A 54,263-nucleotide genomic window follows, 5' to 3' on the forward strand; every position below is an offset into this window, starting at 1 on the left:
CAGATGTCGGCGGGGCGGCCTTCGCCCGCGGCCTCGAAGGACAGGGTGAAGACCGCCCCTTCGTCCGAATTCGCCGCCGCCACCGTCCCGCCGAAGGACCGCATCGCGGCATGGACCGCGGGCAGGCCGAGCCCGGTGCCCTGCCCCGGCGGCTTGGTGGTGAAGAAGGGCTCGAACAGGCGGTCCATCGCCGTCTCCGGGATGCCGCCGCCATTGTCGGCGACCGTCAGCAGCACCCGCCCGCCCTGCCGCCGCGCGGCGATCCGCACCTGCCCCGGAGGCGTCCCCTCGCCCCGGCGCTGCTCGATCGCGTCGCGGGCGTTCAGCAGCAGGTTGACCAGCGCCTGTTCCAGCGCCGTCAGCCGGGCCATCACGCGCGGCAGGTCGTGCGGCAGGTCGACCGTCACCGCGATGCCGGCGGCCCGCAGCGCGGCGTTGGTCAGCAGGACCGCGCCTTCCACCGCGGAGCCGGGCGGCACGGGCTCCAGCGCGCCCTCGGCCGGATGGCCGAAGGCGCGCAGGTGCTCCACGATGTCGCGCGCGCGGCGGGCCTGCTGGCTGATGCGGCCGAGCCGTTCCTGCACGTCGGGCAGCGCCGCCGGGCCGCGCCGCTGCAGCGCGCGCATGGCGTTCTCGGCGGCCAGCGACATCACCGCCAGCGGCTGGTTCAGCTCATGCGCGAGGCCCGTCGCCATCTCGCCGAGCGCGGCGAGGCGGGCATTCTCCTGCGCCCCGGCCTGGACCGTCCTCTCCTCCGAGAGGTCGGCGACGCAGCCCACCATCTCGGCCGAGCCGTCGGCGCGGGGCTCCAGCACGCGCAGGCTGTCGCGCACCCAGATCCAGCCCCCTTCCGGCCGCCGCAGCCGGAACTCCCGCCGCCCCCCGCCGGCTGCCAGCGCCTCCTCCAGGAAGGTCGCCTGGCGCGCGGCGTCCGGCGCGGCCATCAGCGGCCGCCAGTCGCCGCCCCGCAGCAGCGCCTCCGCGTCCCAGCCCAGGATCGCGGGCGCGTTGTCGCCGACATGAGCGAAGGCGAAGGTGCCGTCGCGCCGCGCCACGCCGCCATAGACCACGAAGGGCAGGGCGGCGACGCGGCGCTGCGCATCCGCCTCGGCGGCCTGCGCCAGGCGGGCCCCGGCCTCGGCGCGGTCCAGCGCGCCGCGCGCGGCGCGCAGCTCCGCCCGCGCGGACAGCAGGGCGGCCAGCAGACCGCCCGCGAGGACGGCGGCGGCGGCGGCGCCGCCGCGCAGCGCCACCGCCCCGTCCGGGCCGACCCGCGCGACCAGCGCCTCGCCCGCGGCGACCATGACGGCGGCAAGGCCGAGCGCGGCCAGCCAGCCCGGCGCGCGCGGGTGCTCACCCCCGGTCTGCATCGCCCCCGTCCGGCACCGCCGCGTCGCCCCTCACCCCATCGCCATCCCGCCGCCGATCCGCGCCGCGGCCCGGCGCGGCTGATGGCATGGAACCGGGCGGCTTGCAGTGCCCCGTGGGGGGTGGCCGGGACACGCTGTCGCGCGGCGCGTCAAGTCCTCGGGAAGCCGGTGAAGGCGTAGCCCTGGCTGCGCACCGCCGCGATCATCCGCTCGCCGCCCTCCCCCACCTTGCGACGCAGCTGCATCACCAGGTTGTCGAGCGCCCGGTCATCCGGCCGCCAGCCGCGGCGGAGCACGCGCTGGCTCAGCGTGTCGCGGTCCACCGGGCGGCCCGGCAGTTCCGCCAACAGGGCGAGCAGGTCGAACTCGGCCGCCGTCAGCGGCACCGGGGACCCGTCGGGGCGGCGCAGTTCCCGGCCGGAGCGGGAGAGGTGCCAGCCCTGGTCGGCGGAGGCGGCGGGCGGCGCCGGCAGGGGCGGCGGCACGGCGGGACGGGACAGCGCGGTGGCGCGGCGCAGATGCGCGCGGATGCGGGCCACCAGCTCCCGCCCGGAGATCGGCTTCAGCACGAAGTCGTCGGCGCCGATCTCGAGCGCGACGATGCGGTCCGTCTCCACCCGGTTGCCGGTGAGCACCACGATGGGAACCCCGGTCAGGCCCCGCAGCTCCGAGATGCGCGGCAGCGTGTCCACGCGGCCCAGCCGCTGGTCGAGCACGATGAGGTCCGGCTCCGCCGTCGCCACGGCGGACAGCGCGGCGTCCCAGCTATGCGCCTGGCGGGCGAGCAGTCCATAATCCGTCAGGGTGATCGCCATCTCCTCGGCGAGGGACTCGTCATCCTCGACGATCAGCACCTGACGCTCCGGCCCCTCGATCTCGGCCTGCCTGTGGTCAAGTGCGCTGAGCGACATCGGTGCACCCTCCTCTCGAGTGCGGCGTCATTCACGTTTCCGTGTGGTTGTAGACTTTCGTCGGTTTTCCATCCAGCGCAATCTACGCGGGTGGCATTCGGACATTTCCCGACAAAACCGGGGCGCGAGAGGGTGGCGCGGACCGCTCGCGGGGGTTGCGTCGCGCTGTGCGACCCCCTTGCCGGGCGGTGGCCCCGCAACTTCCGCAATTCCGTCGCCGCGGACGGGGCGCTAACTTGCGCGTCAGACTTCCGGGCCACCTTCCCGCCGCGCAGGGCCGCCGGTCGTGGCCGCGCCGCGTGGACAAGGACGACATGATGCCGGACGCCGGGCCGAGCCCCGCCATCGCCGACCTGCCCGCCGTGCTGGTGGTGGACGACGAACTGTGCATCGCCGAGGAGCTGGCCTTCGGGCTGGAGGAGGCGGGGATGCGGGTGACGATGGCGAGTTCCGCCGTCTCGGCCGAGGCCGCGCTGGCCGATGGCGACGGCATCGGCGTGGTCGTCACCGACATCCGCATGCCGGGCGAGGACGGCCTGTCCCTGGTGCGGCGCCTGGTGATGAACCGCCCGCCCGTCCAGGCGGTCGAGACGGTGGTGATGACCGGCCACGCCACCATCGAGGACGCGGTCGCGGCCGTCCGGGCGGGGGCCTTCGACTTCGTCCGAAAGCCCTTCGCGCTGGAGGAGATGACGGCGGTGGTCCAGCGGGCGCTGGCGCGCGCGATGGCCCGCCGGCGGGAAGCGCGGGAGGCGATCCGCATCGCCGCCGCCCGCGCCTGCCAGGATGCCGGGATGACGGTGGACCCCGTCACCGGCCTGCCCGACCGCGCCGCCTTCCTCGGCCACCTCGCCGCCGCGGGCGCCGGGCCGGACGGCCTGGCGCGGGCCGGGGTGATCGCCTTCGACATCGACCATTTCGGCGCGCTGAACGAGGCCTCCGGCAGCCATGTGGGCGATGCGGTGCTGGCGGAGGTCGGCCGGCGCCTGCGCGATGCGGCCGGCGCGGGCTGGCTGGTCGCCCGCACCGGCAGCGACGAATTCGCCGCCATCGCGGTCGAGGGCGGCGGCGCCGCGGCGCTGCTCGCCAAGGCCGAGGCGATGCGCGCCCTGCTGGAACGGCCGATCAACCTCGGCGGGGACGGCTTCCGGTTGACCGCCAGCGTCGGCGTGGCGCATGCCGCGGGGGTCGGGCGCACCGCGCTGGACGACGCCGCGGCGCTGGCGGCGAGCGCGGCGCGGCGGCAGGGCGGGGCGCGCTGCGTGATGTTCGCGCCCGCGCTCCAGGAAGCGGCGGAACGCCGGCTGGTGCTCCAGCGCGAATTGCAGCACGCGATCGAGCGGAACCAGGTGGAGCTGCACTTCCAGCCGCTGTTCCGCATCGCCGACCGGTCCCTGCTCGGCTTCGAGGCCCTGCTGCGCTGGCGCCACCCCGTGCTCGGCCCGGTGTCGCCGGGGGAATTCATCCCGATCGCCGAGGACGGGCCCGCCATCCTGGATCTCGGCGCCTGGGCGCTGGAGGGCGCGGCGCGGCAGGTGGCCGCCTGGCGCGCCGCGACCACGCGGCCGCTGCAGGTGAGCGTCAACATCTCCGGCCGGCAGATCGCCGATGCGGACGTGCCCGGCATGTTCGCCGCCGCGCTCGCCGCCCACCGCCTGCCGCACGGCGCGCTGGTCGCGGAGGTGACAGAGAGCGTCGCGCTCGGGCCCAAGGCGCCGGCCGCGGTGGCGGCGCTGCAGGCCATGGGCGTGCAGGTCGCGCTCGACGATTTCGGGGCGGGCCATTCCTCGCTCGGCGTGCTCGGCAGCCTGCGGGTGGACACCGTGAAGCTCGACCGCTCGCTCGTCGCCGGCATCGGCACCGCCCCGCGGGAGAGGCGGCTGTTCACCGGGCTGGCCGCCACCATCCACGCCCTCGGCCTGAAGGTGGTGGTGGAGGGGATCGAGGCCGAGAGCCAGCTTCGCATCGCGCGAGAGGCTGGCTGCGCGGCCGCGCAGGGCTACCTGCTGGGCCGCCCGCTGACGGCCGCGGCGGCAGGCATGCTGGTGGTCAGGCACGGCTGACCCCGCCCGCGGGGCCGGACCCCGCCCCACCGACAAAAGCTGAATAAGGCCGACAGGCCCCGCGCCGCGCGGCGGGGTAGAGCTTGCCGCAAGGGCGGAGCCGATGACCGGCATCCCCGCACCGAGCCACCGGAGGCAAGATGCATCTCCTCGTCGTGTCCGACGTCGCCGCCGCCGCCCGCGAGCTCGAAACGGGTCTCGCGCCCGCCGGCATCCAGGCCCGCTTCGTCCCCCTTGCGACCGCCGCGGAGGCGCTGCCGCCGCTGGCGGAGGCCGACCCCGACGCCGCCATCGCCATCGACTGCGCCGACCTGCGCGACGCGCTGCCGCTGCTGCGGGCGCTGCGCCGGGCCGACATGGTGCTGCCGATCGTGGTGCTGGCGCGCGGCGCCACCGCCGAGATCGAGCGGGACGTGTTCAACCTGGGCGCCGATGCGCTGGTGGCGCGCGCGAGCGCCTGCGTGACGCTGCCCGCCCGGCTGGCGGCCATCCGCCGCCGTATCCTGCGCCGCAAGGCGCCGGTGCTGCGCTGCGGCAACGTGGCGCTCGACCGTTCGGCCGGCACGCTCAGCGTGGACGGCACGGCGGTGGAGGTGACGCCCTGCGAGCTGAACGTGCTGGAGGCGCTGATGTCCGCGCAGGGCGTGACTCTCGGCAAGGACGTGCTCGGCAAGCACCTGCAGCACGACGACCCCGAACAGGGCGGCGCCATCCTGCGCGTCTTCGTCTGCCGCGTCCGCCGCAAGCTTGCGGCCCGCGGCGCGGACGACATCATCCAGACCGTCTGGGGCGTCGGCTACCGCGTGGAGCCGCCGGCCCGCCGCCCGGCCGCCGCGGCCCGCCCCGCCACGGCCGGGACCCTCCTCGCGGCCTGACCCGCGCGCCATGCGGGACGACGACGACGACGCGGAGCGCCCGGGACGCCGGAGCAACGACGTGGATTTCCGGCTCGGCGCGCGGCTGCGGCAGCTGCGCCGCCTGCGGCGGCTGTCGCAGACCGAGCTCGGCGAGCGGATCGGCGTGACCTACCAGCAGGTGCAGAAATACGAGCGCGGCCAGAACCGGCTGCCGGCGCGGCTGCTGCCGCGCCTGGTGCGCGTGCTCGGCGTCCACAGCGACCTGCTGCTGGCCGGCCTGCCCGACGGCGAGGCGGGGGAAGGCGCGGAGCCGCCGCTCCTCGACGAGGCGGAGATGGCGCAGCTGCTGTCGGCCTTCTCCACCATGCGCGGGGCGGACTCGCGGCGCCGCCTGCTGGCCATCGTGCGCGCCTTCGCCGAGGAGGCGGAGCGCACCGCGCATCCCGATCGGGCGGCGTGCGGCGTCCCTCATGCCGCTGAGCGTGGCTGGTGATCCGATGGCGGTCGGCGTTCTTCACGCCGGCCGAGCGGCCGAATGGCCGCCGCGCCAGGTGGCGCGCAGCCCAGCCGGTGGGGATGCCGGCGCCCGGCGCTTGGGGGCGCGAAAAGGCTCGACGGCGTCAGCCGTCGAGCTTCAGCACCTCCCCCGCGAGGTAGAGGCTGCCGCAGATCAGCACGCGGGCGGGCGGGCCATCCTTCGGGATCGCGGCCAGTGCGTCGCGCACCGTCCCGCCCGCGCGGGCGGCGCCGCCGCTGGCCGCGACGATCGCCTCCACCGGCATGGCGAGGTGCTGGCCCGGCTCCTGCACCGCCCACATGGTGGCGGCGTGGGGCGCGAGGGCGCCGAGGAATTCCGGCGCCTGCTTGCCGCCCTTCATGCCGACCAGCAGATGCGCCGGGCGGTCCGCGAAGGCGGTGGCCAGGTGCTCGGCCAGCACGAGGCCGGCGGGGGCGTTGTGCCCGCCATCGAGCCATAGCTCCCACCCCGGCGGCAGCATCGCCGCCAGCGCGCCGCGCAGCCGCTGCATCCGCGCCGGCCATTCCGCCGTGGCCAGCCCGCGGGCGATCGCCTCCGCGGTCAGCCAGGGCGGGTTCCAGCCGCGCAGCGCGGCGATGGCGATGCCGGCATTGTCGGCCTGGTGCGCGCCGGGCAGGGCGGGGGGCGGCAGGTCCAGCGCGCCGTCCGCGTCGCGCCAGGCGAGCGCGCCGCCGGCGCGGCGCGCCACGTCCCACCCCGCGCCCCGCGCCAGCAGCGGGGCGCCCCTTTCGCGCGCGACCCCGGCGATCGTCGCCAGCGCCTCGGGCGGCTGGAGGCCGGTGGCGCAGGGCACGCCGGGCTTGATGATGCCCGCCTTCTCGAAGGCGATCTTCGCCACCGTGTCGCCCAGGAACTCCATGTGGTCCATGCCGATGCCGGTGATGGCGGTGGCGGCCGGGCGGTCCACCACGTTGGTCGCGTCGAAGCGGCCGCCGAGCCCGACCTCCAGCACCAGCAGGTCGGCCGGGACGGTGGCGAACAGGTGGAAGGCGGCGGCGGTCGTCACCTCGAACACGGTGATCGGGGCGCCGGCATTCACGCGCTCCACATGCTCCAGCGCCCCGGTCAGCGCCTCCTCCTCCACCAGCCGCCCGGCCAGGCGGATGCGTTCGTGGAAGCGCACCAGGTGAGGCGAGGTGTAGACATGCACGCGCAGCCCCGCCGCTTCGCCGATGGCGCGCAGGAAGGCGCAAGTGGAGCCCTTGCCGTTGGTGCCGGCCACATGCACCACCGGCGGCAGCCGCCGTTCGGGATTGCCGAGCGCGTCGAGGCAGCGGCGCATCCGGCCGAGGCTGAGGTCGATCAGCTTCGGGTGCAGCCCGTGCAGCCGGTCGATGATCGCCTCGCTGCGCCCCGTCGCCCCCGGCCCCGCCGGCGCGATGGGGGCGGAGTGGGGGCCTGTCACCTGGGCTGCCTCATGCCGGCTTCGCGGCCTCGGCCGGCGGCGCGGCCGGTGGCGGGGGGGCCTCGGCCGGCACGCTCGGCAGCGGCATCGGCTCCCGCAGCAGGGAGATCAGCCGGGCCAGCGCGCCGCGCATGTCGTGGCGCTTCACCACCATGTCGAGGATGCCGTGCTCCAGCAAGTATTCGGCGCGCTGGAAGCCCTCAGGCAGCTTCTCGCGCACCGTCTGCTCGATGACGCGGGCGCCGGCGAAGCCGATCAGCGCGCCCGGCTCGGCGATCTGGATGTCGCCCAGCATGGCGAAGCTGGCGGTGACGCCGCCCGTGGTCGGGTCGCAGAGCACGACGATGAAGGGCAGGCCGGCTTCCTTCACCATGCGCGTCGCGATGACGGTGCGCGGCATCTGCATCAGGCTGACCGCGCCTTCCTGCATCCGCGCCCCGCCCGAGGCGGTGAAGACGACCAGCGGCGCATCCTGCAGCACGGCGAGCTTCGCGGCGGTGACCAGCGCCTCGCCCACGCCCGCGCCCATCGACCCGCCCATGAAGGCGAATTCGAAGGCGGCGACCACGGCCTTGCGGCCCTCGATGCTGCCCTGCGCCACCAGCACGGCGTCGTCCATCGCCGCCTTCTGCTGCGCTTCCTTCAGGCGTTCGGCGTAGCGGCGCTGGTCGCGGAAGCGCAGCGGGTCGGCGGGCGCCTTCGGCAGCTCGATCCGCGACCAGCCCTCGTCCAGCGTCGCCTTGATGCGCGCCTGGGCGGACAGGCGCATGTGGAAGCCGCAATGCGGGCAGACATGCAGGTTCCGCTCGAGGTCGCGGTGGAAGATCATCTGCTCGCAGGACGGGCATTTGTGCCAGAGATTGTCCGGCACCTCCCGGGTTCCCCCGAAGATGGCCTTCACCTTGGGCAGCGCCCAGTCCGAGATCCAGTTCATCTGTCTGTGCCCTCAGCCGCCGGGCGATTGGTCTGCATGGGGGCCGGCTTCGCAGGCCCGGGCGAAGGCGGCAGGGCCGGTGCGGCGCGGCACCGGGTCAAGCCGCGGCCTTGCGGGCGGCGCGCACCGCGCCAGCCAGGCCGCGCACCTGGTCGAGCACGGCATCCACCGTGCGCGGCGTCGCGCGGCCGCCTTCGTCCAGCGTCGCGGCCAGCGTGTCCACCAGCGCGGTGCCGACCACGGCGCCGTCGGCGGCGGCCGCGGCCTCGGCCGCCTGGGCGGGCTGGCGGATGCCGAAGCCGATCGCGACCGGCAGGTCGGTGTGGCGCTTCAGCCGCGCGATGGCGGGGGCGAGGGCGGCATAGTCGGCGCTGCGCGTGCCGGTGATGCCGGTGATCGCGACGTAGTAGATGAAGCCCGTCGTGGCGCCGAGAACGCGCGGCAGCCGCGCCTCGTCCGTCGTCGGCGCGATCAGCCGGATCAGGTCGAGGCCGCTGGCCCGCGCATGCGGCTCCACCTCGTCCGCCTCCTCGGGCGGCACGTCCACGATGATGAGGCCGTCCACCCCGGCATCGGCCGCATCGGCGCAGAACCTGGCGACGCCATGGGACAGGATCGGGTTGTAGTAGCCCATCAGCACCACCGGCGTGTCGCGCACGCTGCGGCGCAGGTCGCGCACCAGGTCCAGGATGCCCGGCAGGGTCGCGCCCGCCTTCAGCGCGCGCTGCCCCGCGCGCTGGATGGACGGGCCATCCGCCATCGGGTCGGTGAAGGGCACGCCGATCTCGATCACGTCGGCGCCGGCGTCCGGCAGGCCCTTGAGGATGGCGAGCGAGGTGTCCCGGTCCGGGTCGAAGCCCGACAGGAAGGTCACCAGCGCGCCGCGGCCTTCGGCCCTGAGTGCTGCGAAGCGGGTCGCGATGCGGCTCATGTCAGATGCTCTCGCCCAGGTGGCGCGCCACGGTGAAGATGTCCTTGTCGCCGCGGCCGCAGAGATTCATCAGCACGATCCGGTCCTGCGGCAGGGTCGGCGCCAGCTTCAGCACATGCGCCAGCGCATGCGCGGGCTCCAGCGCGGGGATGATGCCTTCCTGGCGGGAGCAGAGCTGGAAGGCGGCCAGCGCCTCGTCGTCCGTGGCGGCCACGTACTGCACGCGGCCGATCTCGTGCAGCCAGGAATGCTCCGGCCCGACGCCGGGATAGTCGAGCCCGGCGGAGATGGAATGCGCCTCCGTGATCTGGCCGTCACCGTCCTGCAGCAGGTAGGTGCGGTTGCCGTGCAGAACGCCCGGCCGCCCGCGCGACAGCGCCGCGGCGTGTTCGGGCGTGTCGAGGCCGCGCCCCGCCGCCTCCACCCCCACCATCGCGACGTCGGCGTCGTCGAGGAAGGGGAAGAACAGGCCCATGGCGTTGGACCCGCCGCCGACGGCGGCCACCAGCGTGTCCGGCAGGCGTCCCTCGGCTTCCAGCATCTGGGCGCGGGCCTCCTGGCCGATCACGCTCTGGAAGTCGCGCACCATGGCGGGATAGGGATGGGGGCCGGCCACGGTGCCGATGCAGTAGTAGGTGTCGTGGACATTCGCGACCCAGTCGCGCAGCCCTTCGTTCATTGCGTCCTTCAGCGTCGCGGCGCCGGAGGTCACGGGCCGCACCTCGGCGCCGAGCAGCTTCATGCGGAAGACGTTGGGCTGCTGCCGCTCCACGTCGGTGGCGCCCATGTAGACGATGCAGGGCAGGTCCATCAGCGCGCAGGCGGTCGCGGTGGCGACGCCGTGCTGGCCCGCCCCGGTCTCCGCGATGATGCGGGTCTTGCCCATCTTCTTCGCCAGCAGGATCTGGCCGAGCACCGCGTTGATCTTGTGCGCGCCGGTGTGGTTCAGCTCGTCGCGCTTGAAATAGACCTTCGCCCCCATCCCCGGCGCGGCATCCCGGCGCAGATGGTTCGTCAGCCTCTCCGCGTACCACAGCGGGCTCGGCCGGCCGACATAGTGCGTCAGCAGCCGCCGCCACTCCGCCTGGAAGGCGGCGTCGGTCCTGGACGCCTCGTAGGCGCGCTCGACCTCGAGGATCAGCGGCATCAGCGTCTCGGCCACGAAGCGGCCGCCGAACTCGCCGAAGCGGCCGCGGGCGTCGGGGCCCTGGCGGAGGGAGTTGGGGAGGGGCTTGTTCATCGGGGCCTCTTAGCGCAGCCGCGCCGGCAGGTCACGGCACCAGGAGCCGGAGATCGGGCCAGACCCAGGCGGTCTCGGACAGCGCATGCGCCCCGTGGTAGCCGACCTGCCGCGTCCGCGCGACCGCCCCGCTGGCGGCGTAGAAGGCGTTGGCGGGCGCGTTGCCGTCCAGCGCCCAGGCGCCCGCCGAGGGCAGCCCGGCCTCCAGCAGCCGCGCGGCGCCGCGGGCCAGCAGGGCGCGCCCGATGCCCCGGCGCTGCGCGCGCCGCAGCAGGTAGAGCCCGCTGACCTCCCCGGCCGCGCCCAGCGCCGCCTCCCGCGCCGCGCAGACGCTGGCGAAGCCGATCACCGCGCCCGCCTCCTCGGCGACGAAGGTGCCGCCGGGCAGGGGGGGGTCCGCCAGGTTGCGCGCCCAGGCGGCGCGGCGGCGGGCGGGGTCCGACATCTCGGCGAGGAGGTCGGGCGGCACCAGGCCCGGATAGGTCTCGGTCCAGGCCTCGGCGTGCATCCCGCCGATCGCCGGCGCATCGGCGCGCGTGGCGGGGCGGATGATCACGGCGCCCCGTGGGCGGCCTTCACGAAGGCGGCGATGCGGGCGGGATCCTTCACCCCCCGCGCCGCCTCGACCCCGGAGGAGACATCGACCCCCGGCGCGCCGGAGGCGGCCAGCGCCGCGGCGACGTTCCCCGGCGTCAGCCCGCCCGCCAGCAGCCAGGGCCGCGGGATGGCCCGGCCCGCGGCCAGCGTCCAGTCGAAGGGCGCGGCATTGCCGCCGGGCAGCGGCGCGCCGGGCGGCGCCTTGGCGTCCAGCAGGAAGCGGTCCACCGCCGGGGCGTAGTCCGCAAGCCGGTCCAGGTCCGCGCCCGAGGCGATGCCGAGCGCCTTCATCACCGGCCTGCCGTGCCGGGCGCGAAGCTCCGCGCAGCGCGCCGGCGTCTCCTCCCCGTGGAGTTGCAGGATGTCGAGCGGCAGGGCGGCCATGACGGCATCCACCAGCGCGTCGTCGGCATCCACGAACAGCCCGACGCGCAGCGGCCCGCCGGGATGGGCGGCCGAGAGCGCGGCCGCCCCGGCCGGGGTGACGGCGCGGGGCGAGGGGGGGAAGAAGACGAAGCCGACCATGTCGGCGCCCGCTTCCGCGGCCGCCCGCATGGCGGCGGGGTCGTTGATCCCGCAGATCTTGACGCTGGCCGGCACGGCGGCGGTCAGGCGGCCAGCGCGCCGGCGATGGCGCGCGCGGCGGCGGCGGGATCGGCGGCGCGGGTGATGGGGCGGCCGACCACCACCCAGTCGGCACCGGCCGCCGCCATCTCCTCCGGCGTCGCGGTGCGGGCCTGGTCGTCGGCGGCGCTGCCGGCGGGGCGCACGCCCGGCACCACCAGCGCCGGGCCTTCCCCCAGGGCATCGCGGATCGGCGCGACCTCCCGCGGGCTGCACACCAGCCCGTCCGCCCCGGCGCCGACGGCCAGCCGCGCCAGGCGCAGCACCTGCTGCACCGGGCCGCCGGCCACGCCCGTCTCCGCCAGGGCGGCGGCGTCGAGGCTGGTCAGCACGGTGACGGCCAGGATGCGCGGGCGCGCCGCGCCGCCCGCCTTCTCCGCCGCGTCCCGCGCGGCGGCGACCATCGCGGCCCCGCCCGCGGCATGGATGGTGATCCAGGCCGGGCCGAGCGGCGCCAGCGCGCGGACCGCGCCGGCGACCGTGTTCGGGATGTCGTGCAGCTTCACGTCGAGGAAGACGGGGCGGTGGCGCGCGATGCGGCGCACCGCCTCCCCCCCCTCGGCCGAGAACAGCTCGAGCCCGACCTTCAGCAGCCCCGCCGAAGGGGCGGCGGCGGCGGCCCAGGCTTCCGCCGTCGCCAGGTCCGGCGCGTCGAGCGCGACGCAGAGCCCGCAACGCCGCGCCATCAGCGCGGCTCCGGCGCGGGCAGCACCTGCGCGGCCGGGCGGCCAAGGTCGGCGTCGCGCCGCGCCTGCTCCTCCCGCGTCCTGTAGCCGGCGAGCTCGCCTTCCAGCAGCCGCGCCGCCTCCTCGATCCGCGCGGCGCGGCGGCGGGCCGGGATGCCGGCGGCCCAGACCAGCCCGGCGCCGAGCAGGAAGGCGACGGCGCAGAGGATCAGCACCGCGATGCCGAGCGGCGAGATCCAGGCGAGGTCGAAGGGCCAGAGCCGCAGCTCGACATCCTGCGGGTTGGACAGCGCGAACAGCGCCAGCAGGACGAGCAGCGGCAGGAACAGCAGCCAGCGCATGGGAGCCCTCTCTCGATGGCCGGCTGATTACGCCGGCGGCCGTCCCGAAGGAAGTGCGGGATGGTGGAGCCGGTTCTTCCCGCCGCGCGCGGGTCAGGCCGTGGCGCGGGCCTTGCGGGCGGGTTCCTGCAAGGGGCCGCCATTCACCCGCTCCCGCAGTTCCTTGCCCGGCTTGAAATAGGGCACGGCCTTGCCGTCCACCGGGACGGCGGTGCCGGTGCGGGGGTTGCGGCCGGTCCGCGGTTCCCGCCGCTTGGTGGAGAAGGCGCCGAAGCCGCGCAGCTCCACCCGGTCCCCGCGCGCGAGGGCGGCGATGATCTCGTCGAAGATCGTGGTCACGATCACCTCGACATCCGGCTGGCGCAGATGCGGGTTGTTCGCCGCAAGCTGGGCGATCAGCTCCGACCTGGTCATGGAACGTGCGGCGCCTTCCCTCAATGGGTGAGAGGCTGCCAAAGCGCGCGCACGCGGTCAACGACAACCCATTCATCCAGAACGCCTTTCAGCAGGGCGCCGAAGGCGGCCCCGAAGGTGCGTTCGCCGAAGGACCGGGTCTCGATCTCCCGCAGGGGAAGGCCGGCGGGCACCGCGCGTTCCGCGGCCAGCCAGGACCGCGCCTCCGCCTCGCCCCCGATCGCGTCCACCAGGCCGAGGCCCACCGCCTCCCTCCCCGTGAAGACGCGGCCGTCGGCGAGGTCGCGCACCCGCGCGGGCGGCAGGCGGCGGCCGGCGGCGACCTTGTCCACGAACTGCTCGTGCAGGTCGCGCACCACCCGCCGAAGCTCCGCCCGGCCTTCCTCGGTCATCGGCCGGAAGGGGCTGAGCGCGTCCTTGAAGGCGCCGGAGGGGATGGACTCGGCGCGCACGCCGAGCCGGGCCATGAGCTCGGAGACGTCGAAGCTCTGCAGGATGACGCCGATCGAGCCCGTCACCGTCGCCTCCCGCGCGAAGACGCGGGCGGCGGGCAGGGCGGCCATGTAGCCGGCCGAGGCGGCGGTCCCGCCCATCACCGCCACCACCGGCTTGCGTTCCGCGACGCGGGAGAGCGCGGCGTGCAGCGCCTCCCCGCCCGCGACGCTGCCGCCCGGGCTGTCGATGGCGACGATCACCGCGCGGACGGCGTCGTTGCGGCGGGCGCGGTCCAGCGCCTCGGCCAGGCGGCGGTCCTCGGCGATGAAGCCGGACACCGTCAGCCGCGCCACATGGGCGCCCCCCGCGCCGGGGATGAGGTCCGGCGCATCCCCCCGCCACAGCACGGCGCCCAGCGCCAGCCCGGCCAGCGCCAGCACCGCCGCGGCGCGCCAGAGGGAGAGGCGCCGCTTCAGGCGCCGACGGTCGAGCAGCAGGTCCGCATCGAGGGGCATGGGGCTGTATGTACGCCGCCCGGCCCCGGGGGGAAGGGCGAAGCGCGCCCGGGCCGGCGCTCGGAGACCTACGGGGAACGTCGGGCGGGTCGGCTCCGCGGGTACATTCCGCCCCTGTGACGCCTTGCAGGAACGGAAAATCCCCTGCGTGTCCCTGGCCGCCGGCATTGCCGGATGATCTCTCGGACCCCGCTTCAGAACCAAGAATGACAATGAGGACGGGTGGAAGGCGGAGCGATGTTCAGGGGATTGACGTCATCAGCGCCGGCTGGCGTAGCCACGTAGCCGGTCATAGGCAAGGCGCTGCTCCGGCCGCAGGGCATCGCGCATGGCGATGTGGCTGGCGAGGTGAACCTCCCGGAGCCTTCCGTTGAGGGCACCGAGCGAGGCGGTCAGCACCGCGAGGCGCCCCGTGTCGGCCATCCCGCCCGCGAACAGCCGGTCCAGCTCCTCCTCGAGGGCGACGATCCGGGCACCGATGGCCCGTGCCTCGTCCAGCATGCGGCTCCGTAGGCTCTCTGCCGTCGCCCGCTGTGCGGCGGACAGGCCAAGGGCGTCTGCGTGCTCCAGCACATGCATCGGCCCGGGGTAGCCGTTCAACTCGGCCGCCAGCGCGAGTGCCATGCCCCTGCCCGCGAGGAGCCCCGCTGCGTCCTCCTCGGACAGCGCCTTGATCCGGCGCCCTTCCAGTCCGGCATAAGGCGGCACGGGATGGGCCGCAGGCGGCGCATGACCCCCTGATGCACCGGGGTGGGGGCCGCCGTGGTGTCGTGCATGCTGCGCGACGGCGGGTAGGGCAAGGAGGAAGACCAGGGCGGCGCTCGGGAGGGCTATTGATCTATTCATGATCGGACGGGTAGCCGGGACCGAGATCTCGTCACTATGATCGCGGTCATATGGAAGCCGAGTTTCTCCGGGCCCTCCCTGCCGGCCGTGATCGCCGCCTGGCGCGTGGCGAGGCGCTGTTCCGATCGGGCGATCCCACCATCGGCCTTGTCCTCGTGCGGGAGGGGCTGCTGGAACTCGTCCGCACCTCACCGGAGGGGCGCCGCCTCATTCTCCATCGGGCCGGGCCGGGCGGCACCTTCGCCGAGGCAAGCCTGTTCGAGAGCCGCCACCACTGCGACGGCGTCGCCGCTGCGCCCAGCCGCGTCACGATCCACGCCGCGGCCGAGCTGCACCGCGCGGCAGAAGCGGACCCGGGCCTCGGGTGGCGCATCGCCGCGCATCTCGCAGGCCTCCTCGTCGCCGAGAGGGCGCGGGCCGAGCGCCTTGCCCTGTCACACGCCGCCGACCGGCTGCTCGACGTGCTCCATGGCCTCACACCCGGGCCCGATGGCGCCCGCCGCCTCGGGCGCTCCTGGAAAACGCTCGCCGCCGAGCTCGGCCTGTCTCACGAGGCAACCTATCGGGCCCTTGCCCGGCTGGAACGCAAGGGCCTGCTTCGGCGCGAAGGCGACGGTCGCGTGTGGCTCTCGACCGCCGCTGCAACGTAGGCCCAGCCAGGCCATCGGCCATGTCGGCGTGCCATGCGGCCGCCCCATCCCCATCCTGAAGCGGTCCCTCAGGCTTCCTTGTAGCGGTAGCCGAGGCCGTACAGCGTCTCGATCATCGAGAAGTCGGGGTCCACCGCGCGGAACTTCTTGCGCACGCGCTTGACGTGGCTGTCGATGGTGCGGTCGTCCACGTAGATGTTCTCGCCATAGGCGCCGTCGATCAGCTGGTCGCGGTTCTTCACCATGCCGGGCCGTACCGCCAGCGCCTTTACCAGCAGGAATTCGGTGACGGTCAGCTGCACCTGCTGGCCCTTCCAGCTGCAGGTGTGCTTCGTCTCGTCGAGCACCAGGTCGCCGCGGGCGATGATGCCGCCCGAGGGAGTGCCGCTGCCCTCGGCCCGCCCGGCCTCGTTCCGGCGCAGCAGGGCGCGGATGCGCTCCAGCAGGAGGCGCTGGCTGAAGGGCTTGGTGATGTAGTCGTCGGCGCCGAGCCGCAGGCCCATCAGCTCGTCCAGCTCGTCATCCTTGCTGGTCAGGAAGATCACCGGCAGGGCGCTGCGCTGCCGCAGGCGCTGCAGCAGCTCCATCCCGTCCATGCGCGGCATCTTGATGTCGAGCACCGCGAGGTCCGCGGGGCGGGCGAGCAGGCCCTGGAGCGCGCTTTCCCCGTCCGTGTAGGTGCGGACCTGGAAGCCCTCCTGCTCCAGCGTCATGGAGACGGAGGTCAGGATGTTGCGGTCGTCGTCCACCAGGGCGATGGTGTGCGGCACGGAAGGGCTCCTCATGGCGCGCGGCGTCGCGCCCTGGTTGACACCCTGCCGGCGAATTGTGGCGAAGGCAGGTCGGGGCGCGGGCAGGATATGGCGACGGCAGGGCTCGGCTTCGAGGCGCGGCGGCTGATCCGGGGCGCGGCCTCCGCGACACTCGCCACCAGCGCGGATGGGCAGCCCTTCGCCAGCCTGGTGACGCCCGCGACGGCGGGGGACCTGACGCCGCTGCTGTTCCTGTCCACCCTGTCGGAACACACCCGCCACCTGAAGGCCGAGCCGCGCTGCGCCCTGCTGGTGGCCGGCGCGGCGGAGACGGCGAACCCCCAGACCGCCCCGCGCGTGACCCTGACCGGGCTTGCCGAGCCGGTGGCGGAAGCGGAGGTCGTGGCGCTCAAGGCGCGCTGGCTGGCCCGCCACCCCTATGCCGCGCTCTATGCCGACTTCGCCGATTTCGCGCTGTGGCGCATCCGGCCCGGCGGGGCGCTGCTGGTGGGCGGCTTCGCCCGCGCGACGCGGCTGCGCCTGGCCGACCTGCTGCCCGACCCCGCCGCTGTCGCCGCCCTGGCCGCCGCCGAGTCGGAGATCCTGGCGCATGTGAATGCCGACCACCCCGATGCGGTGGCCGCCATCGCGCAGGGGTTGCTCGGCGGCGGGGCGGGGGCTTGGCGGATGGTCGCGGTCGATCCGGATGGCTGCGACCTGGCGCTGGGCGACGCCGTGCTTCGCCTGCCCTGGGCGGCGCCGGTCGCCGATGCCGATGGCGTGCGCGCGGGCCTCATCCGCGCCGCGAGAGAAGGGCGGGCGGCGCTCCACAAGGGGTTGTCACCGCAGTAACCGGTTGGTTCGGCTTGTTGGGTCAGCTTACCCGCCCTAATTTCGCCTCCCTCGCCGCCCAGATGAGGGCGACGTTGCGTGCCGCGCCGACCCGATCCCCCCGGCCGGACACGCTCAACTGGAGGTAGTCCATGACGTCCGCAGCATCCGCCCTCGTGGGAACCGGCGTATCCGGTCCCGCGGAGATCCATGCCAACCTCACGGCCGCCGGGCTCTACGCCCATGCGCTGCGCCGGGGCGAGGGCCGGCTCTCGGCGGATGGTGCCTTCATGGCGGTGACCGGCCAGCACACCGGCCGCTCCGTCCAGGACAAGTTCGTGGTGGACGACCCCGAGGTGCATGACGCCATCTGGTGGGGCAAGATCAACCAGCCCCTGCCGCCGGCGAAGTTCGCGGTGCTGACGGGGAAGGTCCGCGCCTTCCTCGGCCAGAAGCCGGAGCTGTTCACCCAGGATCTCTATGCCGGCGCCGATCCCGCGCACCGCATCCGGGTGCGGCTGGTCACCACCAATGCCTGGCACGCGCTGTTCGCGCGCAACATGTTCATCCGCCCGCCCCAGGCCGAGCTGGAGGGCTTCAAGCCCGACTTCACCATCCTGCACGCGCCGGAATACGACGCCGACCCGGCCGAGATCGGCTGCCGCACCTCCACCGTGATCGCGCTGAGCTTCGCCGCCCGCACCATCTGCATCGCCGGCACGAGCTATGCGGGGGAGATCAAGAAGTCGATCTTCACCGTGATGAACTGGCTGCTGCCGGAACGCGGCGTGCTGCCGATGCATTGCTCCGCCAATCTCGGCCGCGGCGGCGACACCGCGCTGTTCTTCGGCCTGTCCGGCACCGGCAAGACCACGCTGAGCAGCGACCCCGAGCGCAGCCTGATCGGCGACGACGAGCATGGTTGGTCGGACACCGGCGTCTTCAACTTCGAAGGCGGCTGCTACGCCAAGGTCATCAAGCTGTCGAAGGAGGCCGAGCCGCAGATCTGGGACGCCTCCCACCGCTTCGGCGCGGTGCTGGAGAACGTCATCGCCGATGAGCGCGGGGTGCTCGACCTCGACGACAACAAGCTGACCGAGAACACGCGGTCCTGCTACCCGATCGAGTTCATCCCGAACACCGTGCCGGGCGGGCAGGCTGGCAAGCCGAAGAACGTGGTGATGCTGACGGCGGACGCCTTCGGCGTGCTGCCGCCCATCGCCAAGCTGTCGGCCGCGCAGGCGATGTACCACTTCCTGTCCGGCTACACCGCGCGCGTGGCCGGCACCGAGAAGGGGCTGGGCAAGGAACCGCAGGCCACCTTCTCCACCTGCTTCGGCGCCCCCTTCCTGCCCCGCCACCCGGAGGTGTACGGCCGCATGCTGGCCGAGCGCATCGCGCGGGACGGCGCCGAGGTGTGGCTGGTCAACACCGGCTGGACCGGCGGCGCCTATGGCACGGGCCAGCGCATGTCGATCCAGCACACCCGCGCCCTGCTGCGCGCCGCGCTCGACGGGTCGCTCGCGAAGGTGGAATTCCAGCGCGACCCGTTCTTCGGGCTGATGATCCCGAAGGCGGTGCCGGGCATCCCCTCCAGCGTGCTGAACCCGCGGGAAGGCTGGGCGGACAAGGACGCCTATGACCGGCAGGCGAAGCACCTCGTCTCCCTGTTCGAGAAGAACTTCGAAACCTTCGCCGGCGCGGTGAGCGAGGACGTGAAGGCGGCGGCGATCCGCGCCGCGGCCTGAGGCGGCGCGCGCCCTCCCCCGCATCGGCGGGGGAGGGTGGCGGCCGGCCTTGGTGCGCAACGGTCTGGCGCAGCCCGGTGCCGCTTCCTATCTTCCCCGCATGAGCGACCCGCGCCGCGACCCCAGCCTGGAGATGCCGCGGCCGATCCGCGGCGAGATCGGCGGGGTCCGGGCGGATCTGGCCGGGGCGCATCGCGCCGGCCCGATCGCAACCTGATGCCGCTCGACGACAACGCCCCGCGCCGCCGGCCCGAACGGCCGGAAGCCGTGCGCAACGTGCTGGGCTCCGCGCTGCTGCCCTGTTCGGTGGCGCCGGTCACCGGCTTCTTCCGCGACGGATGCTGCAACACCGGCCCGATGGACCGCGGCCTGCATGTGGTCTGCGCCGAGGTGACGGCCGCCTTCCTCGCCTTCTCCGCCGCGCGCGGGAACGACCTGTCCACGCCCCGGCCCGAATACGGCTTCGCCGGCCTGAAGCCCGGCGACCGCTGGTGCCTCTGCGCGGCCCGGTGGGAGGAGGCGCGGCTGGCCGGCGTGGCGCCCCCCGTGCTGCTGGAAGCGACGCATGAGGCGGCGCTGGCGGTGGTGGACCTGTCCCACCTGCGCGCGCACGCGGTCTGACCGCGGGCCGGATGTGCCGGCCCGTGCGGCGGGCGGCGCGTCCTACCTCCCCCGCCGCTCCTGCGCCGCGGCGGCCAGCGCGGTGATCGCCATGAAGCCCGCGCTGACCAGGAAGACCGAAACCGGGTGGCCCGCATCCATCAGCCAGCCGAACAGCGGGGGCGACACCATGCCGCCGATGTTGAAGCCGGTGGAGACGATGCCGAACACCGCCCCCGCCTGGCCCGGCGGTGCCGCGGCGCGCACCATCATGTCTCGCGACGGCATGCAGAGGCCGGACAGCACGCCCGCCCCGCCGAGCATCACCACCGTCAGCGCCGCCGGCATCGGCACCAGCCCGACGCAGGCCACCAGCAGCGCCGCCCCCGCGAAGCCGCCCGAGGCCAGCAGCCCGTGCCGCCTGACGCGGTCCGCGAGCCCGCCGCCGAGCAGCACGCCGCCCGCCGAGCCCGCCAGGAACGCGGTCAGCCCCGCGCTCGCCAGCCCGATCGGCACGCCGAGACCGGCGACCAGCGCCGCGACCGCGAAGCCGTTGAGCCCGCCGACGCCGAGCGCGATCAGCACGAAGAAGCCCGTCAGCTCGATCACCGTCGGGCTCAGCACCCGCGCGGGCTTCGCCCCCGCCACCGGCTTCGGCTTCGCGATCGCCTCGTCCCGCGGGCAGAAGGCCCAGACCAGCGCGGCCGCGACCCAGGCGAGCGCGCCGGCGACGAAGACCGCCCCCGCCACGCCGAGCAGCGCCGCGAGCCCGAGCATCAGCGCCGGCGCCACCGCGCCCCCCGCATAGCCCGCGAAGGTGTGCAGCGAGAAGGCGCGGCCCATCCGCGCCTGGCCGATGCCGCCGTTCAGGATGGCGTAGTCCGACGGGTGGTAGACCGCATTCGCCAGCCCCGCGATGGCGCCCGCTAGCAGCAGCCACATGTAGCCGCCGAACACGGCGAAGGCCGCATAGGCGATGCCGCCCAGCACCAGCCCCGCCGTCAGCACGCGGCGCGGGCCGATGCGGTCCACCAGGAAGCCCACCGGCGCCTGGGTCAGCGCCGAGACGACGCTGAACACCGTGATCGCCAGGCCGAGCTCCACGAAGCCGACGCCGAGCTGGTCCCGCAGCAGCGGGAACAGCGGCGGGAAGACCAGCATGTGCAGGTGGCTCGTCGCATGCGCCAGGCCGATGGCGCCCAGCGTGCGCCGTTCGGTCGCCGTCCAGGACGGGACGGCTGCCGCCCCCGTGGCCGTGCTCAATGCGCTTCCGCCCAGCTATGGCCGTGCCCGACCTCGACCGCGAGGGGCACCGACAGCTCCGCCACGTTCTCCATCACGTCCTTCACCAGCGCGGCGGTGGCGTCCCGCTCGGCCTCCGGCAGTTCGAAGACCAGCTCGTCATGCACCTGCAGCAGCATCCGCGCGCCGAGGCCGGCGTCGCGCAGCGCCTTCGGCAGCCGCACCATGGCGCGCTTGATCACCTCCGCCGCGCCGCCCTGGAAGGGGGCGTTGATCGCCGCGCGTTCCGCCCCCGCGCGGCGGGCGGGATCCTTCGCGCCGATCTCGGCGATCCAGAGCCGGCGGCCGAAGGGGGTCTCGACATAGCCGCGGGTGCGGGCATCCTCCTTGAAGCGCTCCATGCAGTCGCGGATGCCGGGATACTGCGCGAAATAGGCATCGATGATGCCCCGCGCCTCGCCTGGGCCGATGCCGAGCCGGGCGGCGAGGCCGAAGGCGGACATGCCGTAGATGATGCCGAAATTGATGGTCTTGGCCCGCCGCCGCGCTTCCCGGTCCACCGCCGCGGGGTCGAGGCGGAAGATGTCGGCCGCGGTGCGGCTGTGGATGTCCTCGCCCTTGGCGAAGGCGTCCTTCAGGCTCGGCACGTCGGCGACATGGGCGAGTATCCGCAGCTCGATCTGGCTGTAGTCGGCGGAGATCAGGATGTTGCCCGGCTCCGCCACGAAGGCGCGGCGGATGCGCGCGCCTTCCTCGGTGCGGACCGGGATGTTCTGCAGGTTGGGCTCGGTGGAGGAGAGGCGGCCGGTGGAGGTGACGGCCATCGCGAAGTCGGTGTGCACGCGCCCCCGCGCATCCGCCTTCTGCGCCAGCGCGTCCACATAGGTGGATTTCAGCTTCTGGATCTGCCGGTGCTGGATGGCGCAGCGCGCGATCTCCACGCCCTTGGCGGCCAGTTCCTCCAGCACCGTCGCATCCGTGCCCCAGGCGCCGGTCAGCTTGCTGCGCTTGCCGCCGGGCAGCTTCATCTCGTCGAACAGGATCTCGCCGAGCTGCTTGGGAGAGCCCACGTTGAAAGGGCGGCCCGCCAGTTCGTGCAGGCGCTTCTCGTATTCGGCGAGCTTCGCCGTGAAATCCTCCCCTATGCGGGCAAGCTCGGCGGCGTCCACCTTGATGCCGGCGATCTCCATGTCCCGCAGCACGCCGACCATCCGGCGCTCCACCTGTTCGTAGAGCGCAAGCGCCTTCCGCGCCCGCAGCTCCGGCTTCAGCTTCAGCCAGAAGCGCAGCGTGACATCCGCATCCTCCGCCGCATAGGCCGTGGCCTTGTCGAGCGGGACGAGGCTGAAGGGGATGCGCGCGCGGCCGGTGCCGGTGACGCTGTCGTAGCTGACCGGCGCGTGGCCGAGATGCTTGAGCGACAGCTCGTCCATGCCATGCCCGTGCCGCCCGGCATCCATGGCGTAGGAGATCAGCATCGTGTCGTCCACCGGCCCGACGGCGATGCCGCCGTTCTCCGCCCGGCAGAGCACTTCGAGGTCGTATTTGGCGTTGTGCAGCACCTTCAGCACGGAAGGCGATTCCAGCATCGGCTTCAGCGCGGCCAGCGCGGCCTCGGGCGCGATCTGCTCGGGCGTGGCGCTGCCCATCAGGTCGCCGCTGCCCTGGTGGCGCAGCGGCACGTAGCAGGCGCGGCCCGGCGCGGTGGCGATGGACAGGCCGACGAGATTGGCCTTCAGCGCGTCGAGGCTGTCCGTCTCCGTGTCGAAGCCGATCACGCCCGCCGCCTCGGCCTCCGCGATCCAGGCGCGCAGCGCATCGGGCGTCGTCACCGTCTCGTAGGGGCCGAAGGGGGCGTCCTGCGGCGCGGGGGCGACCGGCACCAGCTCGGGCGCGGCGGCGGGGCGGTTGCCGCGCGCGGTCGCCGCGCCTTCCCCGAAGCCGAGCCGGGCGAGCAGGCTGCGGAAGCCGTTCTCGCGCAGGAAGGCCTCCAGCGTCGCGGGCTGGGGCGGCTTCGCCTCAAGCGCCTCGATCGGGACGGGCAGCGGCGCATCGGCGTCGAGCGTGACGAGCCGCCGGCTGATCCGCGCCTTCTCGGCATTCTGTTCCAGCGCCTCGCGCCGCTTGGGCTGCCGGATCTTCGCCGTGCTGGCCAGCAGCGTCTCGAGGTCGCCGTATTCGGCGATGAGCTGCGCCGCGGTCTTGATGCCGATGCCGGGCACGCCCGGGACGTTGTCGGTGGAATCGCCGGCCAGGGCCTGCACCTCCACCACCTTGCCGGGGGGGACGCCGAACTTCTCCAGCACCTCCGGCTCCCGGATGGGCTTCTGCTTGATCGGGTCCAGCATCTCCACCGCCGGGCCGATCAGCTGCATCAGGTCCTTGTCGGAGGAGACGATGGACACGGTGCCGCCGGTGGCCGCGAAGGCCTTGGCATAGGCGGCGATCATGTCGTCCGCCTCGTAGCCCTGCTGTTCCACCTTGCAGACGCCGAGAGCCTCGGTCGCGTCGCGCACCAGGCGGAACTGCGGCACCAGCTCGGGCGGCGGTTCGGGCCGGTGGGCCTTGTACTCGGGATACAGCTCGTTGCGGAAGGTCGTGCGGCTGGAATCGAAGACCACCGCGATGTGGCTCGCCGCATGCCGCGCCAGGAACTGCGACAGCATCTGGGTGAAGCCGAAGACGGCGTTCACATGCACCCCGTCCGGCCGCGTCATCGGCGGCAGGGCGTGGAAGGCGCGGAAGATGTAGCCCGACCCGTCCACCAGGATGAGCCTGCGCTCCCCCGGCGCGACCGGCTGGATGCCGTTGCCTTCCGTGCCGCTCACCGCCTCAGTGCCCGTGGTCGTCGCCGGCGCCCTCGGCCAGCAGGTAGGTGCGGGAGCAGTAGGGGCAGGTGACCTGCCGGTCCTCGATCCGCAGGTAGACCAGCGGATGGCCGAGCGCCCCGCCGCCGCCGTCGCAGCCGACGGTGCGGCTTTCCACGGTGAAATGCTCGGTCGGCGTCACGCCGGGGGTCTCGACGGGGGTGTAGCCGGTCTGGCGCGGGTCGCGCATGGCTGGGTCCTCAGGCAGTCGGGCCGCGGGAACATAGGGGGATGGGCCGAGGTGGACCAGCCCGGCGCGACCCGCTACCTCCCCCGGCATGGAGCCCGCCAACGCGATCGAGATCACCGGCCTGCGCAAGACCTACCCCGGCAGCAACGGCGGGCCGGGGAAGGAGGCGCTGCGCGGCGTGGACCTGGCCGTCCCGGGCGGGTCCTTCTTCGGGCTGCTCGGGCCCAACGGCGCGGGGAAGTCCACGCTGATCGGCATCCTCGCCGGCCTGGTCCGCAAGACGGCCGGCAGCGCGAAGGTCTGGGGCGTGGACCTGGACGAGGACCCGATCGGGCTGCGCCGCCGCATCGGCGTGGTCCCGCAGGAGCTGAACCTCGACCCCTTCTTCACCCCGCGCGAGACGATGGAGATGCAGGCCGGGCTCTACGGCGTGCCGCGGTCCCGCCGGCGCACCATGGAGATCCTGGACGCGGTCGGCCTGGCGGACAAGGCGGACGCCTATGCGCGCAGCCTGTCGGGCGGGATGCGGCGGCGGCTGCTGGTGGCCAAGGCAATGGTCCACGAACCCCCCGTGCTGGTGCTGGACGAGCCGACGGCGGGCGTCGACATCGAGCTGCGCGAACAGCTCTGGCGCATGGTCCGCGGGCTGAACGCGAACGGCACCACCATCGTTCTCACCACCCACTACCTGGAGGAGGCGGAGCAGCTCTGCGACCGCATCGCCATCATCGGCCACGGGCTGCTGATCGCGAACCAGCCGACGCGGGAGCTGATCGCGCGGATGGACGACAAGGCGCTGACGGTGACGCTGGACCGCGACATCCACGCCGTGCCCGCGCTGCTGGCGCGCTTCCGCGCGACGCTGGAAACCCCCCGGCGGCTGGTGCTCCACTACCGCGCCCGCGACGTGGCGGTGGAAGGCATCCTGGAGGCGCTGCGGGAGGCGGAGCTCGGCATCGTCGACCTCTCGACGAAGGAGGCGGACCTGAACGCGATCTTCCTGCGGCTGACGCGGGAACAGACGGCGGCGTGATGCGCGGCCTGGCGCTGCTGGCGCTGCTGCTGCTCGGCGCCGCCTGCACGCCGGTGGTGATGCCGGCCGGCCCGCCGCTGGCGGTGCCCGCCCTGGCCGGGGACGCGATCCTGGCCGCCGACGGCGCCCGCCTGCCGCTGCGCCGCTTCGCCCCCGAAGGCCCGCCGCGCGCCGTGATGCTGGCGCTGCACGGCTTCAACGACCATTCCGGCAACTTCCTGACCGACAGCCTGGACGCCTTCCGCGGGGGCGGCCTGCTGGTCTACGCCTTCGACCAGCGCGGCTTCGGCCGCGCGCCCAACCGCGGCTACTGGGCGGGGGGCGAGACGATGGCGGCGGATGCCGCCGCCGCCGCGCGCCTGCTGCGCGCCCGCCACCCCGGCCTGCCCTTCTTCGTGCTGGGGGAGAGCATGGGCGCGGCGGTGGCGATCCTTGCCGCGACGGGAGAGGACCCGCCGCCGGTCGATGCCTATGTGCTGCTGGCGCCGGCGCTGTGGCAGCGCGCGCTGATGAACCCCTTCATGCGCGGCGGGCTGTGGCTGGCCGAACGCACCATCCCCGCCGTGCCCTTCCAGGGCGGCGTCGGCGGGGTGGTCGCGAGCGACAACGACGCCGCGCTGCGCCGGCTGGGCCGGGACCCGCTGGCCATCCGCAACACGCGCGTCGATGCCGCGACGGGGCTGATCCTGTTGATGGAGGCCGCGGTCGCCGCCCTGCCGCGTTGCTGCCGCGGCGAGGGGGGCGCGCAGGTGCCGGTGCTGCTCCTGTATGGCGAGCAGGACATGATCGTGCCGGGGCGGATGACCCGCGCCGCGATGCGGAGCCTGCCGCCCGACAGCCGGGTGCGGATGGGCGTCTATCCCGACGGCTACCATCTGCTCCTGTCCGGCCGGAACCGGGCGGCGGTGGCGGGCGACATCCTCGCCTTCCTCGCCGCGCCCGACGCGCCGCTGCCCTCGGGCGCGGAGGGGAACGCGCCGCGCTGGCTGGCGCGGTAGCGCCCGCCCCGCGCTGCGCGGGGCGGCCGGCTCGTCTGAACGTGACCCGGGATTGATCCTGGTCATCTTCGGGACAGGGTCGCGATCCTATACCGCGGCGCAGCAACCCGCCTTCACCCAGAGGTTCCCATGGACTCCACCCCCGCCGCCGCCCGCACCAAGGTCACCGCCATCGCCGGCGACGGCATCGGGCCCGAGGTGATGCGCGCGACGCAGCAGGTCCTCGCCGCCGCCGGCGCCCGGCTGGAATGGGAGGATGCGGTGGCCGGGGCGGAGGCCTTCCGGAAGGGCATCCCCTCCGGCGCCCCTCAGGAGACGCTGGATTCCATCGCCCGCAACGGCGTCGCGCTGAAGGGTCCGCTGGAGACCCCGGTCGGCCATGGCGAGAAGTCGGCCAATGTCACGCTCCGCAAGATCTTCGAGATGTACGGCAACATCCGCCCCGTGCGCGAGCTGCCCGGCATCCGCACGCCCTTCACGGGGCGGGGGATCGACTTCGTCGTGGTGCGCGAGAATGTCGAGGACGTCTATGCGGGCGTCGAGCACATGCAGACGCCCGGAGTCGCGCAGACGCTGAAGCTGATCACCGAGGTCGGCTGCGAGCGCGTCGTGCGGCTCGCCGCCGCGCTGGCGATGGCGGAGGGGCGGCGGAAGGTCACCGTCTCCACCAAGGCGAACATCATGAAGCTGACCGAAGGCATGATGAAGCGGGTGGGGGAGGCGGTGCTGCGGGACTACCCCGACCTCCAGCACGAGCACATGATCGTGGACAACTGCGCCCACCAGATGGTCATCCGGCCGGAGCAGTTCGACGTCACCGTGATGACCAACATGAACGGCGACATCCTGTCGGACCTGGCGGCGGGGCTGGTCGGCGGGCTCGGCGTCGCGCCCTCGGCCAATCTCGGCGACCAGGTGGCGATGTTCGAGGCAGTGCACGGTTCGGCCCCGCAGATCGCCGGCAAGGGGCTGGCGAACCCCACCGCGCTGCTGCTCTCCGCGGTGATGATGCTGCGCCACATCGGCGACTTCGCGACCGCATCGAAGGTGGAGCACGCGCTCTATGTCACGCTGGAGGAGGGGATGGACCTGACGGGGGACATCGCGCCCCCCGGCCAGGGGGCCTCCACCGGCGCCTTCGTGGAGCGCGTGGCCGCCAATCTCGGCCGGACCAGCGCGAAGGTGCCGGAACGCGAGTACCGCCCGATCGCGATGAAGAAGTGGCCCGCCATCACCTGGTACCGCGCGGCGACCACGCGGGAACTCGTCGGCGTCGACGTCTTCGTCGAATCCGAACGTGACCCGCGCGCCATCGGCATCACGCTCGCCGCGGCGGCCGAAGGGTCGGCCTTCACGCTCGACATGATCTCGTCACGCGGCGCGCAGGTGTGGCCGGATCTCGGCGGCAACACCTTCCTGGTGGACCATTTCCGCGCCCGATTCATGTTCAAGGAGGCGCCGAAGGGCAACGGCATCGCGGAGATCACCGACCTGCTCCAGCGCATCGGTCGGCAGCACAACTGGATGCACATCGAGAAGCTGCAGCGCTTCGACGGCGCCGACGCCTACAGCAAGGCCTGAAGGCGCACGGCCCCGGCGCCGGCGGAGGTCCGGCGACGGCCTCGCCGGTCAGCCGCCCGGCAGCCAGACCTCCAGCGTCTGCGGCGGGGGCTGGGGCAGGAAGGCGCGGAAGTCCTGGATCGCCCAGCCGCGGCCGAGCCGCCCGGCCAGGCGCGCCGCCGCCGCCTGGTCCTCCTCGTGGAAATACCGCACCACGGGGGTCGAGGGCACGAAGGGCACGGGCCGCGGGGCCTGCACCTCGAAGCCGGAGGCGCGGAGCGTCTGCATCACCTCCTCCGCCGCCGCCGCCGCGGTGCCGGAATTGGCGCGGTGGTGCACGAAGACCCGCGCGGCGCGGGCGGCCGGCTCGGGCGCCGCCGGGGCGGCGGGCGGGACGGGCATGGCGACGGGTGGCGCGGGGGCTGGCAAGGCGGCGGCGGGCGGGGCTGCGGGGCCGGATGCGGGCTGGGGCGCGACCGGCGCCCCGCTGCCGAGGTTGTCGGGCAGGATCTTGCGCCCGGGCATGTCGCGTCGGCGCTGCTCGGCTTCCTGCCGCAGCGCCTCGACCTGCCGTTCCAGCTCGACCCGCGCCGACCGCAGGGCCGCGAGCCGCGCCTCCTCCGCCGCGAGTTCGGCCTGCCGGGCCGCCGAGGGGGCAGGGGGAAGGGGGGGAGTTGCGGAGTCCGCGGCGGGCTGCGGCGGGCGCGGCACCTCGGTCGGCACCAGGCCCGCGCCCCAGTTCCGCGACCGGGATGGCGGCGCGGTGTCGGCCATGATCAGAACCGCCGCCGCGCCGGCCACGCCGACGCCGAGCGCGATCCAGAGGAAGCGCCAGGACCTTCGCGCACCGGCATGGCGGGGCGCCGGCCCCGTTCTCTCTCGTCGCATCATGGTGGACCTCGCCCCCTCCCGCGCCATGCGCGCGGGGCGCGCCGCCCGAACGCGACCCGTGCCGCGGCGGTTCCGGGGTGTCGGTTCCGGGGGCGCGGCCGGCCTCAGGGCTGGCCGTCGCGCTCCGCCTGGGACTGCGCGGCCAGGGCGCGCGCCATCTGGCTCAGCGCCTCCTGGTGCTTCTCGTTGTCGATGAGCGCGAAGTTGCGGGCGAGTTCGAGGCACATGCGCTGGCGGGGGGACGCTTCGTTGCCGCCGCCTTCCGGCGCCAGCCCCTCGAAGAACCAGGACACGGGGACGCCGAGCACCTGCCCGATCTCGAACAGGCGGCCGGCCGAGATGCGGTTCAGCCCGCGTTCGTATTTGTGCGCCTGCTGGTAGGTGACGCCGATCATCTTCGCCAGCTGCTGCTGGGAAAGGCCCATCATCACCCGCCTTTCGCGGATGCGGGCCCCGACATGGCGGTCGGCAGCGTTCGCCCGCTGCCCGGGCCGCTCGGCCGGCGCCTCGCCGTTGCGGCGCCGCTCGATCCCGGTGGTTTCCATTCTTCTCGCCCCTCGACCCGCATTCAGACGCCTCCTGCAATGCGGCAGATAGCGTTGCGTTCCACCAAGACGCGCATGACAAAGGCGTGAGTTTCGCCTGTTCGGACAACGCAAGAAACCGGAGGGCTTACACAACCCAGGCGCAAGACGCGGGCCGGCGAAGGCAACCGCGCAGGGCCGCGCCGGTCAGTCCTTTCTGCGCGCCGCGGCCTGCAGCGTCTCCACCTGGCGGCGCAGCGCCTCGATCTCGGCCTGGAGCGCGGCGACGCGGGCGGCCTCGCTGCCTTCGGGGCCGTCCTGGCCGGGGCGGAACGGGGCGAAGAGGCTCATCGCCCGTTCCATCATCGCCATGTTCTGCTTGCCCATCTCCTCGAGCCCGCCGAAGGGCATGAAGCCGCCCATGGTCTGCTGGACGGTGCGGCGCATCTGTTCGTGCTGCTGCGCGAAGGCGCCCATCATCGATTCCAGGTAGCGCGGGACGAGCGTGCCCATGCCGTCGCCGTAGAAGCCGATGATCTGCCGCAGGAAGGAGATCGGCAGCAGGTGCCGGCCCTTCGCCTCCTCCTCGACGATGATCTGGGTCAGGACGGAACGGGTGATGTCCTCGCCGGACTTGGCGTCGTAGACGACGAAGTGCCGCCCCTGGCGGATCATCGCCGCCAGGTCCTCGAGCGTGACGTAGGAGGAGGATTCCGTGTTGTAGAGCCGCCGGTTGGCGTATTTCTTCACGACAACCGGGGGCATGGCCGGGGTCTCGGACGTGGCCCCCGGCGGGTTGGTGGTGTCCTGTGACATGTGCTTGCCTTCCCGCGGCCCCGTCTGGGGCCGACCTTGCCGACGGTGTCCCGCCGCGTGGGACGATCCTACCATGTGCCTGGGTGCGGTGCGAAACTCCTGTTGCGCAAATCGTCCGGCGTGGGTTTCAACCCCGGTGCGCCGGGCCCGGCCCTGGCCCGGCGGGAGAGGCTGATGCAGGGGGACACCCCGAAGGACGACACCCCGAGGCAGGCGGGGGCGGATCTCGACCGCCTCGCCGAGGACTGGATCACGTTGTGGCAGAGCGAGATCGCCGCGATGGCGGCCGACCGGGAGGTGGCGGAGGGCTGGGCGGCGATGGCGGCCGCCTGCGCCGCCTTCGCCCAGGCCTGGACCAGGGCCGCCACCGCGCCGCGCCCGCCGGCCTTCCCGGCCGGCTTCCCCTGGCCCTTCCCGGCCGCAGCGCCGCATGAACACGACCGCGCGCCCGGACCTGCCCCGGCCGTTCCGCCGGCGGGGGCCGCGCCCGCTGGCGCTGCACCTGGCGATGGGGGGCGCGCGGGGGGTGGCGGCGATGGCGGGGGCGGTGATGGCGTCCTCCGCGCCCGGCTGGCCGAGCTGGAACGACGCCTGGCCGATCTCGAAGGCGGGGCGGGCGGAAGCCGACCGGATCCTCCGCGCCCTCGCGGACGGCGGCCACGCGCCTGAGGCCTTCGGCGGCGCCGTGCTGCGCCGCCTGCTGCGGCAGGACCGCGCGCTGCTGGCGGGCATCGCCGCCTATCGCCGTCATCCCTGGCACCGCACCGTGCCGGACCCGCCGGCCATCTGGTCGGAAGGCGGGTCACGGCTGCTGGACCATGCGCTGCCGGGCGCCGCGGGCCTGCCGGTGGTGCTGGTGCCGAGCCTGGTGAACCGCGCGCATGTGCTGGACCTGCTGCCCGGCCGGTCGCTGATGCGCTTCCTGGCCGGGCAGGGGGTGCGGCCGCTGCTGCTGGACTGGGGCTGGCCGGGCGAGGTGGAGCGCGCCTTCACCCTGACCGACTACATCGCCGGCAGGCTGGAACGCGCGCTGGCGGCGCTGCCCGGGCCGGCGGTGCTGGTGGGCTACTGCATGGGCGGTCTTCTCGCGCTCGCCGCGGCGCTGCGCCGGCCGGACCGCGTGGCCGCGCTCGGCCTGCTGGCGACGCCGTGGGATTTCCACGCCGGCGCGGCGGAGGCCGGCCGCGCGCGCGCCGCCGCCGCGCTGCTGCCGGGGCTGGAGCCGCTGATGCAGGCGACCGGCACGCTGCCGGTGGATGCGATCCAGGCGCTGTTCACCGGGCTCGACCCCTGGGGGGTGGCGCAGAAATACCGCGCCTTCGCGCGGCTCGACCCCGCCTCGGCGCGGGCCGAGGGGTTCGTCGCGCTGGAAGACTGGCTGAATGACGGCGTGCCGCTGGCCGCACCCGTGGCGCGGGAATGCCTGGGCGGCTGGTACGGCGCCAACACGCCGGCGCGGGGCGCCTGGCGGGTGGCCGGGGCGGTGGTGGACCCCGCGGCGCTGGCGATGCCCGTCTTCCTCGCCATCCCGCATCGCGACCGGATCGTGCCCCCGGCCTCCGCCCGCCCGCTGGCGGGGCGGTTGCGCCGGGCCGTGCTGCACGAGGCGCAGGCCGGGCATATCGGCATGGCGGCGGGCAGCGGTGCGGAAGCCGCGCTGTGGCGGCCGTTGCTGGATTGGCTTCGCGGCTTGTAGCGCCCCCTGCGGCGCAGCAAACTGTCGCCACGCCGGTCCACACAAGGAACCCCCGAATGACCGAGATCGTCATCGCCTCCGCCGCCCGCACCCCGGTCGGCAGCTTCAGCGGCGCCTTCGCCAGCCTTCCGGCCCATGCGCTGGGCACGGTGGCGATCCAGGCCGCCCTTGCCCGCGCCAATGTCCGGCCCGAGGAGGTGGACGAGGTGATCCTCGGCCAGATCCTGACCGCCGGCGCCGGCCAGAACCCCGCCCGCCAGGCCGCCATGGCCGCCGGCATCCCGGCCGAGCGCACGGCCTTCGGCATCAACCAGCTCTGCGGGTCCGGCCTGCGGGCCGTGGCGCTCGCCGCCCAGCAGATCGCCACCGGCGACGCCGCCATCGTGGTGGCCGGCGGGCAGGAGAGCATGACCCAGTCGCCGCATTGCGCGAATCTCCGCGCCGGCCAGAAGATGGGCGGGCTGGAGCTGGTGGACACCATGCTCAAGGACGGGCTGTGGGATGCCTTCCAGGGCTACCACATGGGCACCACGGCGGAGAACGTGGCGCAGAAATACCAGCTGACCCGCCAGGAGCAGGACGAGTTCGCCGCCGCCAGCCAGCGCAAGGCGGGCGAGGCGATGAAGGCCGGCCGCTTCAGGGACGAGATCGCGCCGGTGACCGTGAAGGGCCGCAAGGGCGACGTGGTGGTCACCGAGGACGAGTATCCGAAGCCCGAGACGACGGCCGAGGTGCTGGCCAAGCTCCGCCCCGCCTTCAGCAAGGACGGCACCGTCACCGCCGGCAACGCGTCCGGCATCAACGACGGCGCCGCGGCGGTGGTGGTGATGAGCGCCGCCGAGGCCGCGAAGCGAGGCATCGCGCCGATGGCGAGGATCGTCAGCTGGGCGACCGCCGGCGTCGACCCCGCCATCATGGGCACCGGCCCGATCCCGGCCAGCCGCAAGGCCCTGCAGAAGGCGGGCTGGTCGATCGACAGCCTCGACCTGATCGAGGCGAACGAGGCCTTCGCCGCGCAGGCCTGCGCGGTGAACAAGGACCTGGGCTGGGATCCGGCGAAGGTGAACGTCAATGGCGGCGCCATCGCACTCGGCCATCCCATCGGCGCCTCGGGCGCGCGGGTGCTGAACACGCTTCTGTTCGAGATGCAGCGCCGCGGCGCGAAGCGAGGCCTGGCCACGCTGTGCATCGGCGGGGGCATGGGTGTCGCGATGTGCGTCGAGCGCGCGGCCTGACCTGACGGGGGCGGCCGGCGGCGCATCGCCGGCCGCCCCCTCCCATCCGGCGCCGCCTCTCGCAGGCGTGACTCGGTCCTGCAACCATGGCGTGTGGCATGCTCCGGCAGGACCCGCGAAGGGTCCAGGGAGGAAGAGCCACATGACCGAAGCCAGTCTGCGCCGGCGCGGCCTTCTCGCCGCGGCCGCCGGCCTTGCCGCCACACCCGCCGCCGCGCAGCGCCGCTATGGCGACGACGCGCCGCCGCAGCGCTACCCCGACCCCGACATCGTCGCGCTCGACCCGCGCCGCTTCACCGCGCCGCTCGGCAACAGCGCCATCCGGCGGCTGCACACCGGGATGCAGTGGGCCGAGGGCCCCGCCTGGCACGCCACCGGGCGTTTCCTGGTCTGGTCCGACATCCCGAATGACGAGGCGCTGCGCCTGACCGAGGAGGACATGAAGGTCAGCCGCCGCTTCCGCAGCCCGTCGGGCTTCTCCAACGGCAACACCTTCGACCGGGAGGGCCGGCAGATCGCCTTCCGCCACCTGCACCGCGACGTGGTGCGCTACGAGCCCAATGGCCGCGTCACCGTGCTGGCCGCCCGCGGGCCGGACGGGCCCTTCAACGCGCCGAACGACGGCGTGGTCCACCCCGAGGATGGCAGCCTCTGGTTCACCGATCCCGGCTATGGCGCGCTGATGAACTACGAGGGCGAGCGCGTGGCCGAGAGCGCGAACAGCCCCCGTCCCTTCATCAAGGAGGCGATCTACCGGATCGACGCGCAATCCGGCCAGGTGACGAAGGTGGCCGACGAGCCCTTCAAGCCGAACGGTCTCTGCTTCTCCCCCGACTACCGCACCTGCTACGTCGCCGACACCGGCGCAAGCCACTACCCGGAGGCGAGCCGCATCATCTGGGCCTATGACGTGGACGGCCCCCGGCTGCGCAATCCCCGCACCTTCGCCTCCATGGCGCTGGAGGGGAAGAACGGCATGGCCGACGGCATCCGCACCGACGAGCGCGGCAACCTCTGGTCCTCGGCCGGCTGGGTGGGAGACGGGTATGACGGCGTGCATGTCTTCGCCCCGGACGGCGAGCGGATCGGGCTGATCCGGCTGCCGGAGATCTGCTCGAACCTGTGCTTCGGCGGCGCGCGGCGGAACATCCTGTTCATGACGGCCAGCCAGTCGCTCTACGCCCTGCCCGTCGAGACGCGCGGCGCGCATTTCTGCTGAGGCGGGCGGGCGTGCGCCGCCTGCCGCACGCCCGCCCGAATCCTTCCGCATGCAGCGCGGGTGACCGACGAATCCGCCCCCCTCCGCCGCGCCGCCTTCGCCGCGCTCGTGGCCGCCATCGCGCTGCTGCTGCTGTGGCTCACCTGGCGCGCGCTGGCGCCGGGCGGGATCGATGCGGTGGAGGCGCTGATCCTGGCCGCCGTCGCGCTGACCACGCCCTGGGCGGCGCTGTCAGCGGGCAATGCGCTGGTGGGGCTGGCGATCCTGCTGCTGGCGCGGGACCCACCGGCCCTCGTGCTGCCCGCGCTGGTCCGCGCCCGGCCCGGCGCGCCGCGCGGGGTCACCGCGCTGGTGGTGTGCATCAGGAACGAGGCGATGGAGGCGGTGTTGCCGCCCCTCGCCACCCTGCTCGACGGGCTGGAGGCCGCGGGGGCGGGCGGGCGCTTCCGGCTATGGTTGCTGTCGGACACGCAGGACGCGGCGGCCGCGGCCGCGGAGGAGGCTGCGATCCGCGCCTTCACCGCCGGGCGCGGCGGCAGCGGCGGCGTGTCCGTCCACCACCGCCGCCGCATGCGGAACACCGGCTTCAAGGCCGGCAACGTGATGGACTTCCTGGACCACCATGCGGGCGATGCGGAGTTCTTCCTCACCCTCGACGCCGACAGCGCCATGACGGCCGAGGCGGTGCTGCGCCTGGTGGCGGTGATGGAGGCCGATCCGCGGCTGGCGATCGTCCAGCAGCTGATCGTCGGGCGGCCCGCCACCGCCGCCTTCCCGCGGCTGTTCCAGTTCGGGATGCGGGCGGGGATGCGCGCCTGGGCGACGGGGCAGGCGTGGTGGCAGCTCGATGCCGGGCCCTATTGGGGGCACAACGCCATCCTGCGCTGCGAGCCCTTCCGCCGCCATGCCCGGCTGGAGCCGCTGCCCGACGGCAGCGCCATCCTGTCGCATGACATGGTGGAGAGCGTGCGGTTGCAGGCGGCGGGCTGGCGCGTGCGCTGCCTGCCGGCGGAGGAGGGCAGCCTGGAGGCCAACCCCCCCGCCATGCCGGAATTCCTGCGCCGGGACGAACGCTGGGGCGCGGGCAACATGCAGTACTGGCAGTTGCTGAAGCTGCCGAACCTCACGCCGCTGGGCCGGTTGCAGCTGGTGCAGGCGATTCTGCTGTTCCTCGGCGCGCCGCTGCATGCGCTGGTGCTGGCGCTGGCGGCGGTGTCGGCGCTGGGCGGCGGCGGCGGGGCTTCGATGGGGGCGCTGGCGCTGGCCGTCGCGGCGCATTGGCTGTGCCACTTCTCGCCGAAGCTTGCGGGCTACGCGCAGGTGCTGCTGCGGCCGCGCGTCGCGGCGGCCTATGGCGGGCGGCTGGCCTTCGCGCGTGGGGCGGCGGCGGAACTCGCCTTCATGTCCCTGTTCGAGCCGCTGTCGACGCTGAACAAGGCGATGTTCCTGGCGACCCTGCCCTTCGGGCGGCGCACCGGCTGGCTGCCGCAGAACCGTGCCGACCGCGGCATCCCCTGGCGGGACGCGGCGCGGCTGCTCTGGCCGCACACGCTGGTCGGGGTGGCGCTGACGCTGGTCTTCGCCGCCGCGTCCCTGCCGGCGCTGCTGCTGGCGCTGCCCTTCACGCTCGGGATGGTGCTGGCCATCCCGCTCTGTGTCTGGAGCGCGGATCCCGGCATCTCCGCCTGGCTGCGGGCGCGGCGCATCGCGGCGACGCCGGAGGAGCTGGCGGCCGGATGACCGCGCGGGATCAGCCGCAGCCGGCGCCCTGGCGCGTCACGCCGATCACCCGTCCATCGCGCAGCTCGTAGTTGGTCGGGCAGGGGGCGGCCGTTGCCGCGCCGGAGCCGAAGCCGAGGCCGAGGCCGGTGCCGAAGCCCACCCCGCTGCCCCAGCCGCCCGACCAGCGCCCGACGCCGAGCCCGATGGAGGGCGTCACCACCGGGCCGGAGGCCACCGCCGGCCCGTCATAGGCCAGGACCCGCCGCCCCTCGGCCTCGTAAACCCGGTTCGGCACGCCGAGCCCGGCGACGAGCTCGGCCTCGCTGCGGCCGACCCAGCTGGTGTCGACCGGCGGCGGCGCCTGCGCGCAGGCGGCGAGCAGCGGCAGCAAGGCAAGGGCGGCGGGACGCATCCGGTGGCCTTTCGTGGCATCGGGGATGGACCCCCAACGCCCGGCCGGCATGGCCGGATGCAGGCCCGCTCAGGTCAGCTTGATGCGTTCCACCCCGTAGAAGGTCACCGTCTCCCCACCCAGCGTGAAGGTGCCGTTGATCTCCACCTGCTGGCCGTTGCGGGTGAAGGACCAGGTGCCGTCGGCATTCTGCACCGGCGTCGCGTCGCCCCATTGCAGCCCGGCCTGCATCTGCGCCAGCGACACGCCCTTGAGCTGGAGCGTGTCGGTGCCGGCCTGGCCGTGGAACACGTCGTTGCCGCTGCCCGGCGACCAGACATAGCTGTCCGCGCCGCCGCCGCCGAAGGCGGTGTCGCTGGCGCGGTCGCCCTGGCCGCCGTCGAGGCTGTCATTCTCGCCGTTCCAGGCATCGCCGGGGTTGTCGCCATGCAGCTCGTCCGATCCCGCGCCGCCCACGATGTAGTCGCGCCCGGCATTGCCGAACACCTTGTCGTTGCCGGCGCCGGCCAGCACCGTGTCGTTGCCGGCATTGGCGGTGATGGTGTCGTTGCCCGCCGTGCCCTGCTGCTGGGTGCCGAGGTCGTTCATGACGATGTTCTGCGGCGACCCTCCGGGGGCGGGCGTGCCGCCGCCCCAGGCGCCCTGGCCGCTGCCCGGCGCGGCGCCGATGTTGATGCGCTCCACCCCGTAGAAGGTCACCGTCTCCCCGCCGACCGAGAAGGTGCCGCTGATCTCCTGCGCGCGGCCGTCGCGCATGAAGGACCAGGTGCCGTCCGCATTCTGGGCGGGCGTCACGCCGCCCTCGTTCCAGCGGATGCCGGATTGCAGCTGGTCGAGGCTGACGCCCTTCAGCTCCAGCGTGTCGAAGCCGTTCTGGCCGTGGAACACGTCGTTGCCGCTGCCGGGGGTCCAGACATAGTTGTCGTCGCCGCCGCCGCCGAAGGCGGTGTCGCTGGCGCGGTCGCCCTGGCCGCCGTCCAGCGCGTCGGCATCGCCGTTCCAGGCGTCGCCGGGGTTGTCGCCGTGGATTTCGTCGGCCCCGCCGGCGCCGATCAGCCAGTCGCGACCGGCATTGCCGAAGATCTTGTCGTTGCCGTCGCCGCCCCAGGCGGTGTCGTCGCCGCCATTGGCCTGGATGGTGTCGTTGCCGGCGGTGCCGTCCTGCTTCGTGCCCCAGTCGTTCATGACGATGTTCTGGCCGCTCGCGGGGGCGGGCGCGGGGGCACCCCAGGCGCCCTGGCCGCTGCCGGGTGCGGCGCCGATGTTGATGCGTTCCACCCCGTAGAAGGTCACCGTCTCCCCGCCGATGGAGAAGCTGCCGCTGATCTCCTGCGCGCGGCCGTCGCGGTGGAAGGACCAGGTGCCGTCGCCGTTCTGCACCGGGGTCACGCCGCCCTCGTTCCAGCGGATGCCGGATTGCAGCTGGTCGAGGCTGACGCCCTTCAGCTCCAGCGTGTCGGAGCCGGCCTGGCCATGGAACACGTCGTTGCCGCTGCCCGGCGACCAGACATAGTTGTCGTCGCCGCCGCCGCCGAAGGCCTGGTCGCCCGCACGGTCGCCCTGGCCGCCGTCCAGCGCATCGGCATCGCCGTTCCAGGCATCGCCGGGGTCGTCACCATGCAGCTCGTCCGACCCGCCGGCGCCGATCAGCCAGTCGCGGCCGGCATTGCCGAAGATCTTGTCGTTGCCGTCGCCGCCCCAGGCGGTGTCGTCGCCGGCATAGGCGTGGATGACGTCGTCCTGTCCGGTGCCGTCCTGCTTCGTGCCGTTGCCGTCCATGTGGAAGGTCGCGCCGCCGCTGACCCCCTTCAGCTCCTCCGCGTCGATCTTCCGCGGCTCGCTGCGCTCGCCCATCCCACCCTCCTCCGCCGTTCCAGGCCCGATCGGGACGGACAGTAGCGCCTCCCGCCCGGGTTGTGCATCGGAGATGATCCTGTCGCCCCGATAGAGGGTGCCGATGGCGCGGGGGCTGGCCGGGTCAGCGGAGGTCCGCGGGGCCGAAGGCGGCGGGCAGCAGCGCGCCGAGGGTGGTCACGCGCGGTGCGCCGGCCGCGTCCCGCGTCACCACCCGCAGAGCACCGTCCGGCGAGAATTCCGACAGAACCTGCCGGCAGATGCCGCAGGGGCCGAGCGCGACGCCCGCCGGCCCCGCCACCGCGACGGCGACGAAGCGGCGCCGACCCGACGCGACGGCGGCGCCCACCGCCACGCGCTCGGCGCAGATCGTCGCGCCGTAGCTGGCATTCTCGACATTGCAGCCGCCCACCACGCTGCCATCGTCGCAGAGCAGCGCGGCGCCCACCTGGAAGCGGGAATAGGGCGCATGCGCGAAGCCCCGCGCATGTTCCGCCAGCGCCATCAGCGCGGCCGGGTCCATCGGGATGTCCATGCGGCCCAGGCTGCACCGCCCGGGTGCGGGCGGCCAGCCCTGCCGCGCGGCGTCACGCCCCCGGCAGGGGCGGCGCGGTGCTGGCGCGGATGACGAGTTCCGGGACCAGCCGGATGTCACGGCGACGGGCCGAGGGGTCCGCCATCTCGTCCAGCAGCAGCGTCGCGGCCTGGCGCCCCATCTCGGCGTGCTGGATGCGGATGGTGGTCAGGGCGGGGTGGATGCGGTCGACGAAGGGCATGTCGTTGAAGCCGGTGACGGAGATGTCGGCGCCGGGCCGCAGCCCCGCCGCCGCCAGCGCGTCGTAGACGCCGAGGCAGAGCATGTCGTTCGCCGCCACCACGGCGGTGAAGGGCGGGCCGCCCAGCAGCCGCGCCATCGCCGTGCGGCCCGCCTCCACGGTGTAGGCCGCGGCCGCCACCACCGGCGCCGCCGCCGGGTCGAGCCCGCGGGCGCGCAGCGCGGCGCGGAATCCCGCGCGGCGGTCGATCGCGGTGGAGACGCCGGCCGGCCCGGCCAGGTGCGCGATGCGCCGGTGGCCGAGTTCCAGCAGGTGCGCGACTGCGAGCCCGATGCCGAGCCGGTCGTCATTGGTGACCGCGGAGCCCGCCGCGGCGCCCCGGCCGGCGCCGGGCAGGCGGCGGTTGATCAGCACGGCGGGGATGCGCAGCCGTGTGCAGAGTTCCACCGCGCGGGTGCCCTCGGCCGCGGAGGCGAGCATCAGGCCGTCCACCAGGTGCTCGGCCATGCGGCTGATCAGCATTTCCTCCCGCGCGGGGTCATTGTCGGTGTTGGCCACCAGGGTCGCGTAGCCGTGCTGCACCAGCAGCGTCTCGGCTGCGCGGACGATGGGGGGGAAGATCGGGTTGACCAGGTCCGGCACCAGGATGCCGATGGTGCGGGACCGGCGGGTGCGCAGCCCGGCCGCGATGGCGGAAGGCCGCCAGCCCAGCCGCGCCGCCGCTTCGCCCACGCGGGCGGCGACCGCATCCGTCACCATGCCGCGCGTCGCCGGGTTCAGCGCGCGCGAGACGGTGGAGGCGTGCACGCCGGCCGCGCGCGCCACGTCGGCGATGGTGATCCGCGCGTCGGGCGTGCCGGCGGGGGGCGGGGGGCGGCGTGGCATGGGGCGGGCGCATCCTACATGCCGGCCCGCCGCCTGTCGCCCGCGCCGGGAGGGGTGCAATCGATTGCACCGAGTGCTTGACCCCCGCCCGGCGCCGGGCCTAGATGCCGCCGGACGATGGAGGGGAGACGTCAGCCGATGACCGATGCGCCACTTGCCGCGACCGCGGCCGGCAGCCTCCCCGGCCATGCACGGGCGCTGCGCTTCGCCGCCTTCGGCGCGCCGGAGATGCTGGCGGTGGAGCACCTGCCGCTGGCGCCCCCTGGCGCGGGGGAGGCGCTGGTCGCGGTGCATGCGGCGTCGGTCAACCCGTCGGACGTCAAGAACGTCGCCGGCCGGATGCGCCAGACCGTGCCGCCGCGCATCCCGGGGCGCGACTTCGCGGGCGTGGTGGCGGCGGGCCCTGCCGAATGGCTCGGCGCCGAGGTCTGGGGCACCGGCGGCGACATCGGCTTCACCCGCGACGGCAGCCATGCGGAGTATCTGCGCCTTCCCGTCGCCGCGCTGTCGCGCAAGCCCGCCGGCCTGTCCTTCGCGCAGGCGGGCGCGGTGGGCGTCAACTACGTCACCGCCTGGATCGGGCTCGACTACGCGCAGCTTGCGCCGGGCGAGACGCTGCTGGTGATCGGCGCGACCGGCGGCGTCGGCGGCGCCGCGGCCGTGATCGCCGCCGGCCGCGGCGCGCGCGTCATCGCCGCCTGCCGCGGCGCCGCGCCGGCCGATGCCCCGGCGCGGCGCGCCACCGGCGAGTTCATCGACCTGGCCGCCGAGGATCTCGGCGCGCGGGTCGCGGCGATGACCGGCGGCAAGGGCGTGGACGTCGTCTATGACTGCGTCGGCCGCCCCGACCTGACCGAGGCCGCGCTCGGCGCGCTCGCCTTCCGCGGGCGGCTGGTCGCCATCGCCGGCACGCCGGGCGAGCAGGTGCGCTTCGAGCTGATCCCCTTCTACCGCCGCGAATGCCGCATCCTCGGCGTCGACAGCCTGAAGCGGAGCGCGGCCGAATGCGCGCCCATGATGGACGCGCTGCGCGCGGGCTTCGAGAGCGGCGCCTACCCGCCCCCCGCCATCGCCGAGGCGCATCCGCTGGCGGATGGCGCGCGCGCCTTCGCCTCCGTCGCCCGCGGCACGCGCGGGCGCGTCGTCATCACCATGCGCTGAGGGGAGCACCGCCATGCCCGAAGGCCACGTCACCTACACCAGCGAGAACCTGACCGACGCCGTGCTCGGCCGCATCCGCCCGGATGCCGACCCGCGCGTGCAGAAGGTGATGACCGCGCTGATCCGCCACGTCCACGACTTCGTGCGCGAGGTGGAGCTGACGCCCGAGGAATGGGAGCAGGGCGTCGCCTTCCTGTCCGAGCTCGGCCGCTGGTGCGACGACAAGCGGCAGGAGGTGATCCTGCTGTCCGACATCCTCGGCGTCTCGATGCTGGTGGACGCCATCGCGCACCGCACCCATGCCTCGGTCAGCGAGACGACGGTGCTCGGCCCCTTCCACCGCGAGAACCCGCCGCCGATGCGCAACGGCGACGACATGTCCCCCGGCGTCCCCGGCGAGAGGCTGGAAGTGGAGGTGCGGGTCTGCGACGAGGGGGGCGCGCCGCTGGACGGCGCGCAGGTGGATGCCTGGCACACCTCGCCCGAGGGGTTCTACGACAGCCAGCTCGGCGACGAGCATAGCATGCGCGGCCGCTTCGTCACGGGTGCGGACGGCGTCGTCGCCTTCCACACGGTGATGCCGGCCAGCTACCCGGTGCCGCATGACGGGCCGGTGGGGCGCGTGCTGTCGGCCATGGGGCGCGGCCCGATGCGGCCGACGCATGTGCATTTCTGGATCAAGAAGCCGGGCTACCGCGACCTGATCACCCACATCTTCCGCGACGGCGACCCGTATCTGCACGAGGATGCGGTGTTCGGCGTGAAGGCGTCGCTCGTCACCGACTGGGACGCGCCGAAGCAGGAAGGCCGGCCCGCGAGGCTCACCTACGAATTCCGCATCCCGAAGCTGGAAGGCGCCGCCTGATGCTGTTCCTGATCCACTGCACGCAGAAGCCCGACGGCCAGGCCATCCGCGACGCGCATTACGACGCGCACCGCGCCTATCTCCAGGCAAGCCCGGTGGACATCAAGCTGGCCGGGCCGATGGTGGCGGACGACGGCGACCGGCGCATCGGCAGCGTCTTCATCGTGGACGTGCCCGACCGCGCGGCGGCCGAGGCGTTCAGCGCCGGCGACCCCTTCACCCGCAACGGCCTGTTCGAGCGCGTGCTGATCACCCGCTTCCTCGACATCACCCGCGGCCGGCCGGCCTTCGGCCCGGCGAAGGACTGAACGCGATGCGCCGCAAATACATCCTGACCTGCGCCGTCACCGGCAACATCACGACGCCCGAGCAGACGCCCCACCTGCCCATCACGCCCGAGCAGATCGCGAATGCCGCGATCGACGCCGCGAAGGCGGGCGCGGCCGTCGCGCACATCCATGTGCGCGACCCGGAGACGGGGCGGCCTTCCATGTCGCTCGACCTCTACCGCGACGTGGTGGACCGCATCCGCTCCTCCGGCACCGACGTGGTGATCAACCTGACGACCGGCCCGGGCGGCCGCTTCGTGCCGGACCGCGACAACCCGCGCAACGCCGCGCCCGGCAGCACGCTGCTGCCGCCGGACAGGCGGGTGGAGCACATCGTCGCGCTGAAGCCGGAGATCGCGACGCTCGACCTCAACACCATGTGGTCGGGCAGCGCCGTCGTCATCAACGCGCCCTGGTCGGTGACGCGCATGGCGGAACTGATCTATTCCGCCGGCACCATACCGGAGCTGGAGGTGTTCGACAGCGGCGACATCGGGCTGGCGAAGAACCTGATGGAGCAGGGCGTGCTGAAGGGCCCCTGCCTGTTCCAGGTCTGCATGGGCATCCGCTGGGGCTTCGACTGGGACCCGCAGACGCTGAACTACGCGAAGTCCATCATCCCCGCCGGCAGCCCCTGGGCCGCCTTCGCGATCGGCCGCATGGAATTCCCCATGCTGGCGCAGGCCTGGCTGCTGGGCGGGCATGTGCGCGTCGGGCTCGAGGACAACATCTACCTCAACAAGGGCGAACTCGCGACCAGCAACACCGTGCTGGTGGAACGCGCGGTCCGCATCCTGCGCGAATTCGGCGCCGAGCCGATGACGGCGGCGGAAGCGCGCGCCGAATTGTCGCAGGTCGGCGGGTGGTCGCGGTGAGCCGCGGCGTCCTGGTCGTCACCGGCGCGGGCCGCGGCATCGGGGCGGCCATCGCGAAGGCCGCGGCGGCCGATGGCTGGGCGGTCGCGGTGAACTACGCGCGCGACGCGGACAGCGCCGCGGCCACCGTCGCCGCGATCGAGGCGGCGGGCGGCACGGCGCGCGCGGTGCAGGCCGATGTGCAGGCGGAAGCCGGCATCGCCGCGCTGTTCGAGGCCGCGGACGCGATGGGCCCGCTGCGCGGCCTGGTGAACAATGCCGGCGGCAGCGCCGAGGCGCGGATCGCCGACATCGCGCAGGACGACTACGACCGCATGATGGACGGCAACCTGCGCCCCACCGTCTTCTGCTCGCGCGAGGCGGTGCGGCGCATGGCGACCGACCGCGGCGGGCAGGGGGGCGTCATCGTCAACATCGGCAGCCGCGCCAGCGTGCTCGGCGGGCAGCCGGGCCGGGTGATGTATGCCGCCGCCAAGGGCGCGGTGGACGGCTTCACGATGGGCCTCGCGAACGAGGTCGGCAGGCTCGGCATCCGCGTCGCCTGCATCCGCCCGGGCGTGATCCGCACCGACAGCCACGAGGCGCGGGCGGGGGCGGAACGGCTGCGGCAGATCACCGCGCCCATCGCGCTCGGCCGCCCCGGCGAGCCGGAGGAGGTGGCGAACCTCGCCGTCTTCCTGCTCTCGCCCGGCGCCTCCTACATGACCGGGGCGCTGGTGGACATCGGCGGCGGGCGATAGCCTTACGCATCGGCAACGGGAGAGGAAACATGATCCAGGACATGACGCGCCGCGGCCTGCTGGGCGCCGCGCTGGCCGCGCCCGCGCTGCTGCCGGCACCGGCCCGCGCGCAGGCCTATCCCAGCGGCACCGTCGCGCTGATCATCCCCTTCGCGCCCGGCGGGCCCACCGACGCGGTCGGGCGGATGCTGGCCGAGGCGATGAGCCGCGACCTCGGCGTCAACGTGGTGGCGGAGAACGTCACGGGCGGCGGCGGCACGATCGGCGTGAACCGCGTGGCGCAGTCGCGCCCCGACGGGCAGATGATCCTGCTGCACAACATCGGCATGGCGACCGCGGCGACGCTGTACCGCAGCCTGCCCTACAACCCGCTGACCTCCTTCGAGACGATCGGCCTGGTGACGCCGACGCCGATGGTCTGGATCACGCGGCCGGACTTCCCGGGCGAGGGCTTCGCCGACATGCTGCGCTTCGTGCGCGAGAACCGCGACCGGGTGAACCTGGCCAATGCCGGCCTCGGCTCCGCCAGCCAGCTCTGCGGCACGCTGCTGCAGGCGAGCCTCGGCGTCGGCGTCACCGCGGTGCAGTTCCGCGGGTCGGGCCCGGTCTTCCCGGAGCTGATGGGCGGGCGCATCGACATCTACTGCGACCAGACCACCAGCGCGATCCCTTTCATCCAGTCGCGCCAGGTGAAGCCGATGGCGGTCACCACCGCGGCGCCGCTGGCGCAGGTGCCGGGCGTGCCCACCGCCGGGCAGGCGGGGCTGCCGGGATTCGAGATCTCGATCTGGCACGGGCTATACGTCGCGCGCGGCACGCCGCGGCCGATCGTGGACCGCATCAACCTCGCGATGCGGAACGCGCTGAAGGACCCGCGCGTGGTCGGCCGCCTCAACGACCTCGGCAGCCCGCCGGAGCCGGAGGAGAGGCAGACGCCGGAGGCGCACCGCGCCCACCTTGCCGCCGAGATCGAGCGCTGGCGGCCGATCCTGCAGGCGGCGGGGCAGTTCGCGGACTGAGCCGCGGGACCGCGGCGTCAGCCCCCGCTGGCGGCGCGGTCCCGCGCAAGCTGTGCGAGGATGTCGGGCATACGCGCGGCGGCCCCGGCCGACAGCCTGTCGAACAGGCTGTCGCCCCGCGCGTCGATGCCGACGGTGACGGGGCCGAGCCCCTCGACCGCCAGCCGCACCAGCCGGTAATGCGCCACCAGGTCGTTCCAGGCGACCTGCCGCACCGCCCTGATCGCCGCCGAATGCAGCGGCGCGCCGCCGCCGAGGAACGACAGGTAGACGCAGCCCACCTCCCGCATCGCCTCGGCGCAGGCGGCGTCCAGCCCGCCCTTGCCGCCGACCGTGGTCAGGCCGAAATGCCGGATCAGCCTCGGCATCAACGGGTTGAAGCGCGTGCTGGTGGTGGGGTTCATGTAGAGCACCTCCAGCCCGCCATCCGCCGTGTCGCGGCTGTAGGAGCCGAGATGCAGCAGCGACCCGCCGCGCAGGTCGATCGGCGGGTCGCGCCCTTCCTCGGCGCAGGCCAGGATGCGCTGGTGCGTCGGCAGGCCGGCGGTGATGACGATCTCGCCGTCCAGCAGCACCATGTCGCCGGCGCGCAGGGACCGCGCATCGTCGCGCGACATCGGCATGCGGACCGTGCGGTAGGCGCCGGCGCTCATTCCAGCCACTCCACGCTGCCGTCGCCATGCAGCCGCGCCCGTGTACGGCGGTTGATCCAGCAGTTGAAGCAGACCGCGACCGGCGTGTAGCCGTGGCCGGCCGCGTAGTCGACGTGAACCGCCAGCGCCGTGGTGTCGCCGCCGGTGCCCATCGGGCCGAAGCCGGTGGCGTTCACGGCGCGGGTCAGCCTTTCCTCCATGGCGGCAAGGACGGGTTCGGGGTTTGTGGTGCCGATCCTGCGGTAGGTCGCCTTGCTGGCGATGCGCGCCGCCACGTCGAAGCTGCCGCCGATGCCGACCCCGATGATGACCGGCGGGCAGTGCTGCGACCCCGCCTGCATCACCACCTTCATCACGTATTCCTCGATCTGCGCGAGCGTCGGGAAGGAGAAGGTCTCGAGCGCGGCCCAGCGGCCCGAGCCCAGCGCCTTGGGCTGGCAGGCGATCTCGACATGGTCGGCCCCGCCCTCCACGTCCCAGGTGACGAGCGGCATGTCGCGGCCCTTGTAGCCGCGTTCGTTCGTCAGCGGGTTCGTCACATGCTTCAGCAGCGGCGGCGTGATGCGGCCCACCAGCTCGTCGAAGCCGTCCACGATGGCGGCCTTGATGTCGCCTTCCAGCCGCGCCGCGGTGCCGATGGTGACGTGGTAGACCGGCACCCCGGCATCCGAGCAGACGAAGCGGTCCGTCCGCTCGGCCCGCAGCGCGCTGCCGAGCATGATCTCCAGCACGCGCTGCGCGCCCTCATGCGTCTCCCGCGCGCGGGCGGCGCGGAGCGCGTCCTTCGTGTCCTCCGGGATGCGGCGGAGCGAGGCGCTGTAGAGCTCCGCCGTCAGCGCCTTCACGGCCTCATAGGTGATCGGCATGCCTGGCCGGCTTCCCTTCCCGCGCCGCGCGGCTACCCTGGCGCGGCGGGATCATAACGCGGAGGGGGGGACATGCCGCAAGCCGAGGCGCTGCTGACACTGACGCAACTGCCGGCGGACCTGCGCGCGGCGCTGGAGGGCGAGGGTTTTACCCTGCGGTCAATCGCGGAGGAGCCGCCCGGCCCCCTGCCGGGCTGGCGCATCGCCGTGGGCAGCGCCATGGCCGGCTGCGACGCCGCCACCTTCGCCCGCCTGCCCGACCTGCGGCTGCTGGCCAGCATGGGCACGGGGCTGGAGCGGATCGACCTGGATGCCGCCCGCGCCCGCGGCATCGCGGTGGCGAACACGCCCGACGTGCTGACCGAGGACACGGCGGATTTCGCCATCGCCCTGCTCTACGGCATCGCGCGGCAGGTGGTCTGGGCCGACCGTTTCGTGCGTGACGGGCGCTGGGCGAAGGAACGCCCGGCGCCCTCCACGCGGCTGTTCGGCAAGGCCTGCGGCGTCTTCGGCCTGGGGCGCATCGGCGCCGCGGTGGCGCGCCGCGCGCAGGGCATCGGCATGCGGGTGGCCTGGTCCGGCCCGCGCCCGAAGCCCGAAGCGCCCTGGCCGCATGTCCCGACCCTTGCGGAACTGGCGGAGCGGTCGGACGTGCTGGTCCTGTGCTGTCCCGGCGGCGAGGCGACGCGCGGCGTGGTGGATGCGGGGATCCTCCGCCGCCTCGGCCTCGCGGGTTTCCTGGTGAACATCGCCCGCGGCGAGGTGGTGGACGAGGAGGCGCTGGTCGCGGCCCTGCGGGACGGCACGATCCGCGGCGCCGCCACCGATGTCTTCCGCAGCGAACCCGTTCCCGACCCGCGGCTGCTGGACCTGCCGAACCTGGTGGTGGCGCCGCACTACGCCTCCATCACGCATGAGACGCGGGCGGACATCATCGGGATGATCCTGGGCGCGATCCGCGGCTTCCGCGCCGGCACGCCCTTCCACGACGCGACCCGCGCGCCGTAGTCTCCGCATCCAAGGACACCGAGGAAACCTCCATGACGATGCGGCTGCACTGGTCCCCGCGTTCCCCCTTCGTGCGCAAGGTGATGGTCGCGGCGCATGAGCTGGGGCTGGCGGACCGCATCCGCACCACGCGCACCGTCGTCGCCATGACCAAGCCGGCGCTGGACCTGCTGCCCGAGAATCCGCTCGGCAAGATCCCGACCCTGGTGCTGGAGGACGGGACGGTGCTCTACGACAGCACCGTCATCTGCGAATACCTCGACAGCCTGTCGGGCGCGCCGCGGCTGGTGCCCGCCTCGGGGCCCGCGCGCTGGGCCGAGCTGCGGCGCCACGCTCTGGCCAACGGTCTGCTCGACCTGCTGATCCTGTGGCGGAACGAGCGCGACAAGGCGCAGCCGCTGCCGGCGCTGCTGGATGCTTTCGCGCTGAAGACGCGCCACGCCCTGGCGGCGCTGGAGGCGGAGATCGACGCCATCGCGGCCGGCCCGCCCGGGCTCGCGCAGGTCACCATCGGCGTGCTTGGCGAGTATCTCGACTTCCGCTTCGGCGACCTCGACTGGCGGAAGGGGCATCCGCGGCTCGCGGCCTGGTGCGCGGACTTCTCGCGGCGGCCGTCGATGCGCGCCACCGCGATCGTGGACGCCTGACGGCGATGGCCGGCCCGCTGTCCCACATCCGCGTGCTCGACCTCGGCCGCATCATGGCGGCGCCCTGGGCGACGCAGGTCCTGGCCGATCTCGGCGCAGAGGTGATCAAGGTGGAACGGCCGGGCGCAGGCGACGACACGCGCGGCTGGGGCCCGCCCTTCCTGGCCGGGCGCGACGGGGCGCCGACGCGGGAATCGGGCTACTTCCTCTCGGTCAACCGCGGCAAGCGGTCCGTCACGCTCGACATCACGAAGCCGGAGGGGCAGGAGATCGCGCGGCGGCTGGCCGATGCGTCGGACGTGGTGATCGAGAACTTCAAGGTGGGCGCGCTGGCGCGCTACGGGCTGGACGCGGCCAGCCTGCGGGCGCGCAAGCCGTCGCTGGTCTACTGCTCCGTCACCGGCTTCGGGCAGGACGGGCCGCGCGCCGGGCAGGCGGCCTACGACTTCATGATCCAGGCCATGTGCGGGCTGATGAGCCTGACCGGGGAGGCGGACGGCGCGCCGCAGAAGGTGGGCGTGCCGATCATCGACCTGATGACGGGGATGTATGCCGCCGTCGGCATCCTCGCCGCGCTGGCGCGGCGCGCGGAGACGGGGCAGGGGGAGACGATCGACCTCGCGATGCTCGATGTGGGCGCGGGCATCCTGGCCAACCAGGCGATGAACTTCCTGGTCGGCGGCCGGGTGCCGCACCGCGCGGGCAACCGCCACCCGAACATCCAGCCGCAGGACGTCTTCCCCGCGGCCGATGGGCAGATCGTGCTGGCCGTCGGCAATGACGGGCAGTTCGCGAAGCTCTGCGAGGCGATCGGGCGGCCGGACTGGGCGGCCGACCCGCGCTTCGCCCGCAACGCCGACCGCGTGCGGAACGAGGCGGCGCTGGCGCCGCTGCTGGCCGCGCGCCTGCGCGACTTCACGCGGGCCGAGCTGAGCGCGAGGCTCGACGCGGCGGGCGTGCCCTGCGGGCCGATCAACGCCGTGCCCGACGTCCTCGCCGACCCGCAGCTGGTCCATCGCGGCCTGCTGTCGCGCCGCGCGCATCCGCTTGGCGAGGTGGCGATGGTCGCGGGCCCGATCCGCATGCAGGACGCGACGGCGGATGCGGATGCCGTCCCGCCGATGCTCGGCCAGCACACGGCGGAGGTGCTGGAGGCGATCGGCATCGGCGCCGGGGACCGCGCGCGCCTGGCCGCGGCAGGAGTGATCTGACATGCCCCGCATCCCGCTTCCCGCCACGCGCGACGACCTGGCCGAGGACGCCCAGCGCGAGGTGTGGGACCGCGTGGTCGCCGGCCCGCGCGGCGTGGTGGTCGGACCGCTGCGGGCGGCGATCCACAATGCCGAACTGGCGCGGAACTGGTCGGCGCTGGGCGAATCGCTGCGCTTCGGCACGAGCCTCGGCAAGCGACTGTCGGAACTCGCCATCATCGTCACCGGCCGGCGCTGGTCGGCGCAGGTGGAGTGGTTCGTCCATGCCCGCGTCGCGGCCGAGGCCGGGCTGGAAGCCGGGGTGATCGAGGCGATCCGCGATGGCCGCCCGCCGCGCTTCGCGCAACCCGACGACGCGCTGGTCTACGACTATGCCCGCCTGCTGCTGCAGGAAGGCGACGTGCCGGATGCCCTGCATGCGCGGGCCACCGCGCGCTTCGGCGTGAAGGGTGTGGTCGAGCTGACGGCGCTGGTCGGCTACTACTCCATGGTGGCGATGACGCTGAACGCGCATGGCGTGCCGCTGCCCGGCGATGCGCCGCCGCCCCTGGCGCCGCCGGCGCGCGGCCTGTTCACGCTGCCGCCGCCGGACGGCGCGGCATGACGGCGCGGGTCGCGGCACCCGCCGTCTCCGCACCGCGCCACGCGGTGCCGGCTGGCGCCTGCGACGCCCACGGCCATGTCTTCGATGCGCGCTTCCCGAACGGCCCGTCGCCCTATCCGCTGCCGCTGGCGGATCTCGCGGCGCATGCGGCGATGCGCGCCACGCTCGGCCTCGCGCGCGGGGTGCTGGTGCAGCCCGCGCCCTATGGCCGCGATCCTGCCTGCCTGCTGGACGCGCTGGCGCGGTCCGGCGGGGCGCTGCGCGGCGTGATGAGCGCCGATGCGGACGTCACCGACGCCGAGCTGGAATCCTGGCACGCCGCCGGCGTGCGCGGGCTGCGCTTCGTGGAGATGCGGGCACCGGGCGGCGGCGGGCGCTATCCCGGCAGCATCGGGGTGGAGGCTCTGCACGCGCTGGCGCCGCGGATGCGCGCGCTGGGCTGGTCGGCGCATCTCTGGGCCGCCGCGGCGCAGCTGCGGGACCTGCTGCCGGACCTCGTCGCGCTGCGGCTGCCGCTCGTGGTGGACCATCTCGGCATGCCCGCCGGCCCGGACGACCCGGATGCCGGCGTGCTGGCGGGTCATCTGCGGCACGACGATGTCTGGGTGAAGCTGACGCCCTGCCGGCTGCGCGCGCCGGAGGGCTATGACCGGCTGCGGCCGCTGCATGACCGGCTGGTGGCGGCCAACCCGGACCGGCTGCTCTGGGGGTCCGACTGGCCCTATGTGCGGATGGAGCCGGCGCCGGATGCGGGCGCGATGCTCGACCTCGCGCTGGGCTGGCTGGGCGATGCGGCGCTGGCGCGGCGGGTCCTGGTGGACAACCCGGCGCGGCTCTTCGGCTTCGACGACGGCAAGGAATGAGGGAGGACGCATGACGAGCATCACCCGCCGCGCGGCGCTGGCCGCCATGGCCGCCACGCCCTTCGCGGCAGCGGCGCAGGCGCCGGCCTTCCCGGACCAGCCGGTGCGCATGATCGTGCCCTTCGCCGCCGGCGGCCCCGCGGACATCATCGCCCGCGTCGTCTCCCGCGTGATGGGCGAGAGGCTGGGCCGGCCCGTGGTGGTGGAGCCGCGCGCCGGCGCGGGCGGCATGATCGGCGTGGACGCCGCCGCGAAGGCGCGGCCGGATGGGCACACGCTGGTCATGGCCAGCAGCGGCGCCATCGTCATCCTGCCGCATCTGCGCGCCACCATGCCGTACGACCCGCTGCGGGACCTGGCGCCGATCAGCCAGGTGCTCGGCGTGCCGCAGATCGTCTCCGTCGCGCCGGGGCTCGGCGTGCGGTCGCTGGCGGAGCTGGTGGCGATGGCGAAGGCGCGGCCCGGGCAGCTCGCCTTCGGCTCGGCCGGCATCGGCTCCTCGCTCCACATGGCGGGGGAGCTGCTGAAGATCCGCGCGGGCATCGACATCACCCATGTCCCCTATGGCGGCGCCGCGCCGGCGGTGACGGACCTGCTGGCCGGGCGCATCCAGATCCTGATGGCGGATGCGCCGGCGCTGATCGGCCAGGTGCGCGCGGGCGCGCTGCCGGCGCTGGCCGTCACCTCGGCCGAGCGGCTCGGCGTGCTGCCGGAGGTGCCGACCGCGGTGGAGGCCGGCGTGCCGGGGATGGTGAGCGAAACCTGGTACGGCCTGCTGGGCCCCGCCGGCATCCCGGCGGACCGTGTGGCGGCGCTGCATGCCGCGCTGGCGGCGGCGCTGGCGGATGCCGAGACGCGGCGGCAGCTGCTCGACCAGGGCGGGCGCATCGTGGGCAGCGCCCCCGCCGACTTCGCCGCCTTCATCCGGGAGACGCATGCGACCTGGGGCGAGGTGGTGCGCGCCACCGGCACGCGGCTGGAGTAGCGCCATGCACCGACGCGACCTGCTGGCCCTCGCCGCGCTGGCCCCCCTTGCCGCGGGCGCGCAGGAGGGCTGGGCCCCGACGCGGCCGATGCGCATGGTGGTGCCCTTCGCGCCCGGCGGCGCCGCGGACACCATCGGGCGGCTGCTGTCGGAGGCGCTGGCCGCCGCGCTCGGCCAGCCCGTGACGGTGGAGAACCGGCCCGGCGGCGGCACCACCATCGGCGCCGTCGCCGTGGCGCGGGCGGCGCCGGACGGGCACACGCTGCTCTACGCCACGCCGAACGTGCAGATCCTCAATCCGCACCTGATGCGGTCCCTGCCCTACGACCCGGCGGCGGATTTCACGCCGGTGGTCGCGGTGATGCGCGCGCCGAAGCTGCTGGTGGTGCGGCCCGACCACCCGGCGCGCGACGTCGCGGCGCTCGTCGCGCAGGCGCGCGGCGCGGCGGACCCGCCCAGCTACGGCAGCGCGGGCGTCGCCTCCTCCGGCCATCTCGCGGCGGCCATGCTGGGGCAGATGGCGGATGTGGAGCTGCTGCACGTCCCCTTCCGCGGCACCGCCCCCGCCGTGCAGGAAGTGATGGCCGGGCGCATCGACTTCATGATGGACAACATCGCCACGCTGCTGCCGCTGGTGCGGGAAGGGCGGCTGCGCGCGCTGGCCGTCAGCACCGCCGACCCCGCGGCCGCGGCGCCGGACCTGCCGCCCATCGCCCGCACCCTGCCGGGCTACCACGACGCCTCCTTCAACTACATCCTCGCCCCCGGCCGCACCCCGCCCGAGACCATCGCGCGGCTGAACCGGGAGCTGAACACCATCCTCGGGTCGCCAGCGATGCGCGCGCGCTTCGACGCGCTGGGGATCGAGGCGCTGGGCGGCACGCCGGAGGCGCTGGCCGCGATGGTGCGGGAGGAATCGGCCCGCTGGGGCCCGGTGATCGCAAGGGGAGGGATCCGCGCCGAATGAACACCACCCTGTCGCGCCGCGCGCTGCTGGCGGCGCCCGCGCTGGTGCCGGGACTGGCGCTGGCCCAGTCCTTCCCGAACCGCCCGCTGCGGATGATCTGCCCCTTCGCCGCCGGCGGGTCGGCCGATGCCAGCGCGCGGCAACTGGCCGAGCCGCTGTCCGCCGCGCTCGGCCAGCCGGTGGTGGTGGAGAACCGCCCCGGCGGCGGCGCCACCATCGGCGCGCAGCTGGTGGCGCGGGCGGCGCCGGACGGCCACACCCTGCTGTACGGCACGCCGGGCCCGCAGATCGTCAACCCGCACCTGATGCGGAGCGTGCCCTACGACCCGGAACGCGACTTCGCCCCCGTCTCCGCCTACAAGCGGGCGCCCAACCTGCTGGCGGTGCATCCCGGCCTGCCGGCGCGGAACCTGGCGGAGCTGATCGATCTGGCGAAGGCGCGGCCGGGGGCGCTGACCTTCGCCTCCTCCGGCATCGGGTCGTCGTCGCACCTGGCGGGGGAGATGCTGAAGTTCCTCGCGCGGGTCGACATCACCCATGTCCCCTATCGCGGCACCAGCCAGGCGATGACGGACCTGATGGCCGGCACGGTCGCCATGGCGCTCGACACGCTGTCGATCCTGCTGCCGCCGTCGCGCGCGGGGGCGCTGCGCGCGCTCGGCGTCACCACGCCGGGGCGCAGCGCGCTGGCGCCCGACCTGCCGGCGCTGGCCGAGACGCTGCCGGGCTTCGACGCAGCGCCCTTCAACTACATCGCCACCACCGGCGGCACGCCGCCCGCCATCGTCGCGCGGCTGAACGCGGCGGTCACCGGGATCCTGAACGACCCGGCCTACCGCGCCCGCATGGAGGCACTGGGCGAGGAGGCGACCCCATCCTCGCCCGAGGAACTGGCCGCGACCATCCGCGCCGAGAGCGCGCGCTGGAAGCAGGTGATCGAGGCAGCAGGGATCCGCGCCGAATGAGCGACGCCTACGAGACGCTGAAGCTGGAGGTCGCCGATTTCGTCGCGACCGTCACGCTGGACCGCCCGCCGGTGAACGCGCAGAACCGCGCGCTGAAGGAGGAACTGGTCCGCGCCTTCGACGAGCTGCACGACCGCGACGACGTGCGCGCGGTGGTGCTGACCGGCGCGGGCAAGGCCTTCAGCGCCGGCGCCGACCTGAAGGAAAGGCCGAACATCGCCGGCAATCCCGGCGCCTATCCGCGCCACAACCGGCTGACGCGGGCGTCCTTCGACTGCGTGATGGAATGCGGCAAGCCGGTGGTCGCCGCGGTGAACGGGCTGGCCATCGGCGCGGGCGCGGTGCTCGCGCTCTGCGCCGACATCATCCTGGTGGCGGAGGACGCCTATCTCTCGATGACGGAGGTCGATGTCGGGCTGGCCGGCGGCGTGCGGCATGTGCGCCGCCATTTCGGCGAATCCGACGCGCGGCTGATGATCTACACCGCGCGCCGCGTCACCGGGCCGGACCTGCTGCGGATGGGCGTCGCCTCGATGTGCCTGCCGCGCGGGGAATTGCTGGCCGCGGCCCAGGGCATCGGGCGGGAGATCGCGGCCAAGGTGCCGCTGGCGGTCCAGGCCGCCAAGCGCAGCTTCCAGGTCACCGAATACATGCCGTTGCACGAGGGCTACCGCTTCGAGCAGTCGCAGACCGCCGCGCTCGCCTCCACCGAGGACACGCAGGAAGCCTGGCGCGCCTTCGCCGAGAAGCGGAAGCCCGTCTTCAAGGGGCGCTGAACGCGGGGGCGGGCGGGGCTACCGCCCCGCCGCCTCCTCCTCCGCGATCGCCTCCAGCTCCGCCGTGCTCGCGACCAGAACGCGGCGCGCGTCGAGGATCTGCGGCGCCTGGTCGCGCAGCACCGCCCAGCGCGCCACCACGGCATCCAGCGCCGCGTCCAGCGACGCGAACCCCTCCTCCTCCGGCAGCGGACGTTCGCCGCGCCAGCGCAGCGTGACCGGGCCCTGTGCGCTCATCCCCGTGCTTCCCCGTCGTCCCGAATGGAGGACGCAGCATAGGGCCTTCCGGGGCGGCGGTGAATCCGGGCGGGTCGGCCATGCACGGAACGGGACGATCGGCCCGTTCTTTCCATTTGTCGCATGAGCCGGGCCGGGCTTATCTGCCCCCGTCGAGGGCGGCAGGATGACCGCCCATGCGGGAGAAACGATCGATGCTGTCCGGCCGCCGCGCCATCCTCGCCCTGCCCCTCCTCGCCGCGCTGCCGGCACGCGCGCAGGCGCCCTTCCCGACCCGGCCGGTG

General features: G+C 73.9%; 57 protein-coding genes (1 of these 57 running past the window's edge). 30 read left to right on the forward strand and 27 right to left on the reverse strand.

Annotated elements, in window-relative coordinates; translation table 11 throughout:
- Both ACK8OX_RS17065 and ACK8OX_RS17070 read right to left on the reverse strand, forming a co-directional pair.
- On the reverse strand, positions 1-1,370 hold a 1,370-nt coding region (locus ACK8OX_RS17065; RefSeq protein ID WP_430665427.1), incomplete at its 3' end, for a sensor histidine kinase.
- A gap of 149 nt (positions 1,371-1,519) precedes the next feature.
- Complete coding sequence (locus tag ACK8OX_RS17070) at positions 1,520-2,281, reverse strand: response regulator transcription factor (RefSeq protein WP_430665428.1); 762 nt, start codon at positions 2,279-2,281, stop codon at positions 1,520-1,522.
- A 299-nt stretch (positions 2,282-2,580) separates the two neighbouring features.
- On the opposite strand from ACK8OX_RS17070, the gene ACK8OX_RS17075 reads away from it, so the two are divergent.
- The 3 genes from ACK8OX_RS17075 to ACK8OX_RS17085 all read left to right on the forward strand — a co-directional run bounded on the left by ACK8OX_RS17075 (position 2,581) and on the right by ACK8OX_RS17085 (position 5,694).
- A complete protein-coding gene (locus ACK8OX_RS17075; protein ID WP_430665429.1) occupies positions 2,581-4,344 on the forward strand; it encodes an EAL domain-containing protein in 1,764 nt (587 codons plus the stop codon).
- Positions 4,345-4,484: 140 nt separating this feature from the next.
- Positions 4,485-5,219 (forward strand): winged helix-turn-helix transcriptional regulator, encoded by a 735-nt coding sequence (locus tag ACK8OX_RS17080; RefSeq protein ID WP_430665430.1) that lies wholly within the window; start codon positions 4,485-4,487, stop codon positions 5,217-5,219.
- 10 nt (positions 5,220-5,229) lie between these two features.
- Entirely contained in the window at positions 5,230-5,694 is a 465-nt protein-coding gene (locus ACK8OX_RS17085) for a helix-turn-helix domain-containing protein (protein ID WP_430665431.1), read from the forward strand.
- A gap of 127 nt (positions 5,695-5,821) precedes the next feature.
- Here the strand turns inward: ACK8OX_RS17085 and ACK8OX_RS17090 are convergent, their stop codons facing one another.
- From ACK8OX_RS17090 to ACK8OX_RS17140, 11 genes are all read right to left on the reverse strand, one after another.
- Entirely contained in the window at positions 5,822-7,144 is a 1,323-nt protein-coding gene (locus ACK8OX_RS17090) for a bifunctional folylpolyglutamate synthase/dihydrofolate synthase (RefSeq protein ID WP_430665432.1), read from the reverse strand.
- A 10-nt stretch (positions 7,145-7,154) separates the two neighbouring features.
- Positions 7,155-8,078, reverse strand: a complete 924-nt coding sequence (gene accD / locus ACK8OX_RS17095; protein ID WP_430665433.1) for an acetyl-CoA carboxylase, carboxyltransferase subunit beta — start codon at positions 8,076-8,078, stop codon at positions 7,155-7,157.
- 97 nt (positions 8,079-8,175) lie between these two features.
- A complete protein-coding gene (gene trpA / locus ACK8OX_RS17100; RefSeq protein WP_430665434.1) occupies positions 8,176-9,009 on the reverse strand; it encodes a tryptophan synthase subunit alpha in 834 nt (277 codons plus the stop codon).
- Position 9,010: 1 nt separating this feature from the next.
- Complete coding sequence (gene trpB / locus ACK8OX_RS17105; protein WP_430665435.1) at positions 9,011-10,249, reverse strand: tryptophan synthase subunit beta; 1,239 nt, start codon at positions 10,247-10,249, stop codon at positions 9,011-9,013.
- Positions 10,250-10,280: 31 nt separating this feature from the next.
- The gene (locus ACK8OX_RS17110) at positions 10,281-10,805 is read right to left on the reverse strand and encodes an N-acetyltransferase family protein (protein WP_430665436.1); all 525 of its coding nucleotides are present in this window, start codon (positions 10,803-10,805) and stop codon (positions 10,281-10,283) included.
- Positions 10,802-11,446, reverse strand: coding sequence for a phosphoribosylanthranilate isomerase (locus ACK8OX_RS17115; protein WP_430665437.1), 645 nt, complete (start codon positions 11,444-11,446; stop codon positions 10,802-10,804). The genes ACK8OX_RS17110 and ACK8OX_RS17115 overlap by 4 nt, the downstream gene beginning before the upstream one ends.
- An 8-nt stretch (positions 11,447-11,454) precedes the next feature.
- Positions 11,455-12,156 (reverse strand): orotidine-5'-phosphate decarboxylase, encoded by a 702-nt coding sequence (pyrF, locus tag ACK8OX_RS17120; RefSeq protein WP_430665438.1) that lies wholly within the window; start codon positions 12,154-12,156, stop codon positions 11,455-11,457.
- Positions 12,156-12,497, reverse strand: coding sequence for a LapA family protein (locus ACK8OX_RS17125; RefSeq protein ID WP_430665439.1), 342 nt, complete (start codon positions 12,495-12,497; stop codon positions 12,156-12,158). Before ACK8OX_RS17125 ends, pyrF begins: the two co-directional genes overlap by 1 nt.
- Before the next feature lie 93 nt (positions 12,498-12,590).
- Positions 12,591-12,911, reverse strand: a complete 321-nt coding sequence (gene ihfB / locus ACK8OX_RS17130) for an integration host factor subunit beta (protein ID WP_430665440.1) — start codon at positions 12,909-12,911, stop codon at positions 12,591-12,593.
- A gap of 20 nt (positions 12,912-12,931) precedes the next feature.
- The gene (gene sppA / locus ACK8OX_RS17135) at positions 12,932-13,861 is read right to left on the reverse strand and encodes a signal peptide peptidase SppA (RefSeq protein WP_430665441.1); all 930 of its coding nucleotides are present in this window, start codon (positions 13,859-13,861) and stop codon (positions 12,932-12,934) included.
- 258 nt (positions 13,862-14,119) lie between these two features.
- Complete coding sequence (locus ACK8OX_RS17140) at positions 14,120-14,569, reverse strand: Spy/CpxP family protein refolding chaperone (RefSeq protein ID WP_430665442.1); 450 nt, start codon at positions 14,567-14,569, stop codon at positions 14,120-14,122.
- 188 nt (positions 14,570-14,757) lie between these two features.
- On the opposite strand from ACK8OX_RS17140, the gene ACK8OX_RS17145 reads away from it, so the two are divergent.
- Positions 14,758-15,357, forward strand: coding sequence for a Crp/Fnr family transcriptional regulator (locus ACK8OX_RS17145; protein WP_430665443.1), 600 nt, complete (start codon positions 14,758-14,760; stop codon positions 15,355-15,357).
- A 68-nt stretch (positions 15,358-15,425) separates the two neighbouring features.
- Here the strand turns inward: ACK8OX_RS17145 and ACK8OX_RS17150 are convergent, their stop codons facing one another.
- Entirely contained in the window at positions 15,426-16,127 is a 702-nt protein-coding gene (locus ACK8OX_RS17150) for a response regulator transcription factor (RefSeq protein WP_430665444.1), read from the reverse strand.
- A 90-nt stretch (positions 16,128-16,217) separates the two neighbouring features.
- On the opposite strand from ACK8OX_RS17150, the gene ACK8OX_RS17155 reads away from it, so the two are divergent.
- The 3 genes from ACK8OX_RS17155 (at position 16,218) to ACK8OX_RS17165 (ending at position 19,309) form a co-directional block, all read left to right on the forward strand.
- Complete coding sequence (locus tag ACK8OX_RS17155) at positions 16,218-16,961, forward strand: HugZ family protein (protein ID WP_430665445.1); 744 nt, start codon at positions 16,218-16,220, stop codon at positions 16,959-16,961.
- 131 nt (positions 16,962-17,092) lie between these two features.
- Positions 17,093-18,688, forward strand: a complete 1,596-nt coding sequence (locus tag ACK8OX_RS17160) for a phosphoenolpyruvate carboxykinase (protein WP_430665446.1) — start codon at positions 17,093-17,095, stop codon at positions 18,686-18,688.
- Positions 18,689-18,904: 216 nt separating this feature from the next.
- Positions 18,905-19,309: a DUF2237 family protein gene (locus ACK8OX_RS17165; RefSeq protein ID WP_430665447.1), complete on the forward strand. Its 405-nt coding sequence runs from the start codon at positions 18,905-18,907 to the stop codon at positions 19,307-19,309.
- Positions 19,310-19,351: 42 nt separating this feature from the next.
- Here ACK8OX_RS17165 and ACK8OX_RS17170 read toward each other — a convergent pair whose 3' ends face one another.
- From ACK8OX_RS17170 to ACK8OX_RS17180, 3 genes are read right to left on the reverse strand one after another with little or no spacing between them, the layout of a single operon-like run.
- The gene (locus tag ACK8OX_RS17170) at positions 19,352-20,551 is read right to left on the reverse strand and encodes an MFS transporter (protein WP_430665448.1); all 1,200 of its coding nucleotides are present in this window, start codon (positions 20,549-20,551) and stop codon (positions 19,352-19,354) included.
- Complete coding sequence (gene polA, locus ACK8OX_RS17175) at positions 20,548-23,358, reverse strand: DNA polymerase I (RefSeq protein WP_430665449.1); 2,811 nt, start codon at positions 23,356-23,358, stop codon at positions 20,548-20,550. The genes ACK8OX_RS17170 and polA overlap by 4 nt, the downstream gene beginning before the upstream one ends.
- A 4-nt stretch (positions 23,359-23,362) precedes the next feature.
- Positions 23,363-23,587: a zinc-finger domain-containing protein gene (locus tag ACK8OX_RS17180; RefSeq protein WP_430665450.1), complete on the reverse strand. Its 225-nt coding sequence runs from the start codon at positions 23,585-23,587 to the stop codon at positions 23,363-23,365.
- Positions 23,588-23,675: 88 nt separating this feature from the next.
- Here ACK8OX_RS17180 and ACK8OX_RS17185 point away from each other — a divergent pair, with 88 nt between their 5' ends.
- The 3 genes from ACK8OX_RS17185 to ACK8OX_RS17195 all read left to right on the forward strand — a co-directional run bounded on the left by ACK8OX_RS17185 (position 23,676) and on the right by ACK8OX_RS17195 (position 27,199).
- On the forward strand, positions 23,676-24,620 hold the full coding sequence (locus ACK8OX_RS17185; RefSeq protein ID WP_430665451.1) for an ABC transporter ATP-binding protein: 945 nt from the start codon (positions 23,676-23,678) through the stop codon (positions 24,618-24,620).
- Positions 24,620-25,618 (forward strand): alpha/beta fold hydrolase, encoded by a 999-nt coding sequence (locus tag ACK8OX_RS17190; RefSeq protein WP_430665509.1) that lies wholly within the window; start codon positions 24,620-24,622, stop codon positions 25,616-25,618. Before ACK8OX_RS17185 ends, ACK8OX_RS17190 begins: the two co-directional genes overlap by 1 nt.
- 129 nt (positions 25,619-25,747) lie before the next feature.
- A complete protein-coding gene (locus ACK8OX_RS17195) occupies positions 25,748-27,199 on the forward strand; it encodes an NADP-dependent isocitrate dehydrogenase (protein WP_430665452.1) in 1,452 nt (483 codons plus the stop codon).
- A gap of 48 nt (positions 27,200-27,247) precedes the next feature.
- On the opposite strand, the gene ACK8OX_RS17200 is transcribed toward ACK8OX_RS17195, so the two are convergent.
- The 3 genes from ACK8OX_RS17200 to phaR all read right to left on the reverse strand — a co-directional run bounded on the left by ACK8OX_RS17200 (position 27,248) and on the right by phaR (position 29,409).
- The gene (locus ACK8OX_RS17200) at positions 27,248-28,069 is read right to left on the reverse strand and encodes a hypothetical protein (protein WP_430665453.1); all 822 of its coding nucleotides are present in this window, start codon (positions 28,067-28,069) and stop codon (positions 27,248-27,250) included.
- 104 nt (positions 28,070-28,173) lie between these two features.
- Positions 28,174-28,614: a helix-turn-helix domain-containing protein gene (locus ACK8OX_RS17205; RefSeq protein ID WP_430665454.1), complete on the reverse strand. Its 441-nt coding sequence runs from the start codon at positions 28,612-28,614 to the stop codon at positions 28,174-28,176.
- A gap of 186 nt (positions 28,615-28,800) precedes the next feature.
- A complete protein-coding gene (gene phaR, locus ACK8OX_RS17210) occupies positions 28,801-29,409 on the reverse strand; it encodes a polyhydroxyalkanoate synthesis repressor PhaR (protein ID WP_430665455.1) in 609 nt (202 codons plus the stop codon).
- 430 nt (positions 29,410-29,839) lie between these two features.
- Between phaR and ACK8OX_RS17215 the strand changes: the two genes are divergently transcribed.
- The 4 genes from ACK8OX_RS17215 to mdoH all read left to right on the forward strand — a co-directional run bounded on the left by ACK8OX_RS17215 (position 29,840) and on the right by mdoH (position 35,299).
- Positions 29,840-31,105 (forward strand): alpha/beta fold hydrolase, encoded by a 1,266-nt coding sequence (locus ACK8OX_RS17215; RefSeq protein WP_430665456.1) that lies wholly within the window; start codon positions 29,840-29,842, stop codon positions 31,103-31,105.
- Between the two features lie 56 nt (positions 31,106-31,161).
- On the forward strand, positions 31,162-32,340 hold the full coding sequence (locus tag ACK8OX_RS17220; RefSeq protein WP_430665457.1) for an acetyl-CoA C-acetyltransferase: 1,179 nt from the start codon (positions 31,162-31,164) through the stop codon (positions 32,338-32,340).
- A gap of 142 nt (positions 32,341-32,482) precedes the next feature.
- Complete coding sequence (locus ACK8OX_RS17225) at positions 32,483-33,559, forward strand: SMP-30/gluconolactonase/LRE family protein (RefSeq protein ID WP_430665458.1); 1,077 nt, start codon at positions 32,483-32,485, stop codon at positions 33,557-33,559.
- A 60-nt stretch (positions 33,560-33,619) separates the two neighbouring features.
- The gene (gene mdoH, locus ACK8OX_RS17230) at positions 33,620-35,299 is read left to right on the forward strand and encodes a glucans biosynthesis glucosyltransferase MdoH (RefSeq protein WP_430665459.1); all 1,680 of its coding nucleotides are present in this window, start codon (positions 33,620-33,622) and stop codon (positions 35,297-35,299) included.
- Between the two features lie 10 nt (positions 35,300-35,309).
- Here mdoH and ACK8OX_RS17235 read toward each other — a convergent pair whose 3' ends face one another.
- The 4 genes from ACK8OX_RS17235 to ACK8OX_RS17250 all read right to left on the reverse strand — a co-directional run bounded on the left by ACK8OX_RS17235 (position 35,310) and on the right by ACK8OX_RS17250 (position 39,208).
- Positions 35,310-35,693, reverse strand: a complete 384-nt coding sequence (locus ACK8OX_RS17235) for a hypothetical protein (protein WP_430665460.1) — start codon at positions 35,691-35,693, stop codon at positions 35,310-35,312.
- 69 nt (positions 35,694-35,762) lie between these two features.
- On the reverse strand, positions 35,763-37,547 hold the full coding sequence (locus ACK8OX_RS17240) for a calcium-binding protein (RefSeq protein WP_430665461.1): 1,785 nt from the start codon (positions 37,545-37,547) through the stop codon (positions 35,763-35,765).
- Between the two features lie 124 nt (positions 37,548-37,671).
- Positions 37,672-38,082: a cytidine deaminase gene (locus tag ACK8OX_RS17245; protein ID WP_430665462.1), complete on the reverse strand. Its 411-nt coding sequence runs from the start codon at positions 38,080-38,082 to the stop codon at positions 37,672-37,674.
- 52 nt (positions 38,083-38,134) lie between these two features.
- Positions 38,135-39,208: a LacI family DNA-binding transcriptional regulator gene (locus ACK8OX_RS17250; RefSeq protein WP_430665463.1), complete on the reverse strand. Its 1,074-nt coding sequence runs from the start codon at positions 39,206-39,208 to the stop codon at positions 38,135-38,137.
- Positions 39,209-39,346: 138 nt separating this feature from the next.
- Between ACK8OX_RS17250 and ACK8OX_RS17255 the strand changes: the two genes are divergently transcribed.
- Genes ACK8OX_RS17255 through ACK8OX_RS17280 form a run of 6 tightly spaced genes read left to right on the forward strand, consistent with a single transcriptional unit; the run spans position 39,347 to position 44,197 of the window.
- Positions 39,347-40,369, forward strand: coding sequence for a quinone oxidoreductase family protein (locus ACK8OX_RS17255; protein ID WP_430665464.1), 1,023 nt, complete (start codon positions 39,347-39,349; stop codon positions 40,367-40,369).
- A 13-nt stretch (positions 40,370-40,382) separates the two neighbouring features.
- Complete coding sequence (locus tag ACK8OX_RS17260; protein ID WP_430665465.1) at positions 40,383-41,234, forward strand: dioxygenase; 852 nt, start codon at positions 40,383-40,385, stop codon at positions 41,232-41,234.
- Positions 41,234-41,542 carry a YciI family protein gene (locus ACK8OX_RS17265; RefSeq protein WP_430665466.1) on the forward strand — a complete coding sequence of 103 codons (309 nt, stop codon included), beginning with the start codon at positions 41,234-41,236 and terminating at the stop codon, positions 41,540-41,542. The genes ACK8OX_RS17260 and ACK8OX_RS17265 overlap by 1 nt, the downstream gene beginning before the upstream one ends.
- Before the next feature lie 5 nt (positions 41,543-41,547).
- Complete coding sequence (locus tag ACK8OX_RS17270) at positions 41,548-42,438, forward strand: 3-keto-5-aminohexanoate cleavage protein (protein WP_430665467.1); 891 nt, start codon at positions 41,548-41,550, stop codon at positions 42,436-42,438.
- Complete coding sequence (locus ACK8OX_RS17275) at positions 42,435-43,178, forward strand: SDR family NAD(P)-dependent oxidoreductase (protein ID WP_430665468.1); 744 nt, start codon at positions 42,435-42,437, stop codon at positions 43,176-43,178. Before ACK8OX_RS17270 ends, ACK8OX_RS17275 begins: the two co-directional genes overlap by 4 nt.
- A gap of 29 nt (positions 43,179-43,207) precedes the next feature.
- Complete coding sequence (locus tag ACK8OX_RS17280; RefSeq protein WP_430665469.1) at positions 43,208-44,197, forward strand: tripartite tricarboxylate transporter substrate-binding protein; 990 nt, start codon at positions 43,208-43,210, stop codon at positions 44,195-44,197.
- 17 nt (positions 44,198-44,214) lie between these two features.
- On the opposite strand, the gene ACK8OX_RS17285 is transcribed toward ACK8OX_RS17280, so the two are convergent.
- Together ACK8OX_RS17285 and ACK8OX_RS17290 are read right to left on the reverse strand one after the other, a co-directional pair.
- Positions 44,215-44,850, reverse strand: a complete 636-nt coding sequence (locus ACK8OX_RS17285; RefSeq protein ID WP_430665470.1) for a fumarate hydratase C-terminal domain-containing protein — start codon at positions 44,848-44,850, stop codon at positions 44,215-44,217.
- Positions 44,847-45,716 carry a fumarate hydratase gene (locus tag ACK8OX_RS17290; protein WP_430665471.1) on the reverse strand — a complete coding sequence of 290 codons (870 nt, stop codon included), beginning with the start codon at positions 45,714-45,716 and terminating at the stop codon, positions 44,847-44,849. Before ACK8OX_RS17290 ends, ACK8OX_RS17285 begins: the two co-directional genes overlap by 4 nt.
- A 72-nt stretch (positions 45,717-45,788) precedes the next feature.
- On the opposite strand from ACK8OX_RS17290, the gene ACK8OX_RS17295 reads away from it, so the two are divergent.
- From ACK8OX_RS17295 to ACK8OX_RS17335, 9 genes are read left to right on the forward strand one after another with little or no spacing between them, the layout of a single operon-like run.
- Positions 45,789-46,724 (forward strand): 2-hydroxyacid dehydrogenase, encoded by a 936-nt coding sequence (locus ACK8OX_RS17295; protein ID WP_430665472.1) that lies wholly within the window; start codon positions 45,789-45,791, stop codon positions 46,722-46,724.
- Between the two features lie 32 nt (positions 46,725-46,756).
- Positions 46,757-47,371 (forward strand): glutathione S-transferase family protein, encoded by a 615-nt coding sequence (locus tag ACK8OX_RS17300; RefSeq protein WP_430665473.1) that lies wholly within the window; start codon positions 46,757-46,759, stop codon positions 47,369-47,371.
- A 5-nt stretch (positions 47,372-47,376) separates the two neighbouring features.
- A complete protein-coding gene (locus ACK8OX_RS17305) occupies positions 47,377-48,582 on the forward strand; it encodes a CaiB/BaiF CoA transferase family protein (protein ID WP_430665474.1) in 1,206 nt (401 codons plus the stop codon).
- A gap of 1 nt (position 48,583) precedes the next feature.
- Positions 48,584-49,186 (forward strand): carboxymuconolactone decarboxylase family protein, encoded by a 603-nt coding sequence (locus tag ACK8OX_RS17310; RefSeq protein WP_430665475.1) that lies wholly within the window; start codon positions 48,584-48,586, stop codon positions 49,184-49,186.
- Positions 49,183-50,049: an amidohydrolase family protein gene (locus ACK8OX_RS17315; protein ID WP_430665476.1), complete on the forward strand. Its 867-nt coding sequence runs from the start codon at positions 49,183-49,185 to the stop codon at positions 50,047-50,049. Before ACK8OX_RS17310 ends, ACK8OX_RS17315 begins: the two co-directional genes overlap by 4 nt.
- Positions 50,050-50,059: 10 nt before the next feature.
- Positions 50,060-51,034 (forward strand): Bug family tripartite tricarboxylate transporter substrate binding protein, encoded by a 975-nt coding sequence (locus tag ACK8OX_RS17320; protein WP_430665477.1) that lies wholly within the window; start codon positions 50,060-50,062, stop codon positions 51,032-51,034.
- A gap of 4 nt (positions 51,035-51,038) precedes the next feature.
- Complete coding sequence (locus tag ACK8OX_RS17325) at positions 51,039-52,001, forward strand: tripartite tricarboxylate transporter substrate-binding protein (protein WP_430665478.1); 963 nt, start codon at positions 51,039-51,041, stop codon at positions 51,999-52,001.
- Positions 51,998-52,966 carry a Bug family tripartite tricarboxylate transporter substrate binding protein gene (locus ACK8OX_RS17330; RefSeq protein ID WP_430665479.1) on the forward strand — a complete coding sequence of 323 codons (969 nt, stop codon included), beginning with the start codon at positions 51,998-52,000 and terminating at the stop codon, positions 52,964-52,966. The genes ACK8OX_RS17325 and ACK8OX_RS17330 overlap by 4 nt, the downstream gene beginning before the upstream one ends.
- Positions 52,963-53,742: an enoyl-CoA hydratase/isomerase family protein gene (locus tag ACK8OX_RS17335; RefSeq protein WP_430665480.1), complete on the forward strand. Its 780-nt coding sequence runs from the start codon at positions 52,963-52,965 to the stop codon at positions 53,740-53,742. The genes ACK8OX_RS17330 and ACK8OX_RS17335 overlap by 4 nt, the downstream gene beginning before the upstream one ends.
- A gap of 18 nt (positions 53,743-53,760) precedes the next feature.
- On the opposite strand, the gene ACK8OX_RS17340 is transcribed toward ACK8OX_RS17335, so the two are convergent.
- Positions 53,761-53,979: a hypothetical protein gene (locus ACK8OX_RS17340; RefSeq protein ID WP_430665481.1), complete on the reverse strand. Its 219-nt coding sequence runs from the start codon at positions 53,977-53,979 to the stop codon at positions 53,761-53,763.
- A gap of 176 nt (positions 53,980-54,155) precedes the next feature.
- On the opposite strand from ACK8OX_RS17340, the gene ACK8OX_RS17345 reads away from it, so the two are divergent.
- Positions 54,156-54,263, forward strand: partial view of a Bug family tripartite tricarboxylate transporter substrate binding protein gene (locus ACK8OX_RS17345; RefSeq protein WP_430665482.1) — the start only. Its footprint extends 876 nt past the window's final position; the window shows 108 of its 984 coding nt (coding positions 1-108); its start codon is at positions 54,156-54,158; the stop codon falls past the right edge of the window.

This window comes from Falsiroseomonas sp. CW058, assembly GCF_050563535.1.
Taxonomy (GTDB): Bacteria; Pseudomonadota; Alphaproteobacteria; order Acetobacterales; family Acetobacteraceae; genus Falsiroseomonas.

Coding starts and splice junctions, on each gene's coding strand:
- ACK8OX_RS17200 (WP_430665453.1), bottom strand. CDS start 28,069: ATGATGCGACGAGAGAGAACGGGGCCGGCGCCCCGCCATGCCGGTGCG.
- ACK8OX_RS17240 (WP_430665461.1), bottom strand. CDS start 37,547: ATGGGCGAGCGCAGCGAGCCGCGGAAGATCGACGCGGAGGAGCTGAAG.
- ACK8OX_RS17295 (WP_430665472.1), top strand. CDS start 45,789: ATGCCGCAAGCCGAGGCGCTGCTGACACTGACGCAACTGCCGGCGGAC.
- ACK8OX_RS17310 (WP_430665475.1), top strand. CDS start 48,584: ATGCCCCGCATCCCGCTTCCCGCCACGCGCGACGACCTGGCCGAGGAC.
- ACK8OX_RS17250 (WP_430665463.1), bottom strand. CDS start 39,208: ATGCCACGCCGCCCCCCGCCCCCCGCCGGCACGCCCGACGCGCGGATC.
- ACK8OX_RS17180 (WP_430665450.1), bottom strand. CDS start 23,587: ATGCGCGACCCGCGCCAGACCGGCTACACCCCCGTCGAGACCCCCGGC.
- phaR (WP_430665455.1), bottom strand. CDS start 29,409: ATGTCACAGGACACCACCAACCCGCCGGGGGCCACGTCCGAGACCCCG.
- trpA (WP_430665434.1), bottom strand. CDS start 9,009: ATGAGCCGCATCGCGACCCGCTTCGCAGCACTCAGGGCCGAAGGCCGC.
- ACK8OX_RS17125 (WP_430665439.1), bottom strand. CDS start 12,497: ATGCGCTGGCTGCTGTTCCTGCCGCTGCTCGTCCTGCTGGCGCTGTTC.
- ACK8OX_RS17325 (WP_430665478.1), top strand. CDS start 51,039: ATGCACCGACGCGACCTGCTGGCCCTCGCCGCGCTGGCCCCCCTTGCC.
- ACK8OX_RS17225 (WP_430665458.1), top strand. CDS start 32,483: ATGACCGAAGCCAGTCTGCGCCGGCGCGGCCTTCTCGCCGCGGCCGCC.
- ACK8OX_RS17305 (WP_430665474.1), top strand. CDS start 47,377: ATGGCCGGCCCGCTGTCCCACATCCGCGTGCTCGACCTCGGCCGCATC.
- ACK8OX_RS17255 (WP_430665464.1), top strand. CDS start 39,347: ATGACCGATGCGCCACTTGCCGCGACCGCGGCCGGCAGCCTCCCCGGC.
- ACK8OX_RS17320 (WP_430665477.1), top strand. CDS start 50,060: ATGACGAGCATCACCCGCCGCGCGGCGCTGGCCGCCATGGCCGCCACG.
- ACK8OX_RS17160 (WP_430665446.1), top strand. CDS start 17,093: ATGACGTCCGCAGCATCCGCCCTCGTGGGAACCGGCGTATCCGGTCCC.
- ACK8OX_RS17280 (WP_430665469.1), top strand. CDS start 43,208: ATGATCCAGGACATGACGCGCCGCGGCCTGCTGGGCGCCGCGCTGGCC.
- ACK8OX_RS17190 (WP_430665509.1), top strand. CDS start 24,620: ATGCGCGGCCTGGCGCTGCTGGCGCTGCTGCTGCTCGGCGCCGCCTGC.
- ACK8OX_RS17300 (WP_430665473.1), top strand. CDS start 46,757: ATGACGATGCGGCTGCACTGGTCCCCGCGTTCCCCCTTCGTGCGCAAG.
- trpB (WP_430665435.1), bottom strand. CDS start 10,249: ATGAACAAGCCCCTCCCCAACTCCCTCCGCCAGGGCCCCGACGCCCGC.
- ACK8OX_RS17145 (WP_430665443.1), top strand. CDS start 14,758: ATGGAAGCCGAGTTTCTCCGGGCCCTCCCTGCCGGCCGTGATCGCCGC.
- ACK8OX_RS17235 (WP_430665460.1), bottom strand. CDS start 35,693: ATGCGTCCCGCCGCCCTTGCCTTGCTGCCGCTGCTCGCCGCCTGCGCG.
- ACK8OX_RS17245 (WP_430665462.1), bottom strand. CDS start 38,082: ATGGACATCCCGATGGACCCGGCCGCGCTGATGGCGCTGGCGGAACAT.
- ACK8OX_RS17185 (WP_430665451.1), top strand. CDS start 23,676: ATGGAGCCCGCCAACGCGATCGAGATCACCGGCCTGCGCAAGACCTAC.
- ACK8OX_RS17220 (WP_430665457.1), top strand. CDS start 31,162: ATGACCGAGATCGTCATCGCCTCCGCCGCCCGCACCCCGGTCGGCAGC.
- ACK8OX_RS17165 (WP_430665447.1), top strand. CDS start 18,905: ATGCCGCTCGACGACAACGCCCCGCGCCGCCGGCCCGAACGGCCGGAA.
- ACK8OX_RS17070 (WP_430665428.1), bottom strand. CDS start 2,281: ATGTCGCTCAGCGCACTTGACCACAGGCAGGCCGAGATCGAGGGGCCG.
- ACK8OX_RS17085 (WP_430665431.1), top strand. CDS start 5,230: ATGCGGGACGACGACGACGACGCGGAGCGCCCGGGACGCCGGAGCAAC.
- pyrF (WP_430665438.1), bottom strand. CDS start 12,156: ATGGCGCGGCGTTGCGGGCTCTGCGTCGCGCTCGACGCGCCGGACCTG.
- sppA (WP_430665441.1), bottom strand. CDS start 13,861: ATGCCCCTCGATGCGGACCTGCTGCTCGACCGTCGGCGCCTGAAGCGG.
- ACK8OX_RS17285 (WP_430665470.1), bottom strand. CDS start 44,850: ATGAGCGCCGGCGCCTACCGCACGGTCCGCATGCCGATGTCGCGCGAC.
- ACK8OX_RS17155 (WP_430665445.1), top strand. CDS start 16,218: ATGGCGACGGCAGGGCTCGGCTTCGAGGCGCGGCGGCTGATCCGGGGC.
- ACK8OX_RS17265 (WP_430665466.1), top strand. CDS start 41,234: ATGCTGTTCCTGATCCACTGCACGCAGAAGCCCGACGGCCAGGCCATC.
- accD (WP_430665433.1), bottom strand. CDS start 8,078: ATGAACTGGATCTCGGACTGGGCGCTGCCCAAGGTGAAGGCCATCTTC.
- ACK8OX_RS17195 (WP_430665452.1), top strand. CDS start 25,748: ATGGACTCCACCCCCGCCGCCGCCCGCACCAAGGTCACCGCCATCGCC.
- ACK8OX_RS17215 (WP_430665456.1), top strand. CDS start 29,840: ATGAACACGACCGCGCGCCCGGACCTGCCCCGGCCGTTCCGCCGGCGG.
- ACK8OX_RS17335 (WP_430665480.1), top strand. CDS start 52,963: ATGAGCGACGCCTACGAGACGCTGAAGCTGGAGGTCGCCGATTTCGTC.
- ACK8OX_RS17080 (WP_430665430.1), top strand. CDS start 4,485: ATGCATCTCCTCGTCGTGTCCGACGTCGCCGCCGCCGCCCGCGAGCTC.
- ACK8OX_RS17315 (WP_430665476.1), top strand. CDS start 49,183: ATGACGGCGCGGGTCGCGGCACCCGCCGTCTCCGCACCGCGCCACGCG.
- ACK8OX_RS17330 (WP_430665479.1), top strand. CDS start 51,998: ATGAACACCACCCTGTCGCGCCGCGCGCTGCTGGCGGCGCCCGCGCTG.
- ACK8OX_RS17205 (WP_430665454.1), bottom strand. CDS start 28,614: ATGGAAACCACCGGGATCGAGCGGCGCCGCAACGGCGAGGCGCCGGCC.
- ACK8OX_RS17340 (WP_430665481.1), bottom strand. CDS start 53,979: ATGAGCGCACAGGGCCCGGTCACGCTGCGCTGGCGCGGCGAACGTCCG.
- ihfB (WP_430665440.1), bottom strand. CDS start 12,911: ATGACCAGGTCGGAGCTGATCGCCCAGCTTGCGGCGAACAACCCGCAT.
- ACK8OX_RS17260 (WP_430665465.1), top strand. CDS start 40,383: ATGCCCGAAGGCCACGTCACCTACACCAGCGAGAACCTGACCGACGCC.
- ACK8OX_RS17270 (WP_430665467.1), top strand. CDS start 41,548: ATGCGCCGCAAATACATCCTGACCTGCGCCGTCACCGGCAACATCACG.
- ACK8OX_RS17290 (WP_430665471.1), bottom strand. CDS start 45,716: ATGCCGATCACCTATGAGGCCGTGAAGGCGCTGACGGCGGAGCTCTAC.